We start from the raw sequence: 55,458 nt of genomic DNA, 5'->3' as shown, positions 1-55,458 counted from the left end.
TGCGCCCTCGTGCGCTGCACTGCGCCCTCGTGCGCTGCACTGCGCCCTCCCGGCCCTTCCGGGCGCGCCCTAAGATCCCGGCGTGGGTTCGGTACTCGCCGCCGTGGGCGTCTTCATAGGCACGAACGTCGACGACCTCATCGTTCTGACCGTTCTCTTTCTCTCCGCCCGGGCCTCCGGGAAGCCCCGGCCCTGGCAGATCTGGGCGGGCCAATACCTCGGCATCGCCACCCTGGTGGGCGTCTCACTGCTCGCCGCGCTCGGCCTGACCCTCATCCCGGACCGTTGGGTCGGCCTCCTCGGCCTGCTGCCGATCGCCCTCGGCATCAAAGGCCTCATCAGCGCCCTCCGCGACGGCTCCGGCGGCGAGCCGCCGATCGCCGCCGCCGGCTCGCTGCCCATCGCCGGCATCACGATCGCCAACGGCGCCGACAACATCGCCGTCTACACACCCCTGTTCCGTACGGCCGGCGCGGGCGAAATCGTCATCTACCTCGTGGTCTTCGCCATCCTCGTGGCGCTGTGGTGCCTGGCCGGATCACTGCTCGGCTCGCACCGCAAGGTGATCGCCGTGGTCGAGCGCTGGGGTCACTGGCTCGTGCCGCTGGTCTTCATCGCCATCGGGTCACTGATCCTGATCGAGGCCTACGCCTGACCGAGGGCCTGCGCGATGGCCATGGTGTGCTGGTACTCCCGCCAATGGGCGAGTTTGCCGCCCCTGGTCCGGAGCACCCCGATGAAGGGCGCCGACGCGGTCACCCCGCTCCCGGTGTGAGTGCCGACCAACTCGTACTCCACGACGATCACCTCTGGGTCGGCGGTCTGGTGGATCACCACGTCACGGCAGTCGTCGAAGCGCACCGGGAACGACGCCCGGCCCGCCCGCGTGAACTCCAGCACCCGCTGCTTGCCCTCGGTCCGCACCGGCCGGCCTGGGGCGGCGAACGGCACCTCGACCACCACGTCGTCGGCGAGCAGGTCGGGATCGTAGGTCGGCTGATCGGCGAGCCAGCGGGAACGCATGCTGTCGAAGATCTCGGTCGGTGTCACAGCGATCCTCCCGATAAGATGAGTATGCACTCGACTTGGGTATGAGAATAATGAGTGGAGACTCATTTTGGAAGAGGTTTCTTCGCGGCAGACCGAGGGCCCTCCGTTGCGCGCCGACGCTCAGCGCAACCGGATCCGTATCCTGGTCGCCGCCGAGGAGGTGTTCACCGAGACCGGACCGGGCGCCTCGACCGAAGAGGTGGCCCGGCGGGCGGGCGTCGCGATCGGCACGGTGTTCCGGCACTTCCCCACCAAGGGCGACCTGCTCGGCGCGATCATGAAGCGGCTGCTGGCCGAGCTGATCGAGTCAGCCGGCCAGCGCGGCGGCGGGGAAGGGCTGTTCGAGTTCTTCACCGAGCTGACCGCCCAGGCGTCCTACAAACGGACGGTCGTCGGCCTGCTCGAGAGCGGCGGGACAGCCGTCCGCCTCCCCGAGGCCGTCGGCCATCTCACCGAGGCCGTCGGCGGGCTGCTGAGCGAGGCGCAGGCGGCCGGGACGGTGTCACCCGGCGTGGCGCTGCCGGAGGTGATGGCGCTGCTGGTCAGCGTCACGCACGGCGCGGTGCACGGGGGCTGGGACGCGGAGTTGCGGGAGCGGACCCTGGCGGTGGTGTTCGCGGGCCTCCGACCACACTGAGCCGGCGATTGCACGCCGGCGTGCAGCCCCCTTGCCTCACCTCACCCCTTCGCGCCTCTTATGCGGCCACCCCACCCCTCCGCGCTCCCGATGCGGCCACCCCACCCCTCCTCGCCTTCTCATGCGGCCACCCCACCCCTCCGCCGCCCTACGCGGCCATGGGGCGCGCGGAGCGTACCGGGAAGGAAGCCGGGCCGCGGTGATCAGCGTGCGCCACCGCCGAGGCCGGCGTGCAGGAAGGAGGTCAGCGTCTCGATCGCCTCGTCGTCCGAGACCTCGGGAGTGCGGCCGTGGCCGCCGAGGTAGGCGGCGGCGAAACCGGACAACGTCGTGGTGAAGAGCGACGCCGCCACCAGTGGATCACCGGGCAGATCGAGGCCGCGCATGTGGTCGGCGATGTGGCGGAGGTCCGGTTCGAGCAGTTCCTGACTACGGCGGGCGAAGCCATCGTCGACGATGGCCGCCTGCTGCAGCGCGACCATGAGCGGGCGATGGCGGCGGTGGAAGTGCCAGTAGGCCGAGACGTGCCAGCGGACCGCCGCACGATCCCGGAAATCGTCGAGATGACCCTCCAGTTCGGCACTCTCGTCGCCCTCGGCGAGCAGGTCGGCGAGCAGCGCCTCGAGCAGCGCCTCCTTGCTCGCGAAATGCTTGTAGAAGGAGCCGGTCGCCCGACCCGCCTCGGTCGTGATGTCAGTGATCTTGGCGTTCAGATAACCGACCCGCTCGAAGACCCGGATCGCGGCCGCCTTGAGCTCCGCCTCGGTCTGCGCCGCCTGCTGCTTGCGCATCCCCACTACCGCCATCCGAACCTCCTTGACCGGGAGATTAGCAGTGCCCTATGGTGAATTCATGTTCACTGAATCTGAATTCACCATGATTGTGGGCGCCGGGCCGACCGGGCTCACCCTCGCGCGTCAGCTCTCCCGGCATGGCGTGCCCTACCGGATCGTGGAGCGGTCGGAGCGACCCTTCGACGGGTCTCGTGGCAAGGGGTTGCAGCCACGCACGCTGGAGGTTCTCGATGATCTCGGGCTGATCGACCGGTTTCGGGCCGCCGGCGGCGACTATCCGTCGCTGCGTGCCCACGTGCCCGGCGGCCATCACGATTTCCGGCTCGACGAGTTGCACGAGCCCACCCCCTCCGTACCCTGGCCCAACTTGTGGATGGTCCCGCAGTGGCGCACGTCCGAGCTGCTCGCCGAGGGGATCCCGGTCGAGTTCGGGGTGGGTGTCACCGAGCTGGAGCAGGAGGAGGTCGGGGTCCGGGTCACGCTCAGCACCGGCGAGGTGGTGCGGGCCCGCTATGTGGTCGGTGCCGACGGCGGGCGGAGCACGGTGCGGCGGGCGCTCGGCGTCGAGTTCGAGGGCGAGACCCACGAGGAGGAGCGGCTGATGATCGCCGACGTCCGGTTGACCGGCCTCGACCGCGATCACTGGCATGTCTGGCCGGGCTCCGAGCGCGGGTCGTTCCGGCTCGGGCTGTGCCCCCTGCCGGGCGGCGACTGGTTCCAGCTCACAGCTCCGCCCACCGACCGCTCCCCCGGGCAGTTGGTCGCCTCGGTCGACCCGTCGATCACGGTCACCGAGGTGGGCTGGCGGTCCGAGTTCCGGGCCAACATCCGGATGGCCTCCCGGTTCCGGGTGGGTGACGTGTTCCTGGCCGGCGATGCCGCGCATGTGCATTCACCGGCCGGCGGGCAGGGGCTGAACACCGGGATTCAGGATGCGTACAACCTGGGCTGGAAGATCGCGACGGGTGACGAGCGGGTGCTCGACACCTACGAGGAGGAGCGCCTGCCGGTCGCAGCCGACGTCCTCGGCATCAGCACCCGGCTGCACCGCGGCCACGTCGAGGGCTCGGCGGATGCGATGCGCCGCGACGATCCGGTGCTGCGGCAGCTCTCGCTCAACTACCGGGGCGGCACGCTGGCGGCCGAGCACCGGTCCGAGCCGGGCGTGGTGCGAGCCGGCGACCGCGCGCCGGATTCTCCTCTCGCCGAGGGCCGCGTCTTCGATCTGCTGCGCGGCCCACATGCCACGCTCCTGGCCTTCGATTGGGCCGGGCCGCTGCCGGAGCTCACGGTCCCGATCCATCACCTTCAAGACCCCGAGGGGTCCTCGGCACGCGCTTACGACATCGACGGGCCGACACTGGTGCTGGTCCGGCCGGACAACTACATCGGCTGCGTAACCCGGGATCCAGCCGATGTGGCCGCCTACCTCAAGCTGATCGCGGCCCCTGGACCCGAGACCCAGCCGACGTGACCACCCACCTCGAACCGATCGCAATCCCTGAAACCCGAACCCAGCCGACGTGACCACCCACCTCAAACCGATCGCAATCCCTGAAACCCGAACCCAGCCGACGTGACCACCCACCTCAGGCTGATCTCGGCCCTTTGATCGCGGCCGCTCGCAGACGGTCGATTGCCGCGCGCAGTGGGGCGGGGAATTCGGGGACGCTGGGATCCGCCAGATCTTTCAGGACGGCAGCGACCAGGTCGTAAAGGGCGCCGGGAGGCGCATCGGGGGCGGCGACCAGGGTTTCGCGGACCAGCGCGGCACGCGGGAAACGGGCGTCCCAGCGGCGGTCGGCGCCGATTCTCCGGTGCAGTTCGATGGCACGTCTGCGCAGCTCGGGGGCGGTGTGGCCATACCCCTGATCCAGCTCGGCACGCTGCGGGCGGGAGGCGCGCTCCGCAGCCTGTGCCAAGCGGTGCCGGCGTTGCTCCGCAGCTTGACGGCTGGTCAGGCCGAGCGCCTCGGCGATCTCCGGCCAGGTGGCGCCGTCACGCCGGGCACGGTCGATCAGCTCCAACTCGTCCGCGTCGAGATCCGCGCGCCGGGCCGGGATCTGGCGCAACCGTTCCAGATTCGCCATTCCGCCATCAGTTCTTTGTTGAGACGAGGAGTTCTATGCCGTCGAAGAGACGAGACAAACCGGTCTCGAAGGTGACGTCCTCGACTTCCGGAGCGAACAGGCCATCGGCGATCGCGGCGGCCAGCGCCGGAAAACGGTCAGCGGTCACCAGGCTGCCGATCAGAGCGCCGTAGGCGTCGTCGGCCACATCCGCCTCGCCGGTAAGCAGGAGCGCAAAGATCTGCGCCTCGCCACGCACGTAGTAGAGCGTCGCCATGACCGCCTGAAAGCGCTCACGGCTGGTGAGCGGTGTGCCGTCGAAGGCCGACAGACCACGGTCCAGCCAGGCGATCTGGCCGGGCTCAAGAGGTGGACGACCGGCCGAGACCTGGAGGATCCACGGATGGCGGTGGAAGACCGCCTTCAACCCCCGGGCCCACGCCCCGAGACCGGCGCGCCATCCGGGCGGCAGCATCGGCGGCTCGCCCGGTGCGGCGTCCTGCATGAAGACGAGGAGTTCGTCCTTGCTGGCCACGTGCCGGTAGAGGGACATCGGCGCGCTGCCGAGACGCTCGGCGAGACGGGCCATGGAGAGGGCCGCGAGGCCGTCGCGGTCAGCGATCTCGATCGCGGTGGCGACGATCCGGTCCAGGGTCAGCGCCGGCTGCGGGCCGCGGTTGCGGCGCTCTTCCAGACCCCAGAGGACCTTGAGCGTACGGGGAATCTCCATCGGCACGGGCTCATCCTAGGCACTTCCCGGTTTATTGCGTATGGCATACGCTCGATGCGTACCTCATACGCAGTTAGGAGCGTGACGTGACTCGATGGTGGCAGCGCCCGTGGATCGTTCCGTTCGCGGCGATCGTGGTGATCTTCGTGGCCTTCTCGATCCCGCCGTATCTCAGCTTCGACCCGGCGCGATCCCGCGTTCCGCAGCCACCGGAGCTCGGTGTCGCGCACTTCTGGCTGCTCGTGCCGCATGTGCTGTTCGGCAGCGTGGCTCTGGCCAGTTCGGTCTTCCAGATCTGGCCATGGTTCCGCCGCCGGCATCCGGTCGCGCACCGGCGACTCGGCCGGGTCTACGTGTTCGGCGGCGTCCTGCCCGCCGGCATCGCGGCCCTCACCATCGGTTCGCTCAGCCCGTTCGGGCCGGCTACCCGGGCCAGCAACATGCTGCTCGCGGCGGTTTGGCTCTACGTGACCGCGAAAGGCTGGCGGGCTGCCCGCCACCGCCGGTTCGGCGAACACCGCCGGTGGATGATCCGCAGCTTCGCACTCACCGCCTCGATCATCACCAACCGCATCTGGGGCGCGATCTTCGTGATCGCCCTGATGCCCCAACTCGAGACGACCTTCCATGGCGACGAAGGACTCCTGGCATGGGTGGCTTCGGCCGCGACGGCCTGGCTCGGGTGGACCATCCCGCTGCTCATCGCCGAGTGGTGGCTGGAGCGCGATCGTTCCCGCCGCGGGGCGGGGGCCCGCCGGAGCGCCGAGCCAGCCGAGCCCCGGGATCGGGTCATAGCCTCATAAAGGATTTCACCTGGGAGAACGCCATCCGGGTGCGATGCCCCACAGCTCCGCTCCGAAGGCACAACTGACCGCGCAGGAGAGTCCATCGCGCGTGCGGGCGGGGCGCAGCAGCCGGCGGGCGTGTGCGGGTTCCCCGCGAGAGTCCACCGCGCGTATGGGCGGGGCATGAGGGGGAGGCATTGATGAGGGGACGGGGGCTGTCAACGCGCCGTGGGGGACGGCTCGATGCACGGGATGGCACGTGCTCGCGCGTGGACGGAGGTGTGGGAAGGGTGGGCGGCCGGCGGGTCCCCGTGTAAACCCGCCGGCCGCCGCTTGAGGGGAAGGTCTGGCGCTACCGGGCGGTGGGTAGCGTCGCGATCAGGTAAGAGTTACCGCCCAGATCGGGGCGAACGGAATCATCCGGAGTGGCATGCGGGCCTCGGCGGGGGTGCGGTCGCGCTTGCGGTTGTTGCAGCGACCGCAGGCCGCGACGGTGTTCAGCCATTCGTTACGGCCGCCTCGCGAGCGGGGCAGAACATGGTCGATGGTCGAGGCGGAGTCGCCGCAGTAGGCGCACTTTCGCCCATCCCGCAGCAGCACACCGGCCCGCGACCAGCCCGGGCCGCGCCCGCGCCGCCACCGCGTCACCACGTAGGAGACCAGCCGCACCACGGTCGGCACCGGGTAGACCCCGATCCGGGTGTCCGGCTGAGCCTCGTGCACCACGGCGACCTGGCGGAACAGCATCCGGATCGCGTGCCGGAGGCTGACCCGGTGCAGCGGCCCGCAGTCGGCGTTGAGAACCAGAACCGCACTCATTTCGTCACCCCCGGAAAATCGTTTGCGTAATAGGAATCCACAGGTCAAGGGCGTTCCACCCCGGCGGATTCGCTGAGGAGAAAATAGGCTGCGGCATCGACCACCGACAACCGAATAAAGATCGCTTCACGTTCCGTTCATGGGTGCGGCGTTCGAACCGGTGAACCCGCCGAGCCGTAGGACTGCTCGCGAGGATGGCGCGGAGGTCCTCAGGACGGAGCGAGGCTCTGACCCGCTCCCGTGGAGCGGTCAGAGCCTCGGTGGTGGGGGTGGGCGGTCAGACAGAACGGTGGGTGGAGGCCTCGGCCAAGGCGTGCAGGACTGTTCGGGCCTCGTCCTCGATGGGGGCCTCGGCCAGGGCGGTCAGGGCCTCGGTGGTCAGGGTTTCGATCCGGGATTCGGTGGCGGCCAGGGCGCCCGCTTCCCGGATGATCGTTCGGAGGCGTTCCACGCCGGTGTCGTCCAGGGCCGGGTCGCCGAGGGCGGACTCCAGGTACTGCCGGGTGGCCTCGTCCACCGCCTGGTAGGCCGCGGCCACCAGGTAGGTTCGTTTGCCCTCGCGGAGGTCGTCGCCGGCCGGTTTTCCGGTCTGGGCCGGGTCGCCGTAGACGCCCAGGACGTCGTCCCGCATCTGGAAGGCCTCGCCGAGCGGCAGGCCGAACGCCGCGTACGACGCGAACACCTCGGGGCCGCCGCCTGCCAGGGCCGCGCCCAGCAGGAGCGGGCGTTCGACCGTGTACTTCGCCGATTTGAAGCGGGCCACCTTGCCGGCGCGTTCCAGGGACGTGTCGCCGGTCGCCTGGGTGAGCACGTCCAGGTACTGGCCGACGGTCACCTCGGTCCGCATCTGGTCGAAGACCGGCCGCGCCCGGGCCAGGTCGGCCAGTGCCATCCCGGACGAGTGCAGCAGCTCGTCGGACCAGACCATGGCCAGGTCGCCGAGCAGCAGCGCCGCCGAGTCGCCGAACCCGGCCGCCGCGCCCCGCCAGCCCTCGGCCGTGTGCAGCAGCTCGAACCGGCGGTGCACCGACGGCTCCCCGCGCCGGGTGTCGGACCGGTCCATCAGGTCGTCGTGGATCAGTGCGCTCGCCTGCACCAGCTCCAGCGCCGAGACGGCCGCCACGACCTCGTCCGAGTCGGCGCCGCCCGCGCCGCGGAAACCCCAGTACGCGAACGCCGGCCGCAGCCGCTTGCCGCCACCGAGTACGAACGCCGACACCGCGTCGGCCACCTCGGCCAGCGCCGTGTCGATCTCCAGCAGGTGGGCGCGCTGGGTGGCGAGGAAACCGGAGAGCGCCTTGTCGACACGCGGCCGCAGGCCGGCCGACTCGAGCGGAGAGTTCGTCACGGAGTCGACGCTATCTGGTCGTCCGTCCGCCTGTTCGGCCGTATCACCGCGATCCACCGGACGACCCCACGCGGCGACGGACCGTCACATGCCGGAGCGCGCGTCGCGGCCACGACGGCTCATCCGGATCGCATGGTACGGCGAAACGGCGTGCCCGGTTTCTGCTGACACTTCATCGCGTACCGGAAAAATGCGACCGCGCAGAGTGACCGGCCGGACGTTCGGGCGGATCATCGAGGGCGGTGTGACCGGTAGAGTGCTCACCGTGTCTCTCGGACTTCCCTCCCGGCTTCCCGGCGCGCCGTCGGTCGGTGAGCTGATCCGCGGCCCGGCGCCCACCTTCTCGTTCGAGTTCTTCCCACCGAAGACGCCAGCCGGTGAGCAGTTGCTCTGGCAGGCGATCCGGGAGCTGGAGTCGCTGCGGCCCAGCTTCGTCTCGATCACCTACGGGGCGGGCGGCACCACCCGGGACACCACCGTCGCCGTCACCGAGCGCGTCGCCACCGAGACGACGCTGCTGCCGATGGCGCACCTCACGGCGGTGAACCACTCCGTCGCCGAGTTGCGCAACGTCATCGGCCGACTGGCCGGCGCGGGCATCAGCAACATCCTGGCGGTTCGCGGCGATCCGCCCGGCGACCCGATGGGCGAGTGGGTGCGGCATCCCGACGGGATCCTGTACGCGGAGGATCTGGTTCGCCTGATCCGTGCGGCCGGCGATTTCAGCGTCGGGGTGGCGGCGTTCCCCTACAAGCATCCGCGCTCGGCCGACGTGGAGACCGACACCCGGCACTTCGTCCGTAAATGCCGGGCCGGGGCGGATTTCGCGATCACTCAGATGTTCTTCGACGCCGAGGACTATCTGCGTCTACGCGATCGGGTCGCGGCCTCGGGCAGTGACACCCCGATCGTGCCCGGCGTCATGCCGGTGACCCGGATGGCCACCATCGAACGCTCCGCCCAGCTCTCCGGCGCGCCCTTCCCGCCGGCTCTGCTGGAGCGGTTCGAGCGGGTCGCCGGGGATGAGGAGGCGGTGCGGGCCCTGGGGATCGAGACGTGCGTGGAGATGTGCGCCCGGCTCCTGGACAAGGGCGTTCCCGGGATCCACTTCATCACCCTGAACCGGTCCACCGCGACCCGGGAGGTCTGGCAGCAGCTGGCCCCTACCGAGGTCGCGACCGCCGCCTGACCGGTGCGCCGCCGCCCGCGCTGTCCGGCCCGGTGGGCGCTCACGTCACGCCGTCCGTGTGCCCGGCCTACCGCCATGACGCGGGCGGGCGACCACGGAAACCGCTACGTGTGCGCTGGTCGGCGCACACGAGCCGGAGGAACGGGCAGAGGACCGATTGACCAGCAGAGTCAGCGCTGAGAGCCGGCCGGGGTCCGGGGGAGCTTCGTGACCTGGGACCAGTACGCGGAGGCGTGGGCGGGGCTGCACGGCGGCTTCGATCCGCGACGGGCGTCGGTGCTGGTCCGGGGGTGGGTGCGGCTGGCCTACCGGATCGGGTCCTGGCTCGGGGCCCGGCGGGTCACGCCGTTCACGGTGACCCTCGCCGGGGTGCTGCTCTGCCTGGCCGTGCCGCTCGCCGCGCCGGCCGGGGCGCCCGGCCTCGCGTTCGGCGCCGCGCTGGTGCTGCTCGCGGCGGCCGCGGACGGGCTGGACGGGGCGGTCGCGGTGATCACCGGGCGGGTCAGCCGGGCCGGATACGTGTACGACTCGGTCGCCGACCGGATCGGTGAGGCCGCCTGGCTGGCCGCCTTCTGGCTGGCGGGCGCCCCGGCCTGGCTCACGGTCGGCGCCGGGGCGGCGAGTTGGCTGCACGAGTACGTCCGCGCGCGGGCCACGGCCACCGGCATGCCGGACATCGGCGTCGTCACGGTCGGGGAACGGCCCACGCGCGTCGCCGTCACCGTCACGGGCCTGATCGTCGCGTCACTGGCCGCCGTGGTCGCGCCCGGCTGGGTTCCCACGGTTCTCGCCGTCGCCGTCGCGGCCTGGCTGATCCTCCAGCTCATCGGGCTGGGGCAGCTCACCGTCGCGGTCCGCGCCGCTCTTCGCTGATCCGGCCGGAGCGTGCTGCACCCGCTCAGAGCGACCCGCCATAAGGGCTGAAGCGTGCCAGGGGCGCTCAGAGCGACGCGCCATCAGGACTGAAGCGTGCCGGACACGCTCAGAGCGGCCCGCCACCGGGGCTGGAGGGTGCCGGGTGCGCTTTGGGTGACCGGGCACGGGGGTTGGGGAGGGTGACCGCTCACGCACGTCGCGCGGGGCGGGGAGCGTTCTGGACGCGCCAGCGGCCAGCGAGCCGGCCCGGGCCCTCGGCGGGAGCAGCGGTCTGTACCCGCCACCGAGATGCGACATCCTGATTTTGATCTAGGAGCGGAGGCGGCGGAGCAGGGCGCTTCCCTCGCCGGCCGCGGGGGTGCGCTGGATGCCGCGGCGACCCAGGGTGATCCAGACGGAGAGGGTGAGCAGGATCAGGGCGAAGCCGAAGAAAAGGTCCTCCACCGGGGCGTGGACGAGGCGCCAGCCGATGATCGCCGCCGGGTCGTAGACGACGATCTCGCGCCCGGTCAGGATGCCGTTGGAAATCAGCTGGAACGTGAAGATGATCGGGTACGTCGCCCAGAAGACCAGTCTGGTGACCAAACGGGTACGGAGGACGAACAGGTCGATCACCACCGCGACCGCGACGCCCAGCAGAGCAGATGTGGTGTATGTCACAACTTTTCGTCTCCGGCCGGGCGGCGCAGGACGGCCCGCACCGCTTCGAAGCCGAGAATCGCGCACAACGGCACGACCAGGAAGAAAAGCACCTCGTCCAGGGGCAGGCCGCCGGGCAGGTGCACGCCGGTGATCTGCTCCGGGTCGAATGTCCAATGCCCCGCGGCTATGGCGGCCAGATCCCACAGGATGAAGACCGCCGCCACCGGCAGGATCGTCAGGATCAGGCGGCGTCCGCGGCGGAGCACGTTGACCTTGAGGATCGGCTCCAGCCAGAGCGCCGCCAGCAGGCACCCGGCCAGGACGGACAGGTAGCCGAACTGCCGCATCCGGTCAGAAGCCGAGGGCCTGGGCGCGCCGCTTGGCCTCGCGGGCGAGCGGGCCGCCGAGGGCGATGGCGGCGTTCCCACCGAGACCCTCGTCCGGTTCGTAGAGCCACCGGAGGGCTTCTTCGTCGTTGTACCCGGCGTCATGCAGCAGGTTCAGGACGCCGGGCAGGTGCTTGAGCACGGTCGCGTTGGCGACCAGTTCGGCCGGCACCACCCGGATGCCGTCCCGGCGGACCGCGAGCAGCGCGCGTTCGCGGATCAGCTGGTGCACCTTGCTGATCGGCAAATCAAGCTTTTCGGACACATCCGGCAGGGTGATCCAACCGGCGGGGCCGGTGGTTACGGGTTCGGTCACCTGTACAGCGTGCCAGACCAGATCGGAGAACATTTGATGAGCCTGTGGCGGAACGTCCGTGGGGAGATGGCCGGCGCCTGGCGTTCGGTCTGCTACGACCTGGGCCGACGCCCGGCCGGCCGGGATCCGCGCCCGGACGTCACCTCGACCGGGATGTCCACCTTCCCGGGGTCCCTCGTGGACCTGCCGGAGGAACCGCCGCGGACCGACGCCCGGCCACCACGGCGATTTGTCGCGGTTACCGCGTTCTGTGCGCTCGGGCTGACCGGCGCGGCCGGGTCCTATCTGGTCGCCACCACGACGTTCGCCGGGGAGACGGCCGATCGGCCGAGCGCGCCGCCGGCGGTCGCGGCGCCGCTGCCGCCGGACCAGGTGGAACCCGTGGGAGGGGTGGCCGGGATGGGTGCCGTGCCGGTGGCCCGGGAGCGGCGTCCTCGGGTCGTCACGAAAGCGCGACCGGTAGAACCCGCGCCCACGACAGTGATCACCACCCGCCCGCCGTCCGTTGCGCGGACATCCGCGCCGGGCTGCGACTGCGAGACCCCACCGGCCCCGACACCGACCGCCGCGCCCTCGGCGACGTCCGCCGAGCCGGACATTTCAGCCTCCCCGTCCGCGAGCGGGAGCGTCTCCCCCAGCCCGGACATCAGTGGACCAAGCGGCGACAGTGACCGCCGCCACCGCCGCTGGCGCCGCTGAAGCGCTGGTCACGCCGGTCTAGGTACCCGTTTGGACTCAGCTGTGACATCCTGGGTCACCCCCGCTGGAAAGACACATACACTTCACGCCGATGGACACCACAGTCGCCGATACGTTGATCGGCACAACGATTGACGGGCGCTACCGGATCACCGGTCGCGTCGCCCGTGGTGGCATGGCGACCGTCTACCGCGCCACCGACGAGCGGCTCGAGCGCACCGTCGCACTGAAAATCATTCACCCGTCGCAGGCCACCAACGTCCACTTCGTCGACCGGTTCACCGACGAGGCGAAGACGATCGCCCGCCTCACGCACCCGAACGTCGTGGCCGTCTACGACCAGGGCCGCCACCAGGGTCTCCCCTACCTGGTGATGGAGTTCGTGCAGGGCAAGACGCTGCGTGAGCTGCTCAGCCAGCGGGGCAGGCTGACGCCCGTCGAGGCGCTCGCGATCCTCGAGCAGATGCTGGCCGCGATCGCCGCCGCGCACCGCGCCGGTCTGGTGCACCGTGACGTCAAGCCGGAGAACGTGCTGGTCGCCGAGGCGCCCAGCGGCGGTTCCGCGGACCTGGTGGACGCCGTGGTCAAGGTCGCCGACTTCGGTCTGGCGCGGGCCATCGAGGCGAGCACCGTCGACGACACCGGGCAGCTCATGGCGACCGTGGCCTATGTGGCCCCGGAGCTGGTGCAGACCGGTCAGGCGGACGCGCGTACCGACGTCTACTCGGCCGGCGTCGTGCTCTTCGAGATGCTCACCGGCCGGGTGCCGTACGACGGCGCCGAACCGATCGAGGTGGCCTGGCAGCACGTGGACAACGACGTGCCGGCCCCGTCCACGATCGCCCCGGGCCTGACCCCGGTCCTCGACCAGCTCGTCTCCCGGGCCACCCGGCGTGACCCCGGCTCCCGGCCCACCGACGCCGGCGCCCTGCTGAGCGAGGTGCAGACGGCCCGTGACGGCCTAGGCGTCACCCACGTGGAGACGGCGATGCTGCGCCAGGTCCCGGGCCGGCCCGGCGCGGGCGACGCCACCACGATCGTGCCCACCGTTTCCGCGCCGGACGCGACGGCCATCGTGCCGCCGGTCCAGGGCGGCAACTATCAGGCGTCGCACCGCCCGTCCTGGGCGCGGCTGCCGGAACAGGGCGGCCGGAACACCGCACCCCACCGGCGGAACGCCCCGCCCGCCGCCGGTCTGGCCGGGTTCTTCGAGGACCGCCGCCGGGTCATGCTGACCGCGCTGGTCGCCCTGATGGCGCTGGTCGTGATCGGCAGCACCTGGTGGGTCACCTCCGGGCGGTACACGGAGACACCCCAGCTGCTCACGATGAGCCAGGACCAGGCGGTCGCGTACGCGAAGCAGCAGGGTTTCGAGGTCTTCATCGGCGACGGGCAGTACGACGAGATCGTGCCGAAGGGTTCGGTGGTCACACAGGACCCGCTGCCCGGTTCGGACATCGTCAAGGGCGACACGATCCGGGTGATCCTGTCGCTGGGTCCCGAGGTGCATCCGGTTCCGGAGCTGGAGGGCCAGGAGCTGACCTATGCCAAGGCCGAGCTGGAGGCGCTCAAGCTGAAGGTGAAGCAGGGCAAGGCGGTCTACAGCGACACCGCGCCGGAGGGTGTGGTGATCTCCACCGACCCGAAGGCGGGCACCGAGCTCAAGCCCGGTTCGACGGTGACGCTGGTGCTGAGCAAGGGCAAGGCGCCGATCACGGTGCCCAACCTGGTCGGCGAGAACATCAACAACGCTCGTACGATCCTGGCGCAGCGGGGCCTGCAGGCCGCCGAGGAGACGGTGGAGAGCGATCAGCCCGCCGACACGGTGATCGGGCAGAGCCCCAAGGCGGGCACCGGCGCGGAGAAGAACACCAAGGTCACCCTCCAGGTGAGCAAGGGTCCCGCGCAGATCACCCTGCCCGACCTGACGAACCAGCCGTGCCAGCAGGCGCAGGCCACGCTCCAGGGCATGGGCTTCCAGGTACAGATCAACATCGACCCGAACGCCACGGTCCGGCAGCAGAACCCGCCGGGTGGCACTCCGGTCCCGCCGAACAGTGTGGTGCAGCTGACTTGCTTCCTGTGAGCCATCGGATCGGTTCGCACACGAAGACGTCGGGAGGGCTGGCCAAGGCCGCCCTCCCCTACGTCGACGCCGCGGGCTCGGAAACCCTTCAGGTGTACGTCTCCAACTCCCGTGGCTGGGCGCTGCCGGCCGGCGACCCGAAGCAGGACACCCTGTTCCGGGACGGGATCGGCGAGCGGGACCTGCCCGCGTACATTCACGCGTCGCTGCTGGTGAACCTGGGTTCGCCGACCGAGCTGACGGTGGAGCGGTCGGTCGCCACGCTGGAGCACGCCCTGCTGCGCGGTAAGGCGATCGGCGCGACCGCGGTCGTCTACCACGCCGGCAGCTCGGTCGACGAGTCGCACGCCGGCAAGGCGCTGCACCAACTGCGCGAGGGGCTGCTGCCACTGCTCGACCGGGCGTCCGCCGAGGGCCTGCCCCGGCTGCTGGTGGAGCCGAGCGCGGGCGGCGGCCGCAGCCTGGCGTCGAAGGTGCAGGATCTGGAGCCCTACCTCGCGGCGGTGGAGAACCACCCGTGGATGGGCGTCTGCTTCGACACCTGCCACGCCTGGGCGGCCGGGCACGACCTGGCCACCCCGGGCGGCATGACGGCGACCCTGGACGCGCTGCTCGCCGCGGTGGGGCCGGACCGATTGCAGCTCATCCACGCGAACGACTCGAAGGACGAGTGCGGCTCGACCCGGGACCGGCACGAGACGATCGGCAAGGGCCGGATCGGGTCGGCGCCGTTCGCGGAGCTGTTCGCGCACCCGGCCACCGCCGGGGTGCCGATCATCGTGGAGACGCCGACCGTGGAGCACGAGGGGCACGCGGCGGACATCGCCCTGCTCAAAGGGCTGCGAGAAGCTCGCTGAGGCGGGCCGCCGGCGCCTCGGCGCCCGGCCCGCGCAGCAACTCCACCCGGTGTGTCAGCTGGAGCACCGGAATCCCGGTGAGCTCCCCGACCGCCTTGGCCGGCAGCACCGCCAGCCCGTGCCCGGCCGCGATCAGGCCACGCAGAATCGCCACGTCGGCGCCGTCGTAGCGCAGCCCGACCCGTAGGCCGTCGACGGGAAGCCGGGCGAACGGCGTCACCTCGGGCGCGTCGATCCAGTACGCGTCGACCAGGTCCGCCAGGTTCACCGTGGCACGGCGGGCCAGCGGATGCCCGGCCGGAACAGCGACGACGGCGGTGTCCTCGGCGATGCCGACGGCGCCCGCCTCCGGCAGCGGCAGCGGGTCGCTCGGCGCCGTGAAACCGTCGACGATGCCGAGGTCGATCTCCCCGGTGACCGCGGCGGCGACGATCCGGTCCCGGCCGGCGACGAGGACGCGGCTGCGCAGCCGGCCCGGCTCGGCGCGGATCCGGGCCAGCGCGGCGGCCACCCGGCGGGTCCAGGCGAGCGGGGTGAGCCCGACGATCAGCCGTCCGGGCGGGGCGACGGCCCGGGTCACGTCGGCGCGGGCCGCCTCCAGCCGGACCAGGATCAGCGTGGCGTGCCGGTGCAGTCGCTCCCCGGCCGGGGTGAGGGCCACCGGGCGGCGGGTCAGCAGCGGGGTGCCGAGGTCGGCCTCCAGGGCGGCGATCTGTTGAGAGACCGCGGACTGGGTGAAGTTGAGCCGCTCGGCGGCGGCCGAGAACGACCCGGTCTCCGCGACGGTCACGAAGGTGCGCAGCAGGTGAGGGTCCACATCAGCGATGCTAATGCAGCATTCACCAACGATCGTTGGACCTGATCTCGCTTCCACGGGAGGCTGGGTCCATGAGAACAATCGCCCTGGTCGGCGACCGGTCCCCGGCCGTTCGCGCGCACACCCGCATTCCCGCCCTGCTCGACGTCCTGCGCGAGGAGGAGGACTTCGACGTCTACTGGATGCCGACACCGGACGCCGAGGATCCGGAGGCGCTGGCCGGTTACGACGGGATCTGGCTGGTGCCGGGCAGTCCGTACCGGAGCGTGCCAGGAGCACTCACCGCGGCGAGGGTCGCGCGGACCGGGAACAAGCCGTTCCTCGGAACGTGCGGCGGCTTCCAGCACGCGATGTTGGAGTTCGCACGGAATGTCTGCGGTTTCACCGAAGCCCAGCACGCTGAGTACGGCGCCTCCGGCGACGACGACCTGATCGTCGAGCTGACCTGCTCGCTGGCCGGGCACGAGGCGGCCGTCGATCTGGCGCCCGGCTCGCTGATCGAGCGGTTGCTCGGTACCTCCCGGACGGTGGAGCGCTACCACTGCGGCTACGGCCTCGACCCATCCCACCTGGCACTGCTGGCCGCACACGGGATGCTGTTCACCGGGCACGACGAGTCCGGGGAGGCGCGGGTGGCCGAGCTACCCGGCCACCCGTTCTTCCTGGCCACTCTCTTCCAGCCGGAGCTGGCCGGAGACGGGTCGGACCCGCATCCGGTGATCCGCGGCTGGATGGCGGCGGTTCGTCAGGCCAGCAGTTCGCTGAGGACCTCGATGGCCTGATCCATCGACTCGTCGTCCAGATCCAGGTGGGTGACGAGGCGGGCGACCCGCGGCAGCATGGCGGAGATCAGGACGCCACGCTCAGCGGCCTGTGCGGTCAGTGTGGGCGCGTCCAGGTCGTGCTTCGACAGGTCCAGGGGAACGAGGTTGGTGCGCACCTGCTCCGGGTCGACCACGCCGAAGGGCGCGAGGGCCTCGGCGATGATCCGGGCGCGCTCGTGGTCCTCGGTGAGCCGCTGGATGTGGTGGTCGAGGGCGTAGCGGCCGGCGGCCGCCAGGATGCCGACCTGTCGCATGCCACCGCCCATCCGCTTGCGCATGAGCCGGGCCCGGGTGATCCGCTCCCGGCTGCCGATCACCAGCGACCCGATCGGCGCGCCCAGGCCCTTGGAGAGGCACACCGACAGGGTGTCGAAGAGGGCGCCGTACTCGGCGAGGGTCACCCCGTCGGCGACGTGGGCGTGCCAGATCCGGGCGCCGTCGCAGTGCAGCGCCACGCCCTGAGCGTCGGCCACCGCGCGCAGGTGCTGCAACGTGGCGAGCGGGATGACGCCCCCACCGCCGAGGTTGTGGGTCTGTTCGACGGCGATCGCGGCGGTCGGCACCGAGGGGTAGCCGGCCGGGCGGATCATCGCGCCGATCCGCTCGACGTCCAGGGCTGCGCCCTCCGAGCCCCACGTGCGCGTGGAGATGCCGCCGTAGAGCGCGGCGGCGCCCAGCTCGTAGGTGACCACGTGCGCGTCGGCGCCGGCCAGCAGCTCGCCGCCGGCCGGGACGACGAGTTGCAGGGCGATCTGGTTGGCCATCGTGCCGGACGGGGTAAACAGAGCCGCCTCGTGCCCGAACAGCTCGGCCACGTGCGCCTCGAACGCGTTGACCGTGGGGTCGTCGCCGAACACGTCGTCGCCGACCGCCGCCTTCGCCATCGCCTCCCGCATGCCCTTGGTGGGGCGGGTGACGGTGTCCGACCGCAGGTCAGCCACGGAGCATCTCGGCGACGAGGAACGCCAGCTCCAGGCTCTGCTGCGTGTTGAGGCGCGGGTCACAGGCGGTCTCGTACCGGCCCGGCAGGTCGAGGTCCTCGATGCCCTGGGCGCCGCCGAGGCACTCGGTGACGTCCTCGCCGGTCAGTTCGATGTGGATGCCGCCCGGGTGGGTGCCGAGGCCGCGGTGCACCTCGAAGTAGCCGAGCACCTCGTCGACGACCCGGTCGAAGTGGCGGGTCTTGTAGCCGTTCGACGACTCGTGGGTGTTGCCGTGCATCGGGTCGCACTGCCAGACGACCTTGGCGCCGGAGGCGTGCACCTTCTCCACGATGGGCGGCAGCACGTCGCGGACCTTGCCGTTGCCCATCCGGCTGATCAGTGTCAGGCGGCCGGGCACATTGGACGGGTTCAGCTTCTCGCACAGCTCGATGGCGGTCTCCGGCGACGTGCCGGGGCCGATCTTGACACCGATCGGGTTGGCGATGCGGCTGATGAAGTCGATGTGCGCGTGGTCGAGCTGGCGGGTGCGCTCGCCGATCCACAGGAAGTGGCCGGACAGCCCGTAGGCCTTACCGTCGGAGACCCGGGTGAGCGCCCGGTCGTACTCCAGGGCGAGGGCCTCGTGCGAGCAGTAGAGGCTGACCGTGCGCAGCGCCTCGTTGTCGGTCATGCCGCAGGCGCGGATGAAGTCGAGGGCGCGGTCGATCTCCCGGGCGATCGCCTCGTAGCGCTCGCCGGCCGGGGACGCGCGGACGAAGTCCTTGTTCCAGTCGTGCAGCCCGTGCAGGTCGGCAAGACCACCCGAAAGGTACGCCCGGAGCATGTTCATGGCGGCGGCGGAGTTCGCGTACGCCCGGATCATGCGCTGCGGGTCGGCGACGCGGGCCGCCTCGTTCGCGTCCAGCGAGTTGATCAGGTCGCCCCGGTAGGCCGGGAGGCCCAGCGAGTCGGTCAGCGACGAGCGCGGCTTGGTGTACTGCCCGGCGACCCGGGCCACCTTCACCACCGGCATCGAGGCGCCGTAGGTCAGCACCACCGCCATCTGGAGCAGGGTGCGCGCGTTGGCGAGCAGGTGACTCTCGGTGTTGTCGGCGAACGTCTCGGCGCAGTCGCCGCCCTGGAGCAGGAACGCCCGTCCCTCGCAGACCTCGGCGAGCCGGTGCCGGAGCTGGTCGACCTCGTAGGGCGCGACGATCGACGGCACGTTGTCGAGGACCTTGCAGACCTCGGCGACCTCGCCCATGTCCGGCCAGGGCGGCATCTGCACCCGCGGCAGGGATCGCCAGTGGTCGAGGCCGAGAGCCTCGTCCTCGGCCGAATCGGTGGACGGGCGGGACGTCTGGAAAGCCGGGTTACCCACCCCGGGATGACTGAGCTGATGCCACTCGCGGCGCATGCCGGAAAGCGTACGGAAGGGGGGCACCGGGCCTGCGCCCGGTGCCCCCCTCGCGAGACGGATTACAGGTTCTACACGTTGTTCTTGATGGCGGTGATCAGCTCGCCGTTGGTGGTGTCACCGGAGAGCTCCCAGAAGAACGCGCCGCCGAGACCCTGGTTCTTCCCGTAGGTCATCTTGCCGGCGATGGTCGACGGGGTGTCGTAGCTCCACCAGTTGTTGCCGCAGAACGCGTACGCCGTACCGCCGACCGTGCCGGTGGCCGGGCACTTGGTCTTCAGGACCTTGTAGTCCTCGATGCCGGTCTCGTAGGTGCCGGTGGCGCCGCCGGTCGCGCTGCCGCCCGGGGCGGCCTGGGTGACGCCGGTCCAGCCACGGCCGTAGAAGCCGATGCCGAGCAGGATCTTGCTGGCCGGAACGCCCTTGCTCTTCAGCTTCTGGATCGCGGCGTCGGAGTTGAAGCCCGCCGTCGGGATGCCGGCGTACGAGGTCAGCGGCGAGTGCGGGGCGGTCGGGCCCTGCGCGGCGAAGGCGCCGAAGTAGTCGTACGTCATCGGGAAGACCTTGTCGAGCTTCGCGATGCCGGCCGCGTAGTCGGCCACGTCGAGCTTGCCGCCGTTGCTGCCGTCGGCGGAGATCGCCGAGGTGATCAGGTTGCTGCTGCCGAACTTGTTGCGCAGCGCGGTGATCACGTTGGCGTAGGAGGCCGGGCCGCTGGCGTCGCAGGAGAGACCGCAGGCGTTCGGGTACTCCCAGTCGATGTCGATGCCGTCGAAGACGTCCGCCCAGCGCGGGTCCTCGACCAGGTTGTAGCAGCTGTCGGCGAAGGCGGTCGGGTTGGCGGCCGCCTGGGTGAAGCCGCCGGACCAGGTCCAGCCGCCGACCGAGTAGATCACCTTGAGGTGCGGGTACTTCTTCTTCAGCTTGCGGAGTTGGTTGAACGAGCCACGCAGCGGCTGGTCCCAGGTGTCCGCGACGCCGTCGACGCTCTCCGCGGCGGTGTACGCCTTCTCGTAGTCGGCGTAGGAGTCACCGATCGTGCAGCGGCCGCCGGTGGTGTTGGCGAACGCGTACAGGATGTGGGTCAGCTTGGACGCCGAGCCGGAGGTGTCGATGTTCTTGACGTGGTAGCCGCGGCCGTAGACACCCCACTCGGCGAAGTAGCCGACGAGCCACTTGGAGCCGGGGTTCACCGTCGGGCTGGTGGTCGGCGGCGTGGTGGGCGCCGTCGTCGGGGCGGTGGTGGGCGCGGTGGTCGGGGCCGTGGTCGGCGGGGTGGTGCCACCGTCACAGACGCCGCTGTCGGCCCAGACCGCCCACTCGGTGCTGCTGGTGGCCGGGGACTCGTTCTGGGTCCACCACTTGGCGGTGTAGTTGTGGCCGTTCTGCGAGGCGACGTTGCCCTTGACGTAGACGGCGGAAGAAGTCCATGCGGGGGCACATGCGGTGGCCGCTGACGCCGACACGACCGGAACCGCGACGCTGGCCGCGGTCACGACCGCGCCGGCGAACAGTGCCCGGCGGGTGGTTTTGTGCACGGGGATGTCTCCTCAACAGTTAGGAAACTTTCCAAAGAATTGGATGAAGAGACCGTAGTCACATCGATTAACACCAGTCAAGCCAGGTGAACACCTTTAAGGTCTCTTTAACAAAAGCCCGACGGGTACGACGGGGTGCAATCGAGCAGACACACCCAGTAGTCTTCGTTCATGACCATCTTCGACGTCAGCATTGGCGCCCTCACCGGTGGCGCGACCGAATTGGACCGTTACCGCGGATCGGTCGTGCTGGTGGTCAATGTGGCCTCTCGCTGCGGCCTGACCCCGCAGTACAGCGCATTGCAGAAGCTGTACGAAACCTACCGCGACCGTGGCCTGGTCCTGGTCGGCGTCCCATGCAACCAGTTCGGCGGCCAGGAGCCCGGCACCGCGGAACAGATCGAGCAGTTCTGCCGGATCGACTACGGCGTCACCTTTCCGGTGACCGAGAAGGTCGAGGTCAACGGACCCGGCCGGCACCCGCTCTACCGAGAGTTGATCGGTGACGGCGGCGACATCGAGTGGAACTTCGAGAAGTTCGTGGTCGCCCCGGACGGGACGGTCGCCGCCCGCTTCGCCCCCGGCACCACGCCGGACGACGGCGAGCTGATCGCGACGATCGAGAAGCTGCTGCCGCATCGATGAGCATCCACGTCATCGGGGTCGACGCGTACGCGCTCGGCTGGGTCGGCGTCGAGTTGCGCGACGGCGCCTTCGGACGCGCGGTGCTGGCCGCCACCCTCTACGAGATCGTGGCCGGCAGCTCCGGCGCCGCCGTCATCGGCGTGGACATCCCCCTCGGCATGCTCCCGGACCGCTGGCGCGCCGCCGACACCCTGGCCGCCGACCAACTCGGGCCACGCCGCGGCAGCGTCTTCCGGGTGCCGCCCCGCGCCGTCTGGCAGGAAGCCGACTTCACCTCGGCGAACCGCCTCTGCCGCGAGCTGACCGGGGCCGGCCTGAGCCGGCAGTCCTGGGCCCTGCGCCCCAAACTGCTCGAGGCGAACGCCATCTGGGAACGCCATCCCGGCCTGCTCTTCGAGGCCCACCCGGAGCTGTCCTTCCGGACCATGGCCGGCGAGCCGCTCCCCCACGCCAAAAAGACATGGAGCGGCCAGGCACGCCGCCGCGAACTCCTGGCCCGCAACGGCATCGTCCTGCCGGAACGCCTCGGCCCGGCCGGTCAGGCGCCCCCCGACGACGTCCTGGACGCGGCCGCCGTCGCGTGGACCGCCCATCGGGTCGCCACCGGCACGGCCCTCAGCCACCCCAGCCCTCCGGAAGAGGAGAACGGCAGCCGCATCGCCATCTGGTATTGAAAACCCCGTTTCCGGTACGGGACTCCCCGTTCCCGACCGCAGGTGACACCGTCCCGTGGCGCACCGCGATCTCACTGCCCGGTCCCGCCCGCGAGGCGCTTCCGGGCGGAGATCGGTGGTCCAGGCGGAAACTACTTCGCCTGAGCGGCGATTTCCCTCGCTCGGTCGCGGGCGGCCTCGAGGGCACCCATGAGGGCGGCCCGGACGCCGTGCTTCTCCATCTCGTGGATGGCGGCGATGGTCGTACCGGCCGGGGAGGTGACCGCCTCGCGGAGCTTGACCGGGTGCTCGCCCGAGTCGCGCAGCATCACCGACGAGCCGATCGCGGTCTGCACGATCAGCTCGTGCGCCACCTGGCGGGGCAGGCCGAGCAGGACGCCGGCGTCGATCATCGCCTCGACCAGCAGGTAGAAGTAGGCCGGACCGGAGCCGGAGAGCGCGGTGACCGCGTCCTGCTGCGACTCGGGCACCCGGATGGTCACACCGAGCGGCTTGAACATCTCCTCGGCGATGGCCAGGTGCTCGCCGCCGGCGTGCGGGCCCGCCGAGATCGCGGTCATCGCCTGGTCGACCAGCGCCGGGGTGTTCGTCATGACCCGGACGACCGGGGTGCCCTCCGGCAGCCGGGCGGCGAAGAAGCTGGTGGGCAGGCCGGCGCAGAGCGACACGACCAGCTTGTCGGCCGGGATCTTCCCGCCGATCTCGTCGAGGAGCAGGCCCGCGTCCTGTGGCTTCACCCCGACGGCCAGGATGTCGGCCCGGCTGATGGCCTCCGCGTTGTCGACGACCGTCACGCCGTACCGCTCGGCCAGCTCGGTGCCGCGGGCCGCCCGGCGGACGGTGACCAGCAGCCGCTCGGCGGGCCAGCCGGAGCGGAGCAGGCCGGAGAGGACGAGTTCACCCATCTTGCCGGCCCCGATGACCGCGACGGTTTGCTTGGGCAACGCAGACTCCTCGATCTCGGTTGTCTCAGCGGCGCCGGGACAGCATTGACAGCCAGCCGGGCTGAACGCGGAATGCCGGGGACCCCACGGCCCCCGGCATTCCCCGGTTGATCAGTTGCCGAAGAAGACCTCGGCCTCTTCGTACCGCTCGATCGGAACGGTCTTCAGCTCGCCGGTGCCCTCGATCAGCGGGATCCGGACGACGTCGGTGCCCTTCAGCGCGACCATCTTGCCGAAGTCGCCCTCGTGCACGGCGTCGATCGCCTGCAGGCCGAAGCGGGTGGAGAGCACCCGGTCGAACGCGGTCGGGGTGCCACCGCGCTGGATGTGACCGAGGACGACCGTACGGGCCTCCTTGCCGGTCTTCTCCTCCAGCTGCTCGGCCAGCCACTGGCCGATGCCGCCGAGGCGGACGTGGCCGAAGCTGTCCAGCTCCTGGTTGTGCAGCACCATCTGGCCGTCGAGCGGCTGGGCGCCCTCGGCGACGACGACAATCGGCGCGTACTCCACCTGGAAGCGCTTGGTCACGTAGGTGGCGACCTGCTCGACGTCGAACTGGCGCTCCGGCAGCAGGATCACGTTGGCGCCACCGGCGAGGCCGGCGTGCAGCGCGATCCAGCCGGCGTGGCGGCCCATGACCTCGACGACCAGGGTGCGGTGGTGCGACTCGGCGGTGGTGTGCAGCCGGTCGATGGCCTCCATCGCGATGTTGACCGCGGTGTCGAAGCCGAAGGTGTAGTCGGTGCCGTTCAGGTCGTTGTCGATCGTCTTCGGCACGCCGACGACGTTGACGCCCAGGTCGTGCAGCTTGGTCGCGACGCCGAGGGTGTCCTCGCCGCCGATCGCGACCAGCGCGTCCACGCCCTGCTCGGCCAGGTTGGCCTTGATCTTCTCGACGCCACCCTCGATCTTGAACGGGTTGGTGCGCGAGGAGCCCAGAATGGTGCCGCCGCGGGGCAGGATGCCACGGACCTCAGCGATACCGAGCGGCTTGGTGAGACCCTCCAGCGGGCCCTTCCAGCCGTCGCGGAAGCCGACGAACTCGTGACCGTAAGCAGTCACGCCCTTACGGACCACGGCGCGGATGACCGCGTTGAGACCGGGGCAGTCGCCGCCACCGGTGAGCACGCCGATACGCATTATTCTTCCCCCTGGATCGGGTAGCGAAGTGCGGATAGCCCGTCGAGGCCCCAGGGACGATTTCGTCGGCAGCGTTGCCGGCCCGGGGCGGGCCCGCAATCGCACTCTAGTCGCCGTGCCGGACAGGGGTGAACGCGCCCCACAGAAACCGGACCGTTTTCGCGCGGACCGCCACGATCGCGCCCAGCGCCGCGGCATCGCGGCCGAGAGCTGCGGGAACGACGGCGACCGCACACGCCGCGCCGGTCGTGAACGCCTACCCGCGCCATCCGGCCAGGCCGGGCACACGGACGGGGCTGCGTGTGCGGCGGCACCGGGTTGCGCACGCGGAGACGGCGATGGGGTCACACGATCAGTGATCGTGTGACCCCATCGTTCGGTGCGGCCCGGGAGATGGACCCGCGCCTCAGCCCGGCGGCCGCGCCGCGGCCCGGTGGACCGCCTGGCTCGCGTGGCGCTCCGCGAGCGGCCGCTGTGCTTCTGCCGGCTTCGCCGCTCGTACCGGAAAGGGTGGAATGCGGGACCGGGAACCGAGGGTGACTGGCCCCGGAGAGCGTGGCCGGGCCGTCAGTGGGCCATGGCCGGCGGAGCGTCCGGGTCGACGTCGAGCGGGCCGGTGCGGAAGAGCACCGCGGCGACGACGGCGGCCAGGACGAAGAAGCCGGCCGACCACCAGAACACCGTGTGGTAGCTCTCCAGCGCGGCCTGGGCCTGGGCCAGCGGGGTCGGCTCCTTGCCTGCCATGTGGTCGGCGGCGGCGGTGGCGGCGAACGAACTGAGTAGCGCCGTGCCGATGGAGCCGCCGATCTGCTGGACCGTGTTGATCATTGCGGAGGCGACGCCGGCGTCACGGTGCTCGACGCCCGAGGTGGCGGCGTTCTGGGTGGGCGCGAAGACCAGGCCGAGGCCGAGGCCGATGATGATCAGGCCGGGCAGGACGCCGGACACGTAGGTGGAGTCGAGCTCGAGGCGGGTCAGCAGGGTCATGCCGCCGGCCGCGATCAGGGCGCCGACCGGGACCAGCGGGCGCGGGCCGATCTTGGGGGCGAGCATCGATCCGGCGGTGGTGGCGGTGAGCATCACCGCGCCGAGCATCGGCAGGAAGGCCAGGCCGGTCTCGATCGGGGTGAACTGGAGGATGCCGGCCAGGTAGTAGGTGAGGAACAGGAAGATGCCGAACATGCCGGCGCCGGCGATCGCGATGGAGGCGTAGGAGCCGCCGCGGTTGCGGTCGAGGACGACGCGCAGCGGCAGCAGCGGGTGCGTGGAGCGGCGCTCGATCAGCACGAAGGCGGTGAGCAGGACCAGGCCGGCGAGGATCGGGCCGAGGGTCGCGGTGCTGGACCAGCCGTCGCTCTCGGCGTTGGCCAGGCCGTAGACGAGAGCCACCAGGCCGGCGACGGCGGTGATCGTGCCGGGGACGTCGATCCGGCCGTGCGCGGGGACCGGCTCGTCCCGCAGCTTCAGGAAGGCGCCGGCCACGGCGATCGCGGCGATCACCAGGTTGACGTAGAGGCACCAGCGCCAGGAGACGTACTCGGTGAGCACGCCGCCGAGCAGCAGGCCGATGCCGCCGCCCGCTCCGGAGATGGCGCCGAAGATGCCGAACGCCTTGCCGCGCTCGGCCGGCTCGGTGAACGTGGTGGACAGCAGCGACAGCGCGGCGGGGGCCAGCGCGGCGCCGAAGACGCCCTGGAGGGCGCGGGCCACGATGAGCAGCTCCAGGCTGCCCGCGGCGCCGCCGAGCGCGGAGGCCAGGGCGAACCCGACCAGGCCGATGACGAACATCCGCTTGCGGCCGAAGAAGTCGGAGAGCCGGCCACCGAGCAGCAGCAGGCTGCCGAAGGCGAGGGCGTAACCGGTGACCACCCACTGCCGGCCGTGGTCGTCGAAGCCGATGTCGGCCTGGGCGGTGGGCAGGGCGATGTTCACGATCGTGGCGTCCAGCACGACCATGAGCTGCGCCAGCGCGAGCACTACGAGCGCCCACCAGCGCCCCGCCTCACGTTCGGTGGACGGCGACCGATCAATAAGGGTGCTGCTCATGCAGGAGCCTTCCGAAGCCGAGTAGAGGTACGTCTCCACTTCGGCAGGCCGCCGGGATAAGTTGAGGACTCTCCTCCGGTTACTTCCCGGACATGGCGTTCCACCGGGCCAGGTTGTGCCGCGCGTCGACCAGGGCGTCGTGCCGGCCGGCCATCTCCGGCAGGTGCGGGCGGCCCTGATCGTCCCAGCGCTGGCGCAGGTCCTTGGTGAACCGTGGGATCTCCCGGGGCAGGGCCGGCATGGCGCCCCACAGCTGGGCGAGCGCGACGTGGTCGTAGGCCGCGTACCAGGCCCAGAGCTCCATCTGCTCGTTGCGGCCGCGGATCGGCTCGACCAGGAACTCGTACAGTTCCTCGCGGATCCGTTCCCGGCTGCGCCACGCCCGGTCGGATGGCGACGGCAGCTTGTCGAGCACGTTGCGGCGCACCCAGGGCACGGCGCGGGAGTCGTCGAACTCGGTACTGACCGCGTAGAACTCCCGGCCGAACTCGTCGACGACACCGATCGAGACCAGGTCGACGATCCGGCCGTCCTCGATGAACTCGCAGTCATAGAAATAGCGGTAAGGCATCGGGGTCCATCCTGACCCATCGTCATCCGGGCATGGATTCCAGGGCCACCCTGGCGGCCCTCAGCGCGGTGGGGCTGCCGCGCCGGGCCGCCCGCTCGGCCAGCACGGCCCAGCGCAGCCGCAGCAGGACCGGCAGGGCGGCGTCCAGTTCGTCGGCGCCGACCGGCCCCGCGGCGCGGTAACCGTCCAGCAGTTCGGCCGCCCGGTCCGGCCCGCCGGCGTAGGCGACCGCGGCGGCCACGTCGTACACCAGCGGGCCGGTGCCGCTCGCCCCGCAGTGCAGCAGCCCGAGCCGCCCGGTGGACTGATCGAGGACGAACGCGTCCGGCGCCGGATCGCCGTGCAGCACCCCGTAGGTGAGCTGATCGGTCACGGTCAACCGGGTGGCCGCGGTGACCGCGGTGGTCACCGCCCCACGGAGCCAGGGCTCCGTGCCGAGATGGCCCGCGTCGGGGTCCGGCAGCCGCCACGGGCGCAGGCCCGGATGCCGGAAACCCTGGAGAACCCGGTGTACGGCGCCGAGCCGCTCACCCCACCACTGCTGATCGACCGGATCCCGCCCGTCCAGACAGCGGCCCGGGACCCGCCGCAGGACGGCCAGCACCCCGAGCGGGGTCTCCGTGGTGAGGGCGCCGCCGAGCGTACGGACCGGCTGCCCCGCGTCGATCCGCCGGGCGCGCAGGTGCTCGGCGGCGAGCAGCCCGGCCTCGAGGGCCTGCCGGGCGGCCGCCTCCACGAGCCGGGCCGTGTAACGGGCGGCTCCCGCCACGAACTCCCAGCCACGCGACAGCAGGGCGGCCGGAAGCTCGGTCAGCTCGGTCGGTGTGAGGTGCCACTGGTCGCGCAAGGTCGATCGAAGTAGCTCGTCATCCGGCACTGCGGGATTATCTCGGCACAAGCCGCTAAAGCGACGGACAACATGGGCGACGGTCACTGTGCGAGATTGACGGTTTACAGAACGCTACTGAAGGGACATGATCGTACGAGGCGAGCCCCGATGTCCGTTTCGAAAATGGCGTTCGAGGCACGCTTCGTGCTAAGAGTGATCGTTCGCGTCGTGGGGCCGACGCCGGCTCATGGTCGACGCGGTCCCGACCGGGGGAGGGATAGCGCCGTGGACCATCGCTTGCCGGATTCCGGCGACGCGCTCACCGGCGTGGACATGTTCGCCGGTCTCGAGCCGGAGGTGCGCCAGCGGGTCGTGGCCGCGGCCGTCCCACGCCACTACCGCAAGGGCCAGATCCTCTTCGTGGAGCACGACCCCGGCGACTCGCTGATCATCATGAAGCGGGGCGCCGTCGCCGTCTTCCGGACCGCGCCGACCGGCGAGCGCGCGGTCCTCACCGTGGTCCGCCCGCCCGACGTGCTGGGCGAGGTGTCCCTGTTGGACGCGTCGACCCGCAGCGCCTCGGCCGAGGCCATCGAGGACTCGCAGGCGCTCTCGCTGTCCCGGGTCGCCTTCATGGAACTGGTCCACTCCAACCCGCGCATCCTGGACGCGGTGATGCGCTCGGTCGGCGGCCTGATCCGCCGCCTCACCGAGCAGAACGCCGATCACGTCTTCCTCGACCTGCCCGGCCGGGTGGCCAAGACCCTGGTCCGGCTCTCCGGGGAGAGCCAGGCGCCGATGATCACCATCGAGCTCAACCAGAGCCAGCTCGCCGAGATGGCCGGCGGCTCCCGGCAGAGCGTCAACCAGGCGATCGGCTCCTTCGCGAGCCGGGGCTGGCTGCGCACCGAGGGCCGGCGCATCGTCGTCACCGATGTGCAGGCCCTGCGTCGCCGCGCCGGGATGACCGGTTAGGCCGTCGGCGCCTTGAGCGTCGAGGCGTAGACGTCGACGTACTCGCGGCCCGAGAGCGTCATCAGCTCGTACATGATCTCGTCGGTGATGGCGCGTTCGACGAACCGGTCACCGCGCTGGTCGGCGTACCGGGAGAAGTCGAGCGGCGCGCCGATCCGGATCCGCACCCGCTTCACCGCCGGGACCAGCGTCCCGGTCGGCTGGATCTCGTCGGTGTTCAGCAGCGCCACCGGCACGACCACGGCGCCGCTCTCCAGCGCCAGCCGGGCCACCCCGGTCTTGCCCCGGTAGAGACGCCCGTCGGGCGAGCGGGTGCCCTCCGGATAGATGCCGGCCACGTTGCCCTCGCGCAGCACCCGCAGGAGGGTGTTCAGCGCCGCCTGGGCGGCCTCGCCGCCCGAACGGTCCACCGGGATCGTCCCCGCGCCGGTGAAGAACATCCGCGAGAACCAGCCCTTGATCCCCTTGCCGGTGAAGTATTCGGCCTTGGCGACGAAGGTCACTTTCCGCTTCATGATCAGCGGGGTGAAGATCGAGTCGGAGAACGAGAGGTGGTTGCAGGCGAGGATGACCGGACCCGAGCGGGGCACGTTCTTCAGGCCCTTCACCTCGGGGCGGAAGACGAGTCTCAGCAGTGGTCCGAGAACCACCAACTTCAGCAGCCAGTAGAACACTGACGTCCTTTCAGCGGATGCCGCGGGTGTCCGGGGCGACAGGAAGCGTACGAAGCGGGGGCGGCGCGCCACAACGCACTCCCGCAACAGGTGCCTGCCGTGTCACCATTCAAAGCACGGTCGGCAAGGGGGTGTGCATCGGTGACAGCGGGTGGAGCCCGTCGTGGGCGGCGCGACAACGGGCTCGACGCTGCCGACTACGCGGTGGCGGGTGACGTGGATCCACGGATCGGCGAGCATCTGCTCGACGTGCTGGCGGCCGGAGGGATCGCTGCGTACCTGCAGCCCACCGCGGATCTGAACCCGGTCCTGCGGGCGACCACACTGCCCGCCCGGCCGATCGACCGGCTCTATGTCGACCGCACCCGGCTGGAGACCGCCCGGGAGCACCTGCAGAAGGTGACCGGCGGGACACCGCCCACCCCGCCCGCGCCGCCGGCGCCGGCCGACCCACGGCCACAGGCCGAGGTGGACGAGGAGTGGGCGAAGATCATCGCGGGCTTCCACACCACCGTCGACGCCGAGACGGCTCCGTGGCCGGCCGCCGAGGACGCTCCGCCGCCCCCGGCCCGGCCGGTGACCGAGGAGGGCACGCCGCACAACCGGCGGCGGACCGACCCGCCACCGCCGGAGCCGTCGATCCTCTACGGACTCGACACCTTCGGTAGCGATCTGCCCGCTGAGGACGACGAGGACGAGCGTTACATCCCGCCCCCTCCCCCACCCCTGCCGCACATCTCGAAGTACGCGGTGATGGGCCTGCTGGGCGTCACGATCGGCTTCGTGCTGTTCCTCTTCCCCACGCTCCTCCCGATCGACCGCAACCTGGTGCAACTGATCAGCTTCGCGGCGATCGTCGGCGGGGCGGTCACCCTGGTCTGGCGGCTGCGCTCGGGCGACGACGACGACGAATTCGACGACGGCGCTGTCGTATAGACCGACGCGGGTGTTTACCCCGTAACCTACGGTGATGCGTCAGAGTTCGCTCGTCGTCATCGCCAACCGTCTGCCCCTGGATGACAACGCCGCTCCGGACGGCGCCTGCGAGTGGCGCCGCAGCCCAGGTGGGCTGGCCAGCGCCCTGCACGCGATCCTGGAGCAGGCCCCGGCCACCTGGGTCGGCTGGGCCGGCGGGGTCGGCCCGGCACCGGCTCTGCCAGACATCGGCACCCTGCGGTTACAACCCGTGTCGCTGACCGAGGACGACCTGCGCGGCTACTACGAGGGGTTCGCCAACTCGACCCTGTGGCCGCTCTACCACGACGCGGTGCAGCAGCCGACCTTCGACCGGGGCTGGTGGGAGACGTACCGGACGGTCAACCGCCGGTTCGCCGAGGCCGCCGCCGCCGTGGCCGAGCCGGGCGCCGCCGTCTGGGTGCAGGACTACCACCTCCAACTGGTGCCGGCGATGCTCCGGGAACTGCGGCCGGACCTGCTGATCGGGTTCTTCATGCACGTGCCGTTCCCGCCGCCCGAGCTCTACATGCAACTGCCCCGGCGGGTCGAGCTGCTGCGCGGGATGCTCGGCGCGGACCTGGTCGGCTTCCAGCGGGAACAGGCCGCCCACAACGTCGCCCAGCTCGCCAAGAAGCTGCTCGGGGCGCACGCCACCGACGACGCGATCACGGTCGGCGGGCGGACCGTGCGGACCGGCGCCTTCCCGGTCTCCATCGACGTCGCCGAGATGCGGGCGCTGGCCACCCGGCCCGACGTGGTCAGCCAGGCCGGGCAGCTGCGGCACAGTCTCGGCGCGCCGAAGCGGGTGCTGCTCAGCGTCGACCGGCTCGACTACACCAAGGGCATCGAGCACCGGCTCACGGCGTACAGCGAGTTGCTGCGGGACGGGTTCGTGAAGGTGCGGGACACGGTGATGGTCCAGGTGGCGGTGCCCAGCCGGGAACGGGTGGAGAGCTACCGGGACCTGCGCGACCGGATCGAGGGCGAGGTCGGCCGGATCAACGGCGAGTACGGCCGGGTCGGCGAACCGGCCATCCACTACCTGAACCAGCCGTTCGCCCGCTCCGACCTGGCCGCCCTCTACCTGACCGCGGACGTCATGGTGGTCACCCCGCTACGGGACGGGATGAACCTGGTCGCCAAGGAGTTCGTGGCGGCCCGCGAGGACGGCGCCGGGGCCCTGGTGCTCAGCGAGTTCGCCGGCGCGGCCGCCGAACTGGAACAGGCCTTCCTGGTGAACCCGCACGACGTGGACGGGCTCAAGGCCACCCTGTTGCGGGCCATGGAGGCGGACGGCGAGGACCTGGCCGCCCGGATGTCGTCGATGCGCCGGCACCTCACCGAGCACGACATCATGGCCTGGGCGCGCGCCTACCTCAGCGCGCTCGACCACAGCGGCCGGCTGGCCGAGCGGCTCACAGCTCTTTGAGCAGCCAGTCCAGGACGGCGTCGATCGGCTCGGCCCAGCTCGGCTCCAGCATCAGGTAGTGGCCCATGCCGGGGAAGAGCAGCGGGGCCCCGCCGTAGCGGGCGGCCGCCCGGTCCAGGGCCGCCCGCGGCACCACCCGGTCGTCCGGGCTGCCGGCCACCAGGACCGGCGGTCCGCCGACCGGCTCCGGCAGGTCGGCCCGGCCGAACAGCTCGGCCCGCGGGCGGGCGCCGATCCGCTCCAGGTGCGCGGTGGCCTCCTCGCCGGGGACGTTCGCGCCGAACAGCTGCCTGGCGGAGAACCGCAGGCGGCCGCCGGCCAGCGCCGGGACGGTCCCGGCCGGGTTGCTGCGCAGCGCCGCGCCGAGCGCCGCCCAGCCGTCCAGCACCGGGGCCACCAGGACGGCCGCACGGGCCGGGTAGCGGCCCAGCGCCCGGGCCACCACGCGCGCGCCGGTGCCGTGGCCGATCAGCACCGCCTGGCGCGGCAGTGACGCCGCCACCTGCACCACGTCGTGCGCCTGGGCGCGCAGGTCGCCGCCGGGGCGCGGGGTGACGGCGTGGGCCGGGAAGCCGCGGGCCGCGACGTGCCCGAGCCAGTGCTCGGCGAACGCCCAGCCGCCGTGGCCGAGGCCGGGCACGAACAGCAGCGGTGGGCGGCCCTCGTCGGCCTCGGGCAGTTTCGAGACGACCTCGCGCTCGGCGGGCGGCACCGGTTCGGCCCAGTCCTCGAACCGCAGGATCTCGCTCATGCCGTCACCTCCGCTTCGCTCCGGCGCCGCCATGAGTTCAAGACTGAGCCCAATGGTTCGCTCGCAAGCTCGCTCACTTGACGCCCTCCAGACGGCTCAGGAGGCTCTCCACGGTCCGCAGGTAGTCGACGTGGTCCACCTCGAACCAGTGCCGCCTGGTGGGGACCACCCGGCGTCGCGACCACGAGGCCAGCGGCCGCTGGGACTCCTCCCGCTGCACGGCGGTCGCCCGCTCCGGGTCGGTGCCGTGCAGCCGCAGCCAGCGGGCCACCGCCACGCTCTGCCAGTGCGCCAGCGGGAACAGCCCGGCGTCCGGCTGGACCAGGCCGACCACCGCGAGCGTCGGGTGTTTGCGGGCGAAGACGTGCAGGTGCAGGTCGGGGCGGCCGCGCTCGTCGATGTCCAGCAGCTCGGGGGCGAGGAAGTCGAAACGCGGGCGGTAGCCGGTGGCGGTGATCACCAGATGCGGTTCGATCCGGCGGCCGTCGGTCAGCTCCACGGCCTTGCCGTCGTAGCGGGACACGTCCGGGACCGCCTCGATCCGGCCGTGCCGCAGATACTCCGGCAGCAGGCCGTTGACGACCGGGTGGCTCTCGGACGGGGCGTGCTCCGGCGCCGGGACGCCCCACCGGGTGAGGTCGGCGACGCCGCGGCGGTAGCGCCGCTGCCGCAGCCAGGCCGGGCCCTTCCGGTGGCGCACCTGGTCGGCGGGGCGGTCGCCGAGGTACTTCGGGCCGTACCAGTAGCCGCGCCGGGTGGAGTGCCACACCCGCTCGGCGTGCTGGGCCGCCTCGACCACGATGTCGCAGCCGGTGTTGCCGCCGCCGATCACCAGCACCCGCCGGTCACGCAGCCGGGACGGGTCCTTGTATCCCGCCGCGTGGATCACCTGCCCGCTGAAGTCGCCGGGGATCTCCGGGCTGACCGGCGACCAGTTGTGCCCGTTGGCGATCACCACGGCCGCGTACCGCTGGACCCGGGACGAGCCGCCGCCGGTCGAGTTGATCGTGACGTCCCAGCGGCCGTCGCCGGCCGGGACGACGGACACGACCTCCATGCCGTACCAGATGTGGTCGGTCAGGCCGAAGTGCTTGGCGTACCGCTCGAGGTACTCCAGGACCCGGCTGTGGTGCGGGTAGTCGGGCCAGTGGTCCGGCATCGGGAAGTCGGGGAACTCGGTGAGCGGCCGGGAGGTGACCAGATGGGTGCCCGCGGAGACGGGGCTGCGGTCGTGACGCCAGTTCCACGCGCCGCCGACCGACGTCTCACGCTCGTAGCAGTCGACCGCGAAGCCCAGCTCGCGCAGGTTCTTGATGGCGGTCAGGCCGCTCGCGCCGGCGCCGATCACGCACACGGCGCCGCCACGGTCACCGAGGTCCGGGGAGTCTTGCACCCGGCGATCCTCGCAGACCGAAAGGCTAGGAGGAAGGGAGCAAAAGGTCCGCGACGATCGGTAAATGATCACTCGCGACGCGTGTCCGCTCGGTCGAGATGATCTCGTAACGTTCGATGGCCACGCCGGGGGTCACGAACAGCCCGTCGATGCGCCGGCTGGGCACCGCGGCCGGGAAGGTCGGCGCGTTCTCCGCCGACCCGAGCAGGCCGTCCTCGACCATCCGCCAGGCGCCGCCGCCGGGGCCCTCGTTCAGGTCGGCCGCGACGATCATCGGCCCCTCGATCCGGTCCAGCTCGGCCTTCCAGCACGCCGCCTGGGACGGGCGCTCGGCCGGGTCGGTGGCCAGGTGCGATCCGGACACCGTGAAGGTGGCGCCGCGGACCGCGCCCTCGGCGAACACCGCGCCGCGCAGATGCCGGCCCGGGGTCAGCGGGTAGCGCATGCACCAGCTCCGCCGGATCGCCACCCGCAGGCTGACCAGCAGCAGGTTGCCCAGCGAGGGCAGGCCGCCCGCGGCCACCACGAGACCGGTCTCGGAGGCGAGCCGCGCGCATTTCTGCCGCCACCGGAACCGGCGCGGCGCCTCCTGCACGACGAGGACGTCCGGGGCCAGGTCGCGGACCAGGCCGATCAACGCGGCCCGGTCGTCCCGCAACCCGTGGACGTTGTAACTGACCACACGCAGCGGAACCCCGGGCCCGCCCGCCACCCCGGACACCCCGCCTCCTCAGGCGCGTCGCGCCAGGTCGGCCGCGCCGACCACACCGGCCGCGTTGCCCATCCGGGCGGCGTGCACCTCGGCCACCGGGAACCGGCCGCGGTTGGACAACTGCTCCCGGTACGCGCGTTCGATCGGCCCCATCAGCAGCGGCCCGGCGTCGACCACGCCCCCGCCGATCACCATGACCTGTGGGTCCAGGCTCTGCGCCAGGTCCGCCAGGGCCACGCCGAGCCAGTAGCCGACCTGGGCGAACGCGTCCATCGCGACGCCGTCGCCGGCCCGCGCCGCCTCGGTGACCTGCCGGCCGGTGATCGCCAGGGGGTCGCCTCCGGCCAGCTCCAGCAGCTTGGCGGCCCGCTCCGGCTCCTGCCGCGCCCCGGTCCGGCCGAAGCGGACCAGCGCGTTGCCGCTCGCGTACTGCTCGAGGCAGCCGAGACGGCCGCAGCCGCACGGATGCCCGTCCGGAACCGCCTGGATGTGGCCCAGCTCGGCCGCGATGCCGTGGGCGCCGCGCCACAGACCGCCGTTCACCACGATCGCGCCGCCGATGCCGGTACCGACGGTGATCATCAACATCGACTCGGCGTGGAGGGCGACACCGAACCGGAACTCCGCCCAGGCGGCGACGTTGGCGTCGTTGTCCAGCACGACCGGCAGCCCGGTGGCCTTGCTCACGTACGACTGGAGGGGCTCGTCCCGCCAGGCCAGGTTCGGCGCGAAGAGCACCGTCGAGCCGGCCGCGTCGATCCACGCCGCCGCGCCGATCCCGATCGCCTTCGCGTCCGGGTACTGCGCCGCCAGCTCTGCGGCCACCTCGACGATCGTGTCCCGGGTCCCGGCGGGGTCGTCCGCCGGGGTCGGCCTGCGGTCCGACGCGAGCACGTTGCCCTGTTCGTCGACCACGCCACCGGCGACCTTGGTGCCGCCGACGTCGATTCCGATGGTCAGCGTCACGCTGCCCGTCCCCTCTACCGAACTGTTCACACCACGCCGCCGGAGCGGGCGCCGTCGCCCGGCTCCGTGCCGTGGTCCTCGGGCGCCGAAGCGCCCAGGTCATGATCCACGCTACGGTGCTCGGCCGCGTCGTCCGCGGCCGCCTCCGTGGCGTCCATGACCACTGTCCCGGACGAATCGGCTGTCGCCATCGCCCAGACGTCTCCCGTCACCCCGCCCGAACGAGGTGGGCCCGCGGCACGGGCCGCCGCGGCCCGCTCGACCGCCGCCGCCACCGCCCGCTCGGCGGCCGCGGCACGGGCCCGGGCCGCCGCGGCGGCCTGCGCGGCCGCCTCCCGGGCGTCGGCCGCGCTGGCCGCGCCCCACGGGTCGCCCGCCGTGTCCGGCGCGGGCGGCTCCGCAGCGTCCCCCGCCCGGGTGGCCGCGGCCCAGGCCCGGTCCGGGTCGGGCGCCGGCTTGGCGCGTGGCGCCGGCGGGCGGGGCGGCTCGGCGGCCAGCGAGGAGAACGCGCGCATCAGGCCGGCCACGCCGCTGGCGATGTCACCGGCGCTGGCGGCGATCCGCGCGGCGGTCTCCGGGTTCGGGTCACGCACGGCCGTGATCGCCCGGCAGACCGGGCAGACGCAGCACTCGGCGCTGCCGGTGGCCAGGTCGTCGCGGGACAGCACGCCGATCAGGCCCGCGACGGAGTCACCCAGGAGGCCGAAACCGTCCCCGGACGGGTGGCCGCCCGCCGACGAAGCCGAGGCCCGGGCGAGGATCGCCGCGACCAGCCGTTCGGCCTCTTCCCGCGCTGACCCGGGCATCCCTGCTCCCCTCGGCCCGCGCTCAGGTCGCGGGCAGGCTCTCGACACGGCGCTTGAGCTCCTTCAGCGCCGTATCCATGATCATTTTCTCCGCCTTCCGGCGGAACATCCCGAGCATGCCGATCGCGAGATCCACCGCAAGGGTGTACGTCACGGTAGTGCTGCCGTCCGCGTTCTCCACCAGGTCGTACGACCCGTCCTGGGAACGCTGGGTCTTCGACGGCTCGACCAGGTGCCACTCGATCCGGGAGAGGTCGTCGGCGTACGCGTACTCCAGCGTGTACTCGTCGACCAGGACGGTGGCGTCGATCTGGAAGCCCACCTGCGCCGCGTAGCCGTCCTCGTACTCCTCGAGAACCTCCACCTTCTTGATCGACTCGGCCCATTCCGGATACCGAGGGAAGTCGCAGATCACCGCGGCCACCCGGGCCAGGGGCGCATGGACCTGAATCGACTGTGTCGAGGTGTCCGCCATGCAGGGAGGCTACCCGTTGCGAGGGCCTCGGCGCGCCACCGGGGCATCGTGCTGACGAGCCGATGCCGGACCGGGCCGATACCATCCGTGACGTGCCAGCCCTCGTCAGTGGTCCCGCGCGCATCCGCCCGGCCGAAGCCGCCGCCCGCGTCGTCATGCTCCTGCTGGTCGCCGCGCTCACCCTGACCGCCACCGGCGATCCGGCCCAGCTCGGGTGGATCGGCCTGCTGGCGATCGCGGCGGTGCCCAGCTTCGTGGCCCGGGGGCACGCCGTGCTGGCCCCGCTGGGCCGCCTCGCCGAGGTGGTGGTGACCTGTCTGGCGGCCGGCTGGATCGCGGCCGCCGCGCACGCCGCCGACCGGGTCGACGCCGGGTTCGGCGCCGAGGCCGTGCTGCCGTACCTGGCGGTCCCGCTGCTGACCGCGGCTCTGCGCCGCCGCCCGGCCGAGGGGATCACGCTGCTCGCCGTGGCCGCGGCCACCATGGTGGTGGGCGGCGTGCTGGCCGAGCCGGGCGACCCGCTGCGCCAGCCGGGCTATCTGGCCGCCTGCGGGCAGTGGCTGGTGCTCGGCGCGATCATCACGTTCGCCGCCGAGACGATGCGCCAGCTGCTCCAGCCCCCCGAGCCGACGCCGCAGCCGTACGCCGAGGCGACCCGCCTGCTCACCCAGCTGCGCAGCGTGGCCCGGCCACTGCCGGGCGCCACGCTGGACCCGGGCGGCATCTCCGAGCACCTGCTGGAGGAGCTGCGCGCGGTGGCGCCCGGCCACCGGGCGGCGGTGCTGTCGGCGAGCGGTGGCGGCCGGCTCGTGGTGCTGGCGCAGACCGGCGCCGAGCGGGTGGACTGGGAGACCACCCTCGACGCGGACTCGGCCATCGCCGACGCCTGGGCCACCCAGCAGCCGCAGCCGGCCAGCCGCTCGCAGGCGCGCAGCCACCCGGGCGGTGACGTGTCGTCGCTGGTGGTGCCGCTGGTCGCCGGGGTCCGGACGATCGGACTGGTCATTCTGGAGACGGACGCCTCCGGGGCGTACCCGTCCTCGGTGATCCAGGCGGTGACCGAGGTGACCGGCCCGGCCTCGCTGCGGCTGGAGGCCGCTCTGCTCTTCGACGACGTGCGCTCGCTGGCCACCAACGAGGAGCGGCAGCGGCTGGCCCGCGAGATCCACGACGGGGTGGCGCAGGAACTGGTGATGGTCGGCTACGGCATCGACAACGCCCAGGCCACCCTGCCGGAGGGCGCCGAGGAGACCGCCGAGGAGCTGCGCGTGCTGCGGGCCGAGGTGACCCGGGTGATCACCGAGCTGCGGCTGAGCCTGTTCGAGCTGCGCTCCGAGGTCGACCGCAATGGCGGGCTGGCCGCGGCCATCGCGGAGTATGCGCGGACGCTCGGCACCAGCGCCGGCCTGCGGGTGCACTTCACCTTCGACGAGTCGACGGCCCGGCTGCCGGCCGCCACCGAGGCGGAATTGCTGCGCATCGCCCAGGAGGCGATCACCAACGCCCGCAAGCACGCGGGCGCTTCGAACCTCTGGGTCACGTGCACGGTCGACCCGCCCTACGCTGAGATCGAAGTGTCCGATGATGGCAAGGGGTTCGCGGACACCCGCCCGGACGGCCGTTACGGCCTTACCATCATGGCCGAGCGCGCCGAACGTATCCGAGGACGTCTCAAGATCACGCCGCGACACCCCAGCGGGACAACCGTCGCCGTAGTGCTCGGAACCCCGCCTCGGCGCGATAGCGTGCGGGATAGCGTTTCAGCTCCAGAAGGGGAGTAACCCGAGCATGTCGACCAGTCCGGCGCCGACGACGCGCACCAAGGTCCTCCTTGTCGACGATCACGACCTGATTCGTAAGGGGCTGCGACACGCATTCGAGCGCGACCGCCAGTTCGAGGTCGTCGGCGAGGCCGCCACGGCGGCGGAGGCGGTGCGCCAGGCCGGCGCACTCCAGCCCGATGTCGTGATCATGGACCTCCGCCTGCCCGACGGCAGTGGCCTGGAGGCCACCCGAGCCCTGCGGAAGAACAACGCGAACATGGGCATCGTCGTCCTCACCATGTATGCGGGCGATGACCAGCTCTTCGGCGCTCTCGAGGCCGGGGCCAGCGCGTTCGTGCCCAAGACCGCCCCGGCGGACGAGGTGGTGGCCGCCGCCCGGCACGCCGCGTCGGCGCCCAGCGCGTTCACCGCGGCCGATCTGGCCGAGGCCATGAAGCGGCGGCTCGCGCCGTCCGGCCCGCAGCTGTCCCCACGTGAGGGTCAGGTGCTGCGGCTGCTCGCCGACGGCATGAGCGTGGCGGGGATCGCCAAGCAACTGTTCGTGTCGGAGTCGACCGCGAAGACCCACATCTCGAAGCTCTACGAGAAGCTGGGCGCGGCGAACCGGGCGCAGGCGCTCATGACCGCGCTGCGCCTGGGCCTCCTCGAGGCGCCCGACGCCCCGAAGTTCTAGACGTTTCGGACGGATTCGGCGTTTCTGGTATCGAAGCGCCGAATCAACAAATAAGCCGCACGTTATCCCTCCAGGGAAAGTAGGACTTTCCGCAGCAGGCCGTTGAGCTGGACCAGCTCCTCGTGGCGAAGCGCCGCGAGGGCCCGCTGATCGACCGCCATGCCCTTGAAGATGTATTTGTTCCACATCTCCCGGCCCTTCTGCGTGGGGCGGACGATCACCCGCCGCCGGTCGGCACCGTCGATCTGCCGCGTGATCAGCCCCGCCTCGTCCAGCCGGTCGAGCCGGCTGGTCACCGCGGCCCGTGTCACGTTCAGCGCCTCGGCCAGCTGCGCCGGGGTCGCCTCGGTGGGCCACGGCTGCACCATCAGGACGTGCAGCGTCTTGTAGTCCTGCACGGTGAAGCCGTCGTTGAAGATCGCCAGGTCGGCCCGGTCGATCCAGCGCTGGATGTACTTCATGCGAACCAGGGCCCCCTCGACCTCGGGGGCGAACTCCGGCTCGTTCTTCCAGAACCCCGCCCACCGGGCGACGTGCTGATCGACGCTGTCTTCCATGTGCGAAGTCTGCCACGAATCTGATTATTCGATTGCTGATAGTTAAACGGTGAACTACTGTCTCGCGGCATGACCCGTGACTTCCGGCTGCTCGCCACCGGCCAGGGCCTCTCCTGGCTGGGCAACGCGTTCCAGACCGTCGCCCTCGCCGTCGCGATCTTCACCACCGGCGGCGGCGCCGGCGACCTCGGCCTGGTCATGGCCGTCAACGTGCTCACCCTGCTGACCGGCACGCTGTTCGGCGGGGTCTGGGCCGACCGGCTCCAGCCGCAGCACGTCATGGTCGGCTCCGACCTGATCCGGTTCGGCGCCACCGCCGCGATCGCCGGGATGTTCGCCACCGGCGGCTACCACCTGGCCCTGCTCTGCGCCCTCACCGTCGTGTCGGCCGGCGCCGGCAGCTTCTTCAGCCCGGCGATGAGCGCGCTCAAACCCCTGCTCGTGCCGGCCGAGGACCGGCAGAAGGCCAACGCCACGCTCAGCCTCCTCCAGTCGGCGTGCGGCGTGGCCGGTCCGGTCACCGCCGGCGTCACCGTCGCCGCCTTCGGCGCGCCGGCCGGTTTCACGATCAACGCGGTCAGCTTCCTCGCCTCGATGGTCGCGGCCGCCCTGATCCGGGTACGGGCTCCGCGCGGCCCCCGCTCGTCGGTCCGCCGGGAACTGTCCGCCGGATGGCAGGAGATCCGCAGCCGGGACTGGCTGCTCACCAACCTGATCGGCGCGAGCGTCTACCACATCGGCAACGGCGTCATCCTCGTCCTGGTGCAGATGGTCGCGATGCAGCGGCTCGGCGGGGCGCACGCGATCGGCTGGATCGCCGCGGCCCAGGGCCTGGGCGGGGTGATCGGCTCCGCGGTCGGCATGCGGTTCCGGCCCCGGCGCCTGCTCTTCGCCGGGCTCCTGGCCCTGCCGCTGATGTCGGTCTGGGCCTTCGCCTACGTCTGGCCCGGCACGCTGGCCGCCGTCATGATCGGCGCCGTGATCGGATACGCCGGGCTGCTCTTCTACGACGTCGCCTGGGACACCTCACTCCAGGAGAACGTGCCGCACAGCGCGCTCGGCCGGGTCAGCTCCTGGGACTACCTGACCTCGTTCCTGGCCATGCCGGTGGGCAACGCCCTGGCCGGGCCGCTGGCCGGCCGGTTCGGCACCGACCGCGTGCTGACGGTGTGCGCCGTCGTCCTGTTCGCGGCGAGCGCCTCGATGCTGCTGGCCCCCGGCTGCCGTCGCCTGATCCGCACCGGCGTGCCCGCCCCGGAAGCCGATCACGCTCCGAAACCCCTCGTCCCGGCGACCTGACCGACTTCGCTCAGGGCTGGGCGACTTCGTTCAGGGCTGGGCGGGAAGCAGCTCGGCGAGCGCCGCGATCAGATGCGGCTTCGTCGGGACGCCGGCCGCCCGCCGGACCTCACGCCCCTCGGCATCCAGGATCAACAACGTCGGGGTACGCCAGATGCCCAGCTCCCGAACCTCATCGAGATGGCTCTCGGCATCCACCTCGACGTGGCGCACCGCCGGGAGAAGGGCGGCGACCTCGGCGCTCACCCGGCGCACCGCCCGGCACGGCGCGCAGAACGCGGTGGAGAACTGGAGCAGCGTGGCAGACGCCGGCCCCACCCCGAGACGCCGCAACAGGGCCGGGTCGATCCGCACGCCGGAGTCGCTCATGACCCCATCCTCCCGCGCCGGCGGCGGACCCCCGGAAGGCGGTGCGACGGCGGAATGGGTTGCGGAGAACGCGGCGGCCGATGGAGGTGGCCCGGGTCACGCGGATTGGTAGGCGCTGGCCTGCAACGTGAACAACTGCGCATACAGCCCGTCCGCCGCGATCAGCTCCTCATGGTCACCCTCCTCGACGACCACCCCGTGATCCAGCACGTAGATCCGGTCCGCCTCCCGGACACTCGCCATCCGGTGGGTGATCAGCACCACGGTCCGCCCCTCGGCCAGGTCCCGCAGCCGCCGGTAGACCTCGTGCTCGGCCCGCGCGTCCAGGTTGGCGGTCGGCTCGTCGCAGATCAGCAGCGGCGCGTCCCGGTGGAAGGCCCGGCTCACGGCGAGCCGCTGCCACTGCCCGCCGGACAGGTCGGCGCCGTCGGTGAAGTGCCGGGACAGCAGGGTCTCGTACTCCCGGGGCAGTTCCATCACGAACTCGTGCGCGTCCCCGGCCCGCGCCGACGCCTGCACGTGGTCGAGGGTCGCCGGCCGGTCGTGCCGCCCGATCGCGATGTTGAGCCGCGCCGACAGCGGCCACCGGATCGGCTCCTGCATCACCACGGCGACCCGGTCGCGTACCGAATCCGGATCCATCCGCGCCACGTCGACCCCGTCCCAGGTGACCGTGCCGTGCTGCGGCCGGTGCAGCCCGGCCAGGACGGCGGCCAGCGTCGACTTGCCCGAGCCGTTCTCCCCCACCAGCGCGATGATCTGCCCTCGCCGCAGCGCCATGCTGACCTCCTTGACCGCGGGCCGGTCGGCGTCCGGATAGCTGAACGTCACCCGGTCCAGCCGGATCTCCTGGAAGTCCCGCGGCGCGCGCCGGCCCGGCTCCGGTTCGGCGTGCGCCAGCGACATCTCGCAGAAGCCCTGGAAGTCGGCGAAATACAGGCCCTGCTCGTACACCCGGTTGGCGGTGAAAGCCAGCTCACGCAGCTTGTCGATGCCGATGTTGATGGCGTAGGCGGCCGCGCCCCCGGCGGCCAGCTCCATCCGGCCGGTCCAGAGCAGCCAGCAGAGCATCGCGTACGCCGCCCCGGTCACCAGACCGCTCAGCGTCTGCCCCACCAGGTTGGTCCGGACCACCCGGGTGATCACCCGGATCTCCTCCAGCGTGGAGACCCGCAGCAGCCGGCCCACCTCGGTGAGCAGGAACCGCCGGATCGTGAAGGCCCGCAACTCGGCGGCCGGCTCGCGCGCCGCCAGCAGGTAGGCGAGCATCCGCTGACGCCGCCAGACCGCGATCAACCGCAGCTTGCTGCGGTAGCCGAGCCGGGCCGCGCGTACCGCCGCCCAGGCCGTCGGCACCACCGCCAGCACCAGCATCGGCAGCAGCGCCGGGTGCAGCACGGCCAGCACGCCCGCGGCCGCGACCAGCCCGACGAGGTGGGTGAGTACCTCGATGCCGTGATCGACGACCTGCTGGGCCGCGAAGATCCCCCGATCCCGGGCCCGTTCCATGGCGTCGCGCCATTCCGGGTCGTCGAAGGTGACCAGGTCGACGCGGGTGGTCAGATCGAGCAGCCGCATCTCGGCGGCCTCGTACACCATCGGGGAGAGCCGTCCGTGCGCCGCCGTCGCGGCCGAGGTGAGCACGCCACGCACGGCCAACGCCAAGATCAAGAGCAGCAGCGAGGGTACGGCGGCCCGCACCCGCTCCGGCGTCGGTCCAGTCTGGAGCAGCCCGTCCAGCACCCCGACCACGCTGATCAGCCCGAAGGCGGCGGCCAGCCCGGCGGCCAGTTGCAGGGTCAGCACCGCGACGGTGGTCCGGCGGCTGGCCCGCCAGCCGAGCAGCCACGCCTCCCTCAGCAGTCTCGGCAGCCGCCGCACCATCTGCAGGAACGTGGTGTTGGCGGCCTCCTCGGTGCTGGTCAGCCAGTAGGGCAGCTCCAGCTCCCCGTCGTCCGGTGGGGTGAACACCGTCTCCGTGGAGTGCTCGTCCGGGGTGGTCTCGCCGGTGGGGGTGGATTCCGGTGCAGCGGCGCCGTCCGGCATCGATGACCTCCATCGAGGTAGGACTCCACCTCGTTCCTACGCCGTACGGCCGGGAGGCGTCCACCGGCTTGTCCGGGATTCCGCATTCACTCACGCGGTCGCGGTCCGTGATGGACGGTCGCGGGTGTTGGTACGTTGCCGGCCATGACCACCGACACCTCGGGGGCGGTCCTGCCCTCGCCCGCCGACGAGGCCCGGTTCTGGGCTCTCCTCGAAGCCGCCTGGGCGGAACTCGGCGACGAACCGGCCGCCGTCCGGCAGCGGCTGATCCAGCGCGCGCCCGGCGCGTACCCGGAATGGCTCTATGATCTCGATCCTTGGATGGATCCGTTCCTGGAGCGTCTGCGCGGGCTCAGCGACGGCCTCGGCAGCGGCGAGCTGACCGGGCTGGATCGTGTTCTGGAGCGCAAGCTCTACGATCTCGACCGGCGCGACGTCTACGACGCGACCCCCGCCACCGAGGAGGGCTTCCTCCACGCCCGCGGCTACATCGTGGCCGCCGGCCAGGAGTTCTACCAGGCGGTCCAGGCGGAACCGAGGCTGGCCATCGAGGACGCCTGGTGCGAGGGGATGGGCTGGTTCTTCGCCCACCTGCACCGGGAACGGTTCGGCGGCGACCCGGAGACGGGCTCCGGGATCAGCCGAGAGTCCTACAGCAACGAGGCGGGCTGGCAGTAGTCAGGCTCCGGCGAGCAGGCCGGTGAGGCGGGCGGCCTGCTTCTCCCAGCGCCACTCGCGCTCCACCCAGGCCCGGCCGGCCTCGCCCATCGCCTTCGCCCGCACCGGGTCGCCGAGCAGCTCGGCGACCCGGGCCGCGATGGCCGGGACGTCGGTGCCGCCGACCACGTAGCCGGTCTCGCCCTCGCGGACCGCGTCGGGGGCGCCGCCGGAGTCGCCGCCGACGACCGGCAGTCCGGTGGCGGAGGCCTCCAGGTAGACGATGCCGAGGCCCTCCACGTCGAGACCGGCGGCGCGGGTCCGGCAGGGCATGGCGTAGACGTCGCCGGCCGCGTAGTGGTCGGGCAGCTCGGCCCACGGGACCGAGCCGGTGAACACCACGTCGGCCTCGACGTCGTTCTCCCGGGCCAACCGCTCCAGCGTCTTGCGGTACGGACCACCGCTGACCAGCAGCAGCGCGGCGCCCGGCACGCGGCGGCGGATCTCCGGGAGGGCGCGGATCAGCATGTCCTGGCCCTTGCGCGGGACGAGCCGGGAGACGCAGACCACCACCGGGCGGCCGGTCAGCCCGTGCCGCCTGCGGACGGCCTCGCCGTCCACACCGGGATGGAACTTCTCCACGTCCACACCGGGGGCGAGGCGCCGCAGCTCGGTGCGGCCGTGCAGGGCCCGGTCGAGGCGGGTGCGCTGGTACTCCCCCAGGTAGGTGATCACGTCGTTGCCCCGGGCGATGCGGCGCAGCAGGCCACGGGCGCCGGGCAGGGCCGCCCAGCCGATCTCGTGCCCGTGGGTGATGCCGACCGCCCGCTCGACGCCCGCGTCGCGGCGCAGGCCGTGGGCGAGCAGGCCGAGCGGCGCGGCCGCCCCGAACAGGACGCGGTCGCAGCCGTGCGCGCGGGCCAGCGCGGCCGCCCGGCGGGCCACCGACGGGGTGGGCAGCAGGATGCCGGTGTCCTCGCGGACCACCTCGAACGGCTGCTCGGCGTCGAACGCCGCGGCCCCGCGCCAGGTGGACGAGTAGACCACGATCGACCCGGCCGGCTGCCGGACCGCCAGGTTGTGCACGAACTGCTGGATCCCGCCGGGCCGGGGCGGGAAGTCGTTGGTGACCAGGAGCGTGCGCATCAGCGGGCGCCCTGGGCCCAGGCGCGGGCGGCGGCCATGCGCTGCACGGTGGACGGGTGCGAGGCGAACATGGCGTGCTCCCAGGACGGTGGATCGGGGTCGGCGAGGTTGACGGTGCCGAGGCGGCGCTGCATCGCCTCGAAGGTAGCCGGGTCGCCGGTCAGCTCGAGCGCGTGGCTGTCGGCACGGGCCTCGACCCGGCGGGAGACGAACGACTGGGCCGGGCCGGCGACCAGGCCGGCGACCGTGGTGACGGCCAGGAGCAGGCCGATCGCGCGGGGCTCGGCGATCGACTCCACCCCGGCCAGGCGCAGCAGCCCGGTCCACGAGCCGAGCAGGTAGAGGACGATCACCGCGACGGCGGACCCGAGCGCGCCCATGATCGTGCCGGTGAGCACGTCGTTGTCCTTGGCGTGGCCCAGCTCGTGCGCGGTCACCGAGACCACCTCGCCGGGCGTGGCCTCGGTCAGCATGGTGTCGTAGACGACGATCCGGCGGGTCGGGCCGAGCCCGGAGACGTAGGCGTTCACCGCGCGGGTGCGGCGGGAGGCATCCGCCACCAGGACGTCCTTCACCGGGACGCCGTCGCGCTCGGCGAGGGCGAGCAGCTCGCTCCGCAACGGGCCGTCCGCCATCGGGGTGAACCGGTTGAAGATCGGCTCGACCACCACCGGGAGCACGAAGGAGAGCAGCACCACGAGCCCGGCCGCTCCGGCCGCCCCGAAGGCCCACCACCAGCGCGGTGCGAAGTGGGTGACGGTGAAGAAGGCGGCCAGCACCACCCCACCGAGGACCGCGCCCACCCCGAACGACTTGAGCAGGTCGACCGCCCAACTGCCCCACGTCTGGGTGGAGATGCCGTAGCGCACCACCACGGTGTGCCGCCAGATCGCCAGCGGCAGGGTGAGCAGCTCGGCGACGAACACCACGGCGAGCCCGCCGAGGACGGCCCGGGCCAGCCAGTGGTCACCGAACGGGCGGCCGGCCAGCTCGACCAGCCGGGCGCCGAGCGGGGTGAGGCCGAGGGCGAGGGCGATCAGCAGGCCGAGGAGCATCCCCGCATACGACAGCGGGCGCAGCTCGGCGTGGAAGGCGCGGGAGCGGGCCACCTGGTCGGCCGGGAACTGGCCGAGGGCGGCGAGCTGGTCGGCGCGCGGGGCCGGAGCACGGTGCCAGGGCACGGCCACGGCGACGAACCCGATCAGGGCCACCAGCAGCACGATCAGGGCGCCGCCCGCCCAGAGCCGGGGTGTCATCACACCGCTCACCTGCTTCTCTCAACCCTGACGAACGCGCCGTGTGATCGCCCATCCTAGAGAGGCCGGCACGATCCGGCCGCCCGCCCGTCATGATCACGCCACGTCACGGCCGGGCGGGAGCACCCGCACCACGACGGGCGGAGGTGGCGTCCGCAACAACTCCACCTCGAACCCGGCCAGCTCGAACGTCTCGATCGCCCGCAACTCGCCCGGCGTCAGGTCGGCGATCCCGTCAGGGGTGTCCATCAGCACACTGACCAGGCAGCCGTCGCAGTCGACGGTCCGCTCGGCGCAGCGCCCACAATCGATGATCATGACCTTCCCTCCATCCGGAGAGACGGTCCGCCAGCGGACCGCCACCATCGGTGACAGTCACGCTAAGCGAGGGGTACGACAGTTTTACGAGCGCGACAGCCGGCGCAGCAACGAATCGGCGCCCATCGGGTAGGCGCCGTGCCGCCGCACCCCGTCGGCCACCTCCCGGTCGGAGGAGACCACCACGACCGGGCGGCCCGGTGGCTCGGCCCGGACCAGCTGGCGGATCAGCTCGTCGGCGGTGGTGCCCTTGCGGGAGAAGAGCACCCGCACACCGCGCGGCGCGGGTGGCAGACCGTGCACCCGCTCGGCCCCGTCGAAGACGACGGTGACCTCGTCGCCGGTCTGCGCGGCTATCCCGCCGAGACCGGTGATCAGGCGTTTGCGCTGCTGTTCGAGCGACATGTCGGCGAAGCCGCGCTTGGTGACGTTGTAACCGTCGACGACCAGGTGCGCCCGGGGCAGGGCGAGCAGCTGGTCGAGGCGGCCCGGGTCGTCGGTGTCCTGGGCGCGGGCGCGGGACCGCTCGGGCGCGCCGGGGCGGTCGGCGGAGACCTCGGCCACGAAGTCGGCGGGCAGCTTGTCGGCCGGGCCGAGGGCCAGCTCCCGCCGCAGGCCGGTGGCGGCCTGGCCGATCGTCTCGAGCAGCAGCCAGAGGCGGGCGTCGTCGACCGACCGCGCGTCCTTGGCGGCCTGCTTGCCGGTGGCCGCGGTGGCCTCGGCGTCGGCGAGGCGGGAACGCAGACGGCGCAGCTCCGCCTCATGGTCGAGGGCGACCCGCGCGGCCCGGCCCTTCTCGGTGGCGAGCAGGTCGCCGGCGCGCTTCTGCGCGGCCTGCGCCTCCCGCAGCGCCTTGGCCGTGGCCCGCGACTCCTCGCGCAGCTGGTTCAGCTCCTCGCGGACCCGGGCCAGCTCGTCGCGCAGCTTCTCGGCCTCGACCCGGGCGACCGCCCGGTCGTGCTCGGCGCGGGTGGCGCGCTGCTCGGCGGCACGCACCTGGGCGGCCACCGCGGCGCTGTCCGCCTCGGCCCGGACGGCGTCGCCGGCGGCGCCGATCAACTCCCGCCAGCCCTCGGGACGGGCCAGGTAGGCCAGTGCCGCCACCTCGACCGGATCGGCCGCCGCCGGTGCGACGCCGCTGGTCACGGCCGTGCCGAGATCACCGGCCTCGGCCATGATGCGGCCGCCGATGCGCTGCCGGAAGACCGGGTCGGAAACCAGTTGGGCGGCGATGTCGCGGCCGCCGAGGCGGGCTCTGCGGTTGGGCGCGAAGCGGGCCACCCGGCGCAGCGGCACCGGCATCTCGTCGGGGGGCAGGCCGGGCAGTGCGGCGGCGGCCAGGGCGGTGATCCGCTGACGGACCGCCTCGGGCAGGACCGGCTCGGGGGCGTAGTCCGCAGCCTCCGGCGCCGCCTCCTCCTCGGGGCGGTCGTCGGGGTCGAACAGCACGGACATCCACCCATTCTCACACCGCTCACGACCTATTGGCCCAGCGGAGCAGGTGATCTTTTCTCACCCCGGCCCCGGTTTATGTCGTACCCGCGCTTTAAAGTTCCGGCCCGTGACACAACCGGCGTACGTGCAGGGCACTCTGGACACGCTGCTGTCCGCGGACGGGTCGGTGGATCCGGCGGCGCTGTCCCTGGCGGACACCACTTTCGTGGTGCTCGACCTGGAGACCACCGGCGGTGCTCCGGACGGCGCCGGGATCACCGAGATCGGCGCGGTCAAGGTGCGTGCCGGCGAGCGCCTGGGCGAGTTCGCGACGCTGGTCAACCCGGGTGAGGCACTGCCGCCGTTCATCACCGTCCTGACCGGCATCACCGAGGCGATGCTGCGGCCGGCGCCGCCGATCGAGACGGTGCTGCCGTCGCTGCTGGAGTTCCTGCGCGGGGCGGTCCTGGTCGCCCACAACGCGCCGTACGACGTGGGCTTCCTCAAGGCCGCCTGCGCCCGGCACGGCTACCCCTGGCCGAACCCACGGGTGCTGGACACCGCGGCGCTGGCCCGGCGCGCCCTGACCCGCGACGAGGTGCCCAACCGCAAGCTGGGCACGCTGGCCCACTTCTTCCGGTCCACGGTGCAGCCGAACCACCGTGCGCTGGACGACGCGAAGGCCACGGTCGACGTGCTGCACGGCCTGATCGAGCGGCTGGGCAGCTTCCAGGTGCACACGCTGGGCGACGCCGTCGAGTTCGCCCGGGCGGTCACCCCGGCCCAGCGACGGCAGCGGCACCTGGCCGACGGGCTGCCGCACGTCCCGGGGGTCTACCTGTTCCGGGCCGCCGACGACCGGCCGCTCTATGTGGGCACGTCGAAGGACATCGCCACCCGGGTGCGCAGCTATTTCACGGCCGGCGAGAAGCGGGCGCGGATCTCCGAGATGCTCACCGCGGCGGTCCGGGTGGAGGCGGTGGAGTGCGCCCACCCGCTCGAGGCGGAGGTCCGTGAGCTGCGGTTGATCGCCGCGCACGCGCCGCCGTACAACCGCCGGTCGAAGTTCCCGGAGCGGGTGGTGTGGCTGAAGCTGACCGCCGAGGCCTACCCACGGCTGTCCGTGGTCCGCAAGCTGACCGAGGACGGCGCCACCTATCTGGGCCCGTTCTCGTCCCGCCGGACGGCGGAGCTGGCCGCCGCCGGGGTCTACGACGCGGTGCCGCTGCGGCAGTGCAACCACAAGCTCTCGCTGCGCTCGAAGACGCCGGCCTGCGCGCTGGCCGAGCTGGGCCGGTGCCCGGCGCCCTGCGAGCACGAAATCACCCCGGAGGAGTACGACGCCCGCGCCGCCCTGCCCTTCCGGACCGCCACCTCGGGCGACCCGGGCCCGGTGGTGGACGCGATCCTGGCCCGGATCGACACGCTCGCCGACCGTGAGCGGTTCGAGGAGGCCGCGGTCGTCCGGTCCCGGCTGATCGCCCTGCTCCGGGCCCTGGTGCGGATGCAACGGCTGGCGGCGCTGACCCGGCTGGAGGAGATCGTGGCGGCCCGCCGGGACGACCGGGGCGGCTGGGAGATCTCGGTGATCCGGCACGGCCGGCTGGCGGCGGCGGCCACCTCGCCGCCGCGCGAGCATCCCCGCCCGACCCTGGACGCGGCGAGGCTGACGGCGGAGACGGTGCTGCCCGGCCCGGGCCCGGCGCCGGCCGCGACGGCCGAGGAGACCGAGCGGATCCTGGCATGGCTGGAGCGGCCGGACACCCGCTTGGTGGAAACCTCGGGCGACTGGGTGTCACCGGTTCGTGGCGCCGCGCGTTTCATCGCCCTTCTCACCAGGGCTGAAGCCGCCGCATCGCATCAAGACTCAACCGTTCGCCTATCGGTAAGTGACCGTTCGGATGACGCTCGCTCGCATAGGCTGTAAGGCACGCGCAACTGAAGCCAAAGAATCCCGGTAATAGTTCGTCACATTTGTGGGCCCGCGCCTTGGCGAGCGGACCCTTCCGATGATTCTCTTGCGGCAGCAAAACGCGAGGCGACTCCGCGCATCGGCTGGTGCGCGGGCGATCGGTGAGGGGGTGTCCGGGTGGACGTCGACGCCGGCCACGGCGCCGCCTTCGGTCATGCCCTGCCGACCACGTCCCAGGACCTCTCCTTCACGCGGCGGCTGCGCTCACTGTTCAGCTTCCAGGGCGACGACGACGATCCGGTCGCGACACTGGCCCGCACGCACCGCAGCATCCACTCCTCCGCCGACGTCGCCGTGCTGCGCCGCAGCTACGCGATCGCGGAGAGCATGCACCGCGGCCAGTTCCGCAAGAGCGGCGATCCGTACATCACGCATCCCCTGGCGGTCGCGCAGATCTGCGCCGAGCTCGGCATGGACACCACCACCCTGGTCGCCGCGCTGCTGCACGACACGGTGGAGGACACCAGCTACACGCTGGAGGCGCTCCAGGGCGACTTCGGCCCCGAGGTGGCCCACCTGGTCGACGGCGTGACCAAGTTCGACAAGGCGTATTACGGGAAGGCCGCCGAGGGCGAGACGATCCGCAAGATGATCGTCGCGGCCGGCAAGGACGTCCGGGTCCTGATCATCAAGCTGGCCGACCGGTTGCACAACATGCGCACGCTGGGCGCCCGCTCCACCGCCTCCCGGGCCCGGATCGCCACGGCCACGCTGGACGTGCTCGTCCCGCTCTGCGACCGGCTCGGCATCCAGGCCCTCAAGCGCGACCTCGACGACGTGGTGCTCTTCCACCTCGAGCCGGACGCGTTCGCCCGCATCGACGAGCACGTGAAGAACCGCCCCGGGTGGGACGACTACCTCGCCGACGTCTCGCACCACGCCCGGTCCGCGCTGCGCCGCTCCCGGGTGACCGCCGAGGTGACCCCGCGTCCCCGGCACTACTACTCGATCTGGAAGGACACGGTCGCGGGCGGGCACACCGTACCCCTCGATCTTCCCCGGATCGCGGTGGTGGTGGACGGCCCGGACACCGACTGCTACGCCGCTCTCGGCGCCATCCACGGGCGCTGGCGCCCGGTGGCCGGCCGGTTCAAGGACTTCATCGCCTCGCCGAAGAACAACCTGTACAGATCCCTGCACACCACCGTGGTGGGCCCGGAGGGCAAGCTGGTCGAGGTGCTGATCCGCACCAAGACCATGCACCGCTACTCGGAGTACGGCGTCGCCACCAGCTACCGATATCCCAAGGTGGCCGACGAGCCACCCGGCGCCGATCAGCTGACCTGGCTGAAACGAGTACTCGACTGGCAACAGGACACGACGGACGCGACACAGTTCCTCGACTCGCTCCGATGTGACCTCGCCGAGGGCCAGATCACGGTCTTCGCTCACGGCAACGCCTACGAGTTACCCAGTCAGTCCACCCCGGTCGACCTGGCGTACGAGTTGGGCCCCCGACAGGGCGACCAGTGCCTCGCCGCCACCATCAACGGACGTCTCGCCCCCCTCAGCTCCCCCCTCCGCGACGGTGACGTCGTCGAGATCTTCTCCGAATCCGACGGCCAGGTCGAGACCGAGCCCAGCGTGCCACGCGGCCCCCGCAAGGAGTGGCTCGGTTTCGTCAAGTCCAGCCAGGCGCAGATGCAGATCAACCGGTTCTTCGACGAGAAGAACGAGCCGGGCATCAGCATCGCCGACAAGGTCCGCCTGGGCCGGGCCACCATCGGGCTCACCCTCCGCAAGCACGACCGGGGCCTGGCCAGCGAGGTTCCGCTGCGCCGGCTCGCCGAGGAACTCGGCTACCCCGACCTGGAAACGCTGCTGGTCGCCGTCTGCGAGCGCAATCTCGAACCGGACGCGGTCGTCGAGCAGCTCATCGCCCTGGTCGACCACCCCGACTGAGCCGCACAGCCTCCCCCGTTAGCCTTACGCCGTGAACATTCCCCGGCAGATCCGCGGCCTCGCGTATCAGGCCTTCTACGGGCTGCCACTCCCGGTCCGCCGGCATGTGGCCCGGACGGTCTCGCCCAAGTACCTGGTCGGCGCGGTAACGATCATCAGCGATGCGGAGACCGACGGTCCCCGGCGCATCCTCCTGCTGCGCCAGCCGCCGGGCCGCGGCTGGGGCCTTCCGGCCGGCCTCCTCAAGCGCCGCGAACTGCCCGCGGTGGGTGCCGCCCGCGAGCTTTTCGAAGAGGCGGGGGTCCGCGTGGAGCCCGGTGATCTGACGCCCGGCAACCCGAACGCGATCGTCCACCCGAACGGTGGCGTGGTCGACACCGTCTGGTTCGGCTCGGTGCCGGCGTCGAGCACCCCACTGGCGGTCGACGGTGGCGAGGTCCTGGAGGCCCGCTGGTTCCCGGTCGACGACCTGCCGGACCTGACCTGGCCCACCGCCCGGCTGCTCGGCATCTACGGCCTCGGACCGCGCGCCGGCGAACTGCCGCCGTCCATCCCGGCCGGCACCTACCACATCCCGTCCCCGGCCTCCGGGGAGTGACGTGACGATCTCCTCCACCCCCGTGCCGGTGTGCGGCGTGGTGCTGGCGGCCGGCGAGGGGCAGCGCCTGCGCCCGCTCACCGAGACGCTGCCCAAGGCGCTCTGCCCGGTCGGCAACCTGCCGCTGCTCGATCACGCCCTGCGAAGGTTCGCCGGGCTCGGCCTGTCCGGGCCGGACACCGTCGCGGTGAACGCCGCCTACCTGGCGGCGCAGGTGGTGGCCCATGTCGGCCGGCGCGCCCATCTGTCGGTGGAGCCGGACGGCCCGATCGGCACCTCCGGTGGTATCGGCCGACTGCGCCCGTGGATCGACGGCCGCGCCGTCCTCGCCGGGAACGCCGACGCCTACCTGCACGATCCGGTCCGTGACCCGGGTAAGGACGTCGCCGCGCTGCTGGACGGGTGGTCCGGCGAGACGGTCCGGATGCTGACCATGCCGTGCCGCCCCGGGGAGAGCGGCGGCTTCAGCGGCCACCGGTTCGCCGGTCTCTCGCTCATCCCGTGGCGCTACGCCAAGGACCTCGCCGACGTGGACAGCAGCCTCGTCCGGACCGTGTGGCGCCCCGCCGAGGCGGCCGGCGAGCTGGAGCTGATCGGCTACCAGGGTTTCTACCTGGACACCGGCACGCCCGCCGACTATCTGGCCGCCAACCTGCACGCGGCCGGCGGCGTCACCCTGGCCGATGTCTCGGCCCGGGTCACCGGCGCGGCCACCGAGTCGGTGCTCGGCGCCGGCTCGGTCGTCGAGGGGACGGTGGTCCGCTCGGTTCTCTGGCCGGGCGCCCAGGTCGCCCCCGGTGAACATCTCGTCGGCGCCGTCCGCACGGCCGCCGGCCTCACCGTCCACGCCTGAGCCGTGGACGGGCCCGACGTGATCGGCAGGACAGGTCTGAGGGCGTGTGCGGGGCGGGGCCGGGTGGGCATAGCATGAGCGCGACCCACTTTTGTCCTCAGAGACGAGGAGTGCGCTGGTGAACACCGCGATCGTCCACATCGACTGCGCGACCGACTCGATTCCGGAGGTGGCCGGGGCGCTGGCCGCACTGGACGGGGTCAGTGAGGTCTACTCCGTGGCCGGAGGCGTGGATCTGATCGCGATCGTCCGGGTGCCGCACTTCGACGACATCGCCGAGGTGATCGCGGGCCGGATCTCCAAGACGCCCGGCGTGATCAACAGCGAGACGTTCGTGGCCTTCCGCGCCTACTCGAAGCACGACCTCGAGGACGCCTTCGCCATCGGCCTGCCGGACGCCGACTGACGTTGCGCCCGCTCTGGCTGCTGACCGACGAGTACAGCGACGACCTGCCCGAGGCGGAGCTGTCCCGGCCGGTCGGGACGTGCGCCGAGATCGACGGGCTGTTCGCCGATCTGCCCGAGCCCGGCCTGGAGCGGTTCGCGCTGGTGGACTGCGATCCCGAGCCGGGGTTGCGGGGCCGCCTCGGCGAGGTGTGCCTGGAGGCCCCGCCGCACGACACGTGGCTGCGGGACGTGACAGTGGTGGGCGCCGCCGACGGCCGGGTCGAGCTGACCGGGCGGGTGCACGCCGAGCACCATCTGCGGCCGGAGACCGAGATGCCGGCCGGCTCCGTCGACGGGTTCCGGCTCAGCCTGCCGGACGACACCACGCTGGCCCGCTGCCGAGCGGTCGAGGGCGTCTACCGCCGGCGGCCGGAGCTGGAGCCGCCCAGTGTGCGCCTGATCGGTTTCCGGCCGGAGCCGTGGTTCCGGGATCGCCTGACGACACGGCGCCCGGGCGGCCTTCGGATCGCCGCCTCCATCTCCGGCCTGGCCGCCGACGGGCAAGAGCTGGGCACCCTCGAACCGGGAGTGTTCGCGGACGTGACGGCGGTCCGGCCGTCCCCGCTCGGCCCGGAGCTGTTCGACGTCGACCTGGACGGCGGGATGATCGAGCCGATCCCGGCGCGGGCCCGCGCGCTCTGGGACGGCTGGCTGGAGCGGCGGCCCGGCACCCCGGGCACCTGGCACCCTCTGGACACCGCGATGCGTCACGAGTGGCTCCGGCTGGCCCTGGCCGGCCATCGGCACGACTCCCCCGACCGGCCCGCGGGTGCGGTCTACCACCTGGACGGCCGGCACGTCACCGACGTGAACGGCTTCTACTGCGCGCTCGGTGAGGCGGTCAACGGCCCCGGCGGGTACTTCGGCTGGAACCTCGACGCCGTCGACGACTGTCTCCGCGGCCGGTGGGGCGCCACCACCCCGTTCCGCCTGGAGTGGAGCCACTTCCCGGTGGCCCGGACGAGCCTCGGCGGCGACGAGGTCGACTACCTCGTCGGTCTTCTCACCGAGTCGGACCGCGTGACGGTCGTACCGGGCGGGTGACCACCCACTCCGGCCCGGCGGGCGCGCCGCGGCCCGGAGTGGGCAGCGCCTCGCGTGGCTCGGCGGGACGGGGTGATTTCCTGGTGGCGTGCAGGCCGGTCTCGGACGCCCATAGCCACATCGGTTTCGGGTGGTCGATGCCGCGGATCCGTTCGATGGTCACCTGGATCAGGGTGCCTTCGACGACGGGTAGTTCATCGGGGTGCCCGGCCCATGCGTCGCGGCGTTTCAGGCGTTGGTGCATCCGGTCGAAGGCGGCGTGTCCCGGTGGGTGGGGGCGTAGGGCCGTAGAAGACCCGGTCGCTGCGCAGCCG

General features: G+C 71.7%; 57 protein-coding genes and 1 pseudogene. 25 read left to right on the top strand and 33 right to left on the bottom strand.

All coding sequences use genetic code 11. The features are described from left to right. The first annotated feature begins 82 nt into the window (after window positions 1–82). The gene (locus IEZ13_RS05130; protein WP_183217352.1) at window positions 83–655 is read left to right on the top strand and encodes a cadmium resistance transporter; all 573 of its coding nucleotides are present in this window, start codon (window positions 83–85) and stop codon (window positions 653–655) included. Here the strand turns inward: IEZ13_RS05130 and IEZ13_RS05125 are convergent. Beyond that, window positions 646–1,050, bottom strand: a complete 405-nt coding sequence (locus IEZ13_RS05125; protein ID WP_183217351.1) for a nuclear transport factor 2 family protein — start codon at window positions 1,048–1,050, stop codon at window positions 646–648. The genes IEZ13_RS05130 and IEZ13_RS05125 overlap by 10 nt on opposite strands. Window positions 1,051–1,156: 106 nt before the next feature. Here IEZ13_RS05125 and IEZ13_RS05120 point away from each other — a divergent pair, with 106 nt between their 5' ends. Next, window positions 1,157–1,687 (top strand): TetR/AcrR family transcriptional regulator, encoded by a 531-nt coding sequence (locus IEZ13_RS05120; protein ID WP_183217349.1) that lies wholly within the window; start codon window positions 1,157–1,159, stop codon window positions 1,685–1,687. A 203-nt stretch (window positions 1,688–1,890) separates the two neighbouring features. Here the strand turns inward: IEZ13_RS05120 and IEZ13_RS05115 are convergent, their stop codons facing one another. Further along, on the bottom strand, window positions 1,891–2,493 hold the full coding sequence (locus IEZ13_RS05115) for a TetR/AcrR family transcriptional regulator (protein WP_221245143.1): 603 nt from the start codon (window positions 2,491–2,493) through the stop codon (window positions 1,891–1,893). Window positions 2,494–2,539: 46 nt separating this feature from the next. Between IEZ13_RS05115 and IEZ13_RS05110 the strand changes: the two genes are divergently transcribed. Further along, complete coding sequence (locus IEZ13_RS05110) at window positions 2,540–3,955, top strand: FAD-dependent monooxygenase (RefSeq protein ID WP_183217347.1); 1,416 nt, start codon at window positions 2,540–2,542, stop codon at window positions 3,953–3,955. Window positions 3,956–4,070: 115 nt separating this feature from the next. On the opposite strand, the gene IEZ13_RS05105 is transcribed toward IEZ13_RS05110, so the two are convergent. Then, window positions 4,071–4,571, bottom strand: coding sequence for a hypothetical protein (locus tag IEZ13_RS05105; protein WP_183217345.1), 501 nt, complete (start codon window positions 4,569–4,571; stop codon window positions 4,071–4,073). Window positions 4,572–4,578: 7 nt separating this feature from the next. Continuing rightward, complete coding sequence (locus IEZ13_RS05100) at window positions 4,579–5,280, bottom strand: TetR/AcrR family transcriptional regulator (protein ID WP_183218321.1); 702 nt, start codon at window positions 5,278–5,280, stop codon at window positions 4,579–4,581. Between the two features lie 86 nt (window positions 5,281–5,366). Between IEZ13_RS05100 and IEZ13_RS05095 the strand changes: the two genes are divergently transcribed. Beyond that, a complete protein-coding gene (locus IEZ13_RS05095; protein WP_183217343.1) occupies window positions 5,367–6,083 on the top strand; it encodes a DUF2306 domain-containing protein in 717 nt (238 codons plus the stop codon). Between the two features lie 360 nt (window positions 6,084–6,443). Here IEZ13_RS05095 and IEZ13_RS05090 read toward each other — a convergent pair whose 3' ends face one another. Together IEZ13_RS05090 and IEZ13_RS05085 are read right to left on the bottom strand one after the other, a co-directional pair. Further along, complete coding sequence (locus IEZ13_RS05090; RefSeq protein WP_183217341.1) at window positions 6,444–6,884, bottom strand: HNH endonuclease; 441 nt, start codon at window positions 6,882–6,884, stop codon at window positions 6,444–6,446. Between the two features lie 277 nt (window positions 6,885–7,161). Then, window positions 7,162–8,232: a polyprenyl synthetase family protein gene (locus tag IEZ13_RS05085; protein ID WP_183217339.1), complete on the bottom strand. Its 1,071-nt coding sequence runs from the start codon at window positions 8,230–8,232 to the stop codon at window positions 7,162–7,164. 265 nt (window positions 8,233–8,497) lie between these two features. On the opposite strand from IEZ13_RS05085, the gene metF reads away from it, so the two are divergent. Together metF and IEZ13_RS05075 are read left to right on the top strand one after the other, a co-directional pair. After that, window positions 8,498–9,421, top strand: coding sequence for a methylenetetrahydrofolate reductase [NAD(P)H] (metF, locus tag IEZ13_RS05080; protein ID WP_183217337.1), 924 nt, complete (start codon window positions 8,498–8,500; stop codon window positions 9,419–9,421). A gap of 207 nt (window positions 9,422–9,628) precedes the next feature. Then, a complete protein-coding gene (locus IEZ13_RS05075) occupies window positions 9,629–10,294 on the top strand; it encodes a CDP-alcohol phosphatidyltransferase family protein (protein ID WP_183217335.1) in 666 nt (221 codons plus the stop codon). Between the two features lie 312 nt (window positions 10,295–10,606). Here IEZ13_RS05075 and IEZ13_RS05070 read toward each other — a convergent pair whose 3' ends face one another. Genes IEZ13_RS05070 through IEZ13_RS05060 form a run of 3 tightly spaced genes read right to left on the bottom strand, consistent with a single transcriptional unit; the run spans window position 10,607 to window position 11,674 of the window. Beyond that, window positions 10,607–10,957: a lycopene cyclase domain-containing protein gene (locus IEZ13_RS05070; RefSeq protein ID WP_183217333.1), complete on the bottom strand. Its 351-nt coding sequence runs from the start codon at window positions 10,955–10,957 to the stop codon at window positions 10,607–10,609. Continuing rightward, window positions 10,954–11,286 carry a lycopene cyclase domain-containing protein gene (locus IEZ13_RS05065; RefSeq protein WP_183217331.1) on the bottom strand — a complete coding sequence of 111 codons (333 nt, stop codon included), beginning with the start codon at window positions 11,284–11,286 and terminating at the stop codon, window positions 10,954–10,956. Before IEZ13_RS05065 ends, IEZ13_RS05070 begins: the two co-directional genes overlap by 4 nt. Window positions 11,287–11,290: 4 nt before the next feature. Next, on the bottom strand, window positions 11,291–11,674 hold the full coding sequence (locus IEZ13_RS05060; RefSeq protein WP_183217329.1) for an Rv2175c family DNA-binding protein: 384 nt from the start codon (window positions 11,672–11,674) through the stop codon (window positions 11,291–11,293). A 3-nt stretch (window positions 11,675–11,677) separates the two neighbouring features. On the opposite strand from IEZ13_RS05060, the gene IEZ13_RS05055 reads away from it, so the two are divergent. From IEZ13_RS05055 to IEZ13_RS05045, 3 genes are all read left to right on the top strand, one after another. Next, complete coding sequence (locus IEZ13_RS05055; RefSeq protein WP_183217327.1) at window positions 11,678–12,340, top strand: hypothetical protein; 663 nt, start codon at window positions 11,678–11,680, stop codon at window positions 12,338–12,340. Between the two features lie 91 nt (window positions 12,341–12,431). After that, a complete protein-coding gene (gene pknB / locus IEZ13_RS05050) occupies window positions 12,432–14,426 on the top strand; it encodes a Stk1 family PASTA domain-containing Ser/Thr kinase (protein WP_183217325.1) in 1,995 nt (664 codons plus the stop codon). Continuing rightward, a complete protein-coding gene (locus IEZ13_RS05045) occupies window positions 14,423–15,283 on the top strand; it encodes a deoxyribonuclease IV (RefSeq protein WP_372441841.1) in 861 nt (286 codons plus the stop codon). Before pknB ends, IEZ13_RS05045 begins: the two co-directional genes overlap by 4 nt. On the opposite strand, the gene IEZ13_RS05040 is transcribed toward IEZ13_RS05045, so the two are convergent. Beyond that, on the bottom strand, window positions 15,258–16,100 hold the full coding sequence (locus tag IEZ13_RS05040; protein ID WP_183217323.1) for a LysR family transcriptional regulator: 843 nt from the start codon (window positions 16,098–16,100) through the stop codon (window positions 15,258–15,260). The two genes, IEZ13_RS05045 and IEZ13_RS05040, sit on opposite strands and share 26 nt — an antisense overlap. A gap of 71 nt (window positions 16,101–16,171) precedes the next feature. Here IEZ13_RS05040 and IEZ13_RS05035 point away from each other — a divergent pair, with 71 nt between their 5' ends. Beyond that, entirely contained in the window at window positions 16,172–16,882 is a 711-nt protein-coding gene (locus IEZ13_RS05035) for a CTP synthase C-terminal region-related (seleno)protein (protein WP_183217321.1), read from the top strand. Here IEZ13_RS05035 and IEZ13_RS05030 read toward each other — a convergent pair. The 3 genes from IEZ13_RS05030 to IEZ13_RS05020 form a co-directional block, all read right to left on the bottom strand. Beyond that, entirely contained in the window at window positions 16,846–17,865 is a 1,020-nt protein-coding gene (locus tag IEZ13_RS05030) for a threonine aldolase family protein (RefSeq protein WP_183217319.1), read from the bottom strand. The genes IEZ13_RS05035 and IEZ13_RS05030 overlap by 37 nt on opposite strands. Continuing rightward, entirely contained in the window at window positions 17,858–19,264 is a 1,407-nt protein-coding gene (locus IEZ13_RS05025; RefSeq protein WP_183217317.1) for a class II 3-deoxy-7-phosphoheptulonate synthase, read from the bottom strand. The genes IEZ13_RS05030 and IEZ13_RS05025 overlap by 8 nt, the downstream gene beginning before the upstream one ends. A 71-nt stretch (window positions 19,265–19,335) precedes the next feature. After that, a complete protein-coding gene (locus IEZ13_RS05020; RefSeq protein WP_183217315.1) occupies window positions 19,336–20,802 on the bottom strand; it encodes a glycosyl hydrolase family 18 protein in 1,467 nt (488 codons plus the stop codon). A gap of 171 nt (window positions 20,803–20,973) precedes the next feature. Between IEZ13_RS05020 and IEZ13_RS05015 the strand changes: the two genes are divergently transcribed. Both IEZ13_RS05015 and IEZ13_RS05010 read left to right on the top strand, forming a co-directional pair. Then, the gene (locus IEZ13_RS05015) at window positions 20,974–21,447 is read left to right on the top strand and encodes a glutathione peroxidase (protein ID WP_183217312.1); all 474 of its coding nucleotides are present in this window, start codon (window positions 20,974–20,976) and stop codon (window positions 21,445–21,447) included. Beyond that, entirely contained in the window at window positions 21,444–22,121 is a 678-nt protein-coding gene (locus IEZ13_RS05010) for a DUF429 domain-containing protein (protein ID WP_183217310.1), read from the top strand. Before IEZ13_RS05015 ends, IEZ13_RS05010 begins: the two co-directional genes overlap by 4 nt. 131 nt (window positions 22,122–22,252) lie before the next feature. On the opposite strand, the gene proC is transcribed toward IEZ13_RS05010, so the two are convergent. The 5 genes from proC to IEZ13_RS04985 form a co-directional block, all read right to left on the bottom strand. Beyond that, window positions 22,253–23,065, bottom strand: coding sequence for a pyrroline-5-carboxylate reductase (proC, locus tag IEZ13_RS05005; RefSeq protein ID WP_183217308.1), 813 nt, complete (start codon window positions 23,063–23,065; stop codon window positions 22,253–22,255). A 111-nt stretch (window positions 23,066–23,176) separates the two neighbouring features. Then, complete coding sequence (locus tag IEZ13_RS05000) at window positions 23,177–24,205, bottom strand: 6-phosphofructokinase (protein WP_183217306.1); 1,029 nt, start codon at window positions 24,203–24,205, stop codon at window positions 23,177–23,179. A gap of 567 nt (window positions 24,206–24,772) precedes the next feature. Beyond that, window positions 24,773–26,251, bottom strand: coding sequence for a DHA2 family efflux MFS transporter permease subunit (locus tag IEZ13_RS04995; protein ID WP_183217304.1), 1,479 nt, complete (start codon window positions 26,249–26,251; stop codon window positions 24,773–24,775). Between the two features lie 79 nt (window positions 26,252–26,330). Next, window positions 26,331–26,822, bottom strand: coding sequence for a polyadenylate-specific 3'-exoribonuclease AS (locus IEZ13_RS04990; protein WP_183217302.1), 492 nt, complete (start codon window positions 26,820–26,822; stop codon window positions 26,331–26,333). 22 nt (window positions 26,823–26,844) lie between these two features. After that, window positions 26,845–27,699, bottom strand: a complete 855-nt coding sequence (locus tag IEZ13_RS04985) for a phosphotransferase enzyme family protein (RefSeq protein ID WP_183217300.1) — start codon at window positions 27,697–27,699, stop codon at window positions 26,845–26,847. Window positions 27,700–27,936: 237 nt separating this feature from the next. Between IEZ13_RS04985 and IEZ13_RS04980 the strand changes: the two genes are divergently transcribed. Next, on the top strand, window positions 27,937–28,626 hold the full coding sequence (locus IEZ13_RS04980) for a Crp/Fnr family transcriptional regulator (protein ID WP_183217298.1): 690 nt from the start codon (window positions 27,937–27,939) through the stop codon (window positions 28,624–28,626). Here the strand turns inward: IEZ13_RS04980 and IEZ13_RS04975 are convergent. Then, complete coding sequence (locus IEZ13_RS04975) at window positions 28,623–29,300, bottom strand: lysophospholipid acyltransferase family protein (RefSeq protein WP_183217296.1); 678 nt, start codon at window positions 29,298–29,300, stop codon at window positions 28,623–28,625. The two genes, IEZ13_RS04980 and IEZ13_RS04975, sit on opposite strands and share 4 nt — an antisense overlap. A gap of 141 nt (window positions 29,301–29,441) precedes the next feature. On the opposite strand from IEZ13_RS04975, the gene IEZ13_RS04970 reads away from it, so the two are divergent. Further along, window positions 29,442–30,236: a DUF308 domain-containing protein gene (locus IEZ13_RS04970; protein ID WP_183217294.1), complete on the top strand. Its 795-nt coding sequence runs from the start codon at window positions 29,442–29,444 to the stop codon at window positions 30,234–30,236. Between the two features lie 34 nt (window positions 30,237–30,270). Next, window positions 30,271–31,686, top strand: a complete 1,416-nt coding sequence (locus IEZ13_RS04965) for an alpha,alpha-trehalose-phosphate synthase (UDP-forming) (protein WP_183217291.1) — start codon at window positions 30,271–30,273, stop codon at window positions 31,684–31,686. Here the strand turns inward: IEZ13_RS04965 and IEZ13_RS04960 are convergent. The 6 genes from IEZ13_RS04960 to IEZ13_RS04935 all read right to left on the bottom strand — a co-directional run bounded on the left by IEZ13_RS04960 (window position 31,673) and on the right by IEZ13_RS04935 (window position 36,789). Next, window positions 31,673–32,437 carry an alpha/beta hydrolase gene (locus IEZ13_RS04960; protein ID WP_183217289.1) on the bottom strand — a complete coding sequence of 255 codons (765 nt, stop codon included), beginning with the start codon at window positions 32,435–32,437 and terminating at the stop codon, window positions 31,673–31,675. The genes IEZ13_RS04965 and IEZ13_RS04960 overlap by 14 nt on opposite strands. A gap of 73 nt (window positions 32,438–32,510) precedes the next feature. After that, window positions 32,511–33,830 carry a flavin-containing monooxygenase gene (locus IEZ13_RS04955; RefSeq protein WP_183217287.1) on the bottom strand — a complete coding sequence of 440 codons (1,320 nt, stop codon included), beginning with the start codon at window positions 33,828–33,830 and terminating at the stop codon, window positions 32,511–32,513. A 25-nt stretch (window positions 33,831–33,855) separates the two neighbouring features. Next, complete coding sequence (locus IEZ13_RS04950; protein ID WP_229794464.1) at window positions 33,856–34,551, bottom strand: endonuclease/exonuclease/phosphatase family protein; 696 nt, start codon at window positions 34,549–34,551, stop codon at window positions 33,856–33,858. 9 nt (window positions 34,552–34,560) lie between these two features. Then, a complete protein-coding gene (locus IEZ13_RS04945) occupies window positions 34,561–35,508 on the bottom strand; it encodes an ROK family glucokinase (RefSeq protein ID WP_183217285.1) in 948 nt (315 codons plus the stop codon). A 26-nt stretch (window positions 35,509–35,534) separates the two neighbouring features. Continuing rightward, window positions 35,535–36,314, bottom strand: a complete 780-nt coding sequence (locus tag IEZ13_RS04940; protein ID WP_183217283.1) for a hypothetical protein — start codon at window positions 36,312–36,314, stop codon at window positions 35,535–35,537. 22 nt (window positions 36,315–36,336) lie between these two features. Continuing rightward, window positions 36,337–36,789: an SRPBCC family protein gene (locus IEZ13_RS04935; protein WP_183217281.1), complete on the bottom strand. Its 453-nt coding sequence runs from the start codon at window positions 36,787–36,789 to the stop codon at window positions 36,337–36,339. Between the two features lie 92 nt (window positions 36,790–36,881). On the opposite strand from IEZ13_RS04935, the gene IEZ13_RS04930 reads away from it, so the two are divergent. Further along, complete coding sequence (locus IEZ13_RS04930; RefSeq protein WP_373292969.1) at window positions 36,882–38,570, top strand: GAF domain-containing sensor histidine kinase; 1,689 nt, start codon at window positions 36,882–36,884, stop codon at window positions 38,568–38,570. A gap of 7 nt (window positions 38,571–38,577) precedes the next feature. Further along, complete coding sequence (locus tag IEZ13_RS04925; protein ID WP_014688640.1) at window positions 38,578–39,246, top strand: response regulator transcription factor; 669 nt, start codon at window positions 38,578–38,580, stop codon at window positions 39,244–39,246. 62 nt (window positions 39,247–39,308) lie between these two features. On the opposite strand, the gene IEZ13_RS04920 is transcribed toward IEZ13_RS04925, so the two are convergent. Continuing rightward, on the bottom strand, window positions 39,309–39,803 hold the full coding sequence (locus IEZ13_RS04920; RefSeq protein WP_183217280.1) for a MarR family winged helix-turn-helix transcriptional regulator: 495 nt from the start codon (window positions 39,801–39,803) through the stop codon (window positions 39,309–39,311). A 69-nt stretch (window positions 39,804–39,872) separates the two neighbouring features. On the opposite strand from IEZ13_RS04920, the gene IEZ13_RS04915 reads away from it, so the two are divergent. Beyond that, window positions 39,873–41,102 (top strand): MFS transporter, encoded by a 1,230-nt coding sequence (locus tag IEZ13_RS04915; protein WP_183217279.1) that lies wholly within the window; start codon window positions 39,873–39,875, stop codon window positions 41,100–41,102. 30 nt (window positions 41,103–41,132) lie between these two features. Here IEZ13_RS04915 and IEZ13_RS04910 read toward each other — a convergent pair whose 3' ends face one another. Then, entirely contained in the window at window positions 41,133–41,471 is a 339-nt protein-coding gene (locus tag IEZ13_RS04910) for a TlpA family protein disulfide reductase (RefSeq protein ID WP_183217278.1), read from the bottom strand. A 96-nt stretch (window positions 41,472–41,567) separates the two neighbouring features. After that, window positions 41,568–43,517: an ABC transporter ATP-binding protein gene (locus IEZ13_RS04905; protein ID WP_183217277.1), complete on the bottom strand. Its 1,950-nt coding sequence runs from the start codon at window positions 43,515–43,517 to the stop codon at window positions 41,568–41,570. Between the two features lie 144 nt (window positions 43,518–43,661). Here IEZ13_RS04905 and IEZ13_RS04900 point away from each other — a divergent pair, with 144 nt between their 5' ends. After that, on the top strand, window positions 43,662–44,195 hold the full coding sequence (locus IEZ13_RS04900; RefSeq protein ID WP_183217276.1) for a DUF4240 domain-containing protein: 534 nt from the start codon (window positions 43,662–43,664) through the stop codon (window positions 44,193–44,195). On the opposite strand, the gene IEZ13_RS04895 is transcribed toward IEZ13_RS04900, so the two are convergent. The 4 genes from IEZ13_RS04895 to IEZ13_RS04880 form a co-directional block, all read right to left on the bottom strand. After that, window positions 44,196–45,320, bottom strand: coding sequence for a glycosyltransferase family 4 protein (locus IEZ13_RS04895; RefSeq protein ID WP_275408353.1), 1,125 nt, complete (start codon window positions 45,318–45,320; stop codon window positions 44,196–44,198). It abuts the gene before it with no gap. Beyond that, window positions 45,320–46,576 carry a M48 family metallopeptidase gene (locus tag IEZ13_RS04890; protein WP_183217275.1) on the bottom strand — a complete coding sequence of 419 codons (1,257 nt, stop codon included), beginning with the start codon at window positions 46,574–46,576 and terminating at the stop codon, window positions 45,320–45,322. The genes IEZ13_RS04895 and IEZ13_RS04890 overlap by 1 nt, the downstream gene beginning before the upstream one ends. A gap of 96 nt (window positions 46,577–46,672) precedes the next feature. After that, window positions 46,673–46,894, bottom strand: coding sequence for a hypothetical protein (locus tag IEZ13_RS04885; protein WP_183217273.1), 222 nt, complete (start codon window positions 46,892–46,894; stop codon window positions 46,673–46,675). Between the two features lie 84 nt (window positions 46,895–46,978). Then, window positions 46,979–48,349, bottom strand: a complete 1,371-nt coding sequence (locus IEZ13_RS04880) for an NYN domain-containing protein (protein ID WP_183217271.1) — start codon at window positions 48,347–48,349, stop codon at window positions 46,979–46,981. Between the two features lie 106 nt (window positions 48,350–48,455). On the opposite strand from IEZ13_RS04880, the gene IEZ13_RS04875 reads away from it, so the two are divergent. The 6 genes from IEZ13_RS04875 to IEZ13_RS04850 all read left to right on the top strand — a co-directional run bounded on the left by IEZ13_RS04875 (window position 48,456) and on the right by IEZ13_RS04850 (window position 55,144). Then, complete coding sequence (locus IEZ13_RS04875; protein ID WP_183217269.1) at window positions 48,456–50,255, top strand: DEDD exonuclease domain-containing protein; 1,800 nt, start codon at window positions 48,456–48,458, stop codon at window positions 50,253–50,255. A gap of 162 nt (window positions 50,256–50,417) precedes the next feature. Beyond that, on the top strand, window positions 50,418–52,202 hold the full coding sequence (locus IEZ13_RS04870) for a RelA/SpoT family protein (RefSeq protein ID WP_183217267.1): 1,785 nt from the start codon (window positions 50,418–50,420) through the stop codon (window positions 52,200–52,202). A gap of 31 nt (window positions 52,203–52,233) precedes the next feature. After that, on the top strand, window positions 52,234–52,800 hold the full coding sequence (locus IEZ13_RS04865; RefSeq protein WP_183217265.1) for an NUDIX domain-containing protein: 567 nt from the start codon (window positions 52,234–52,236) through the stop codon (window positions 52,798–52,800). Window position 52,801: 1 nt separating this feature from the next. Continuing rightward, window positions 52,802–53,653, top strand: coding sequence for a sugar phosphate nucleotidyltransferase (locus IEZ13_RS04860; protein ID WP_229794463.1), 852 nt, complete (start codon window positions 52,802–52,804; stop codon window positions 53,651–53,653). A 118-nt stretch (window positions 53,654–53,771) separates the two neighbouring features. Beyond that, complete coding sequence (locus tag IEZ13_RS04855; protein ID WP_183217263.1) at window positions 53,772–54,059, top strand: Lrp/AsnC family transcriptional regulator; 288 nt, start codon at window positions 53,772–53,774, stop codon at window positions 54,057–54,059. A 2-nt stretch (window positions 54,060–54,061) separates the two neighbouring features. Then, entirely contained in the window at window positions 54,062–55,144 is a 1,083-nt protein-coding gene (locus IEZ13_RS04850) for a barstar family protein (protein WP_183217261.1), read from the top strand. Here the strand turns inward: IEZ13_RS04850 and IEZ13_RS46295 are convergent. After that, window positions 55,104–55,458 (bottom strand): annotated as a pseudogene (locus tag IEZ13_RS46295) (hypothetical protein); the annotation flags it as partial. The gene IEZ13_RS04850 and the pseudogene IEZ13_RS46295 sit on opposite strands and share 41 nt — an antisense overlap.

The organism is Actinoplanes campanulatus, from assembly GCF_014647795.1.
Lineage (GTDB): Bacteria > Actinomycetota > Actinomycetes > Mycobacteriales > Micromonosporaceae > Actinoplanes > Actinoplanes campanulatus.
This window is presented reverse-complemented; position numbering and strand designations above follow the sequence as displayed.

Coding starts and splice junctions, on each gene's coding strand:
- IEZ13_RS04905 (WP_183217277.1), bottom strand. CDS start 43,517: ATGCCGGACGGCGCCGCTGCACCGGAATCCACCCCCACCGGCGAGACC.
- IEZ13_RS04990 (WP_183217302.1), bottom strand. CDS start 26,822: ATGCCTTACCGCTATTTCTATGACTGCGAGTTCATCGAGGACGGCCGG.
- IEZ13_RS04890 (WP_183217275.1), bottom strand. CDS start 46,576: ATGACACCCCGGCTCTGGGCGGGCGGCGCCCTGATCGTGCTGCTGGTG.
- IEZ13_RS04935 (WP_183217281.1), bottom strand. CDS start 36,789: ATGGCGGACACCTCGACACAGTCGATTCAGGTCCATGCGCCCCTGGCC.
- IEZ13_RS05090 (WP_183217341.1), bottom strand. CDS start 6,884: ATGAGTGCGGTTCTGGTTCTCAACGCCGACTGCGGGCCGCTGCACCGG.
- IEZ13_RS04885 (WP_183217273.1), bottom strand. CDS start 46,894: ATGATCATCGATTGTGGGCGCTGCGCCGAGCGGACCGTCGACTGCGAC.
- IEZ13_RS05010 (WP_183217310.1), top strand. CDS start 21,444: ATGAGCATCCACGTCATCGGGGTCGACGCGTACGCGCTCGGCTGGGTC.
- IEZ13_RS05015 (WP_183217312.1), top strand. CDS start 20,974: ATGACCATCTTCGACGTCAGCATTGGCGCCCTCACCGGTGGCGCGACC.
- IEZ13_RS05110 (WP_183217347.1), top strand. CDS start 2,540: ATGTTCACTGAATCTGAATTCACCATGATTGTGGGCGCCGGGCCGACC.
- IEZ13_RS04940 (WP_183217283.1), bottom strand. CDS start 36,314: ATGCCCGGGTCAGCGCGGGAAGAGGCCGAACGGCTGGTCGCGGCGATC.
- pknB (WP_183217325.1), top strand. CDS start 12,432: ATGGACACCACAGTCGCCGATACGTTGATCGGCACAACGATTGACGGG.
- IEZ13_RS04915 (WP_183217279.1), top strand. CDS start 39,873: ATGACCCGTGACTTCCGGCTGCTCGCCACCGGCCAGGGCCTCTCCTGG.
- IEZ13_RS04880 (WP_183217271.1), bottom strand. CDS start 48,349: ATGTCCGTGCTGTTCGACCCCGACGACCGCCCCGAGGAGGAGGCGGCG.
- IEZ13_RS04920 (WP_183217280.1), bottom strand. CDS start 39,803: ATGGAAGACAGCGTCGATCAGCACGTCGCCCGGTGGGCGGGGTTCTGG.
- IEZ13_RS05065 (WP_183217331.1), bottom strand. CDS start 11,286: ATGCGGCAGTTCGGCTACCTGTCCGTCCTGGCCGGGTGCCTGCTGGCG.
- IEZ13_RS04960 (WP_183217289.1), bottom strand. CDS start 32,437: ATGAGCGAGATCCTGCGGTTCGAGGACTGGGCCGAACCGGTGCCGCCC.
- IEZ13_RS05100 (WP_183218321.1), bottom strand. CDS start 5,280: ATGGAGATTCCCCGTACGCTCAAGGTCCTCTGGGGTCTGGAAGAGCGC.
- IEZ13_RS04965 (WP_183217291.1), top strand. CDS start 30,271: ATGCGTCAGAGTTCGCTCGTCGTCATCGCCAACCGTCTGCCCCTGGAT.
- IEZ13_RS04995 (WP_183217304.1), bottom strand. CDS start 26,251: ATGAGCAGCACCCTTATTGATCGGTCGCCGTCCACCGAACGTGAGGCG.
- IEZ13_RS05035 (WP_183217321.1), top strand. CDS start 16,172: ATGAGAACAATCGCCCTGGTCGGCGACCGGTCCCCGGCCGTTCGCGCG.
- IEZ13_RS05000 (WP_183217306.1), bottom strand. CDS start 24,205: ATGCGTATCGGCGTGCTCACCGGTGGCGGCGACTGCCCCGGTCTCAAC.
- IEZ13_RS05025 (WP_183217317.1), bottom strand. CDS start 19,264: ATGCGCCGCGAGTGGCATCAGCTCAGTCATCCCGGGGTGGGTAACCCG.
- IEZ13_RS04900 (WP_183217276.1), top strand. CDS start 43,662: ATGACCACCGACACCTCGGGGGCGGTCCTGCCCTCGCCCGCCGACGAG.
- IEZ13_RS05060 (WP_183217329.1), bottom strand. CDS start 11,674: ATGTTCTCCGATCTGGTCTGGCACGCTGTACAGGTGACCGAACCCGTA.
- IEZ13_RS04910 (WP_183217278.1), bottom strand. CDS start 41,471: ATGAGCGACTCCGGCGTGCGGATCGACCCGGCCCTGTTGCGGCGTCTC.
- IEZ13_RS04895 (WP_275408353.1), bottom strand. CDS start 45,320: ATGCGCACGCTCCTGGTCACCAACGACTTCCCGCCCCGGCCCGGCGGG.
- IEZ13_RS05115 (WP_221245143.1), bottom strand. CDS start 2,493: ATGGCGGTAGTGGGGATGCGCAAGCAGCAGGCGGCGCAGACCGAGGCG.
- IEZ13_RS05105 (WP_183217345.1), bottom strand. CDS start 4,571: ATGGCGAATCTGGAACGGTTGCGCCAGATCCCGGCCCGGCGCGCGGAT.
- IEZ13_RS04925 (WP_014688640.1), top strand. CDS start 38,578: ATGTCGACCAGTCCGGCGCCGACGACGCGCACCAAGGTCCTCCTTGTC.
- IEZ13_RS05055 (WP_183217327.1), top strand. CDS start 11,678: ATGAGCCTGTGGCGGAACGTCCGTGGGGAGATGGCCGGCGCCTGGCGT.